This is a genomic window from Streptomyces rubellomurinus (assembly GCF_000961885.1).
Classification (GTDB): domain Bacteria; phylum Actinomycetota; class Actinomycetes; order Streptomycetales; family Streptomycetaceae; genus Kitasatospora; species Kitasatospora rubellomurina.
Genome location: NZ_JZKH01000019.1, coordinates 1 through 55,278, shown reverse-complemented (window position 1 = coordinate 55,278; position 55,278 = coordinate 1). Strand labels below are relative to the sequence as shown.

General features: G+C 72.8%; 59 protein-coding genes. 23 read left to right on the top strand and 36 right to left on the bottom strand.

Annotation, left to right across the window (positions count from 1 at the left end; genetic code table 11):
* The first annotated feature begins 619 nt into the window (after positions 1-619).
* The 4 genes from lanKC to VM95_RS12155 all read left to right on the top strand — a co-directional run bounded on the left by lanKC (position 620) and on the right by VM95_RS12155 (position 7,496).
* Positions 620-3,178 carry a class III lanthionine synthetase LanKC gene (gene lanKC, locus VM95_RS12165; RefSeq protein ID WP_045695340.1) on the top strand — a complete coding sequence of 853 codons (2,559 nt, stop codon included), beginning with the start codon at positions 620-622 and terminating at the stop codon, positions 3,176-3,178.
* A 148-nt stretch (positions 3,179-3,326) separates the two neighbouring features.
* Positions 3,327-3,452, top strand: a complete 126-nt coding sequence (locus VM95_RS41420) for a SapB/AmfS family lanthipeptide (RefSeq protein WP_107072933.1) — start codon at positions 3,327-3,329, stop codon at positions 3,450-3,452.
* 165 nt (positions 3,453-3,617) lie between these two features.
* Positions 3,618-5,339 carry an ATP-binding cassette domain-containing protein gene (locus tag VM95_RS12160; protein ID WP_045695338.1) on the top strand — a complete coding sequence of 574 codons (1,722 nt, stop codon included), beginning with the start codon at positions 3,618-3,620 and terminating at the stop codon, positions 5,337-5,339.
* A 381-nt stretch (positions 5,340-5,720) separates the two neighbouring features.
* The gene (locus tag VM95_RS12155) at positions 5,721-7,496 is read left to right on the top strand and encodes an ATP-binding cassette domain-containing protein (protein ID WP_045695336.1); all 1,776 of its coding nucleotides are present in this window, start codon (positions 5,721-5,723) and stop codon (positions 7,494-7,496) included.
* A 185-nt stretch (positions 7,497-7,681) separates the two neighbouring features.
* Here the strand turns inward: VM95_RS12155 and VM95_RS12150 are convergent, their stop codons facing one another.
* Positions 7,682-8,221, bottom strand: a complete 540-nt coding sequence (locus tag VM95_RS12150; RefSeq protein WP_045695334.1) for a P-loop NTPase family protein — start codon at positions 8,219-8,221, stop codon at positions 7,682-7,684.
* 170 nt (positions 8,222-8,391) lie between these two features.
* On the opposite strand from VM95_RS12150, the gene VM95_RS12145 reads away from it, so the two are divergent.
* Complete coding sequence (locus VM95_RS12145) at positions 8,392-9,666, top strand: alpha/beta hydrolase family protein (protein ID WP_045695331.1); 1,275 nt, start codon at positions 8,392-8,394, stop codon at positions 9,664-9,666.
* A gap of 153 nt (positions 9,667-9,819) precedes the next feature.
* On the opposite strand, the gene VM95_RS12140 is transcribed toward VM95_RS12145, so the two are convergent.
* Positions 9,820-10,509, bottom strand: a complete 690-nt coding sequence (locus VM95_RS12140) for an SDR family oxidoreductase (protein ID WP_045695329.1) — start codon at positions 10,507-10,509, stop codon at positions 9,820-9,822.
* A 232-nt stretch (positions 10,510-10,741) separates the two neighbouring features.
* Here VM95_RS12140 and VM95_RS12135 point away from each other — a divergent pair, with 232 nt between their 5' ends.
* The 3 genes from VM95_RS12135 to VM95_RS12125 all read left to right on the top strand — a co-directional run bounded on the left by VM95_RS12135 (position 10,742) and on the right by VM95_RS12125 (position 13,926).
* Complete coding sequence (locus VM95_RS12135; protein ID WP_045695325.1) at positions 10,742-11,935, top strand: MFS transporter; 1,194 nt, start codon at positions 10,742-10,744, stop codon at positions 11,933-11,935.
* A 49-nt stretch (positions 11,936-11,984) separates the two neighbouring features.
* On the top strand, positions 11,985-12,818 hold the full coding sequence (locus VM95_RS12130) for an aldo/keto reductase (RefSeq protein WP_045695322.1): 834 nt from the start codon (positions 11,985-11,987) through the stop codon (positions 12,816-12,818).
* Between the two features lie 97 nt (positions 12,819-12,915).
* On the top strand, positions 12,916-13,926 hold the full coding sequence (locus VM95_RS12125; RefSeq protein WP_045695319.1) for an aldo/keto reductase: 1,011 nt from the start codon (positions 12,916-12,918) through the stop codon (positions 13,924-13,926).
* 246 nt (positions 13,927-14,172) lie between these two features.
* On the opposite strand, the gene VM95_RS12120 is transcribed toward VM95_RS12125, so the two are convergent.
* From VM95_RS12120 to VM95_RS42445, 3 genes are all read right to left on the bottom strand, one after another.
* Positions 14,173-14,628, bottom strand: a complete 456-nt coding sequence (locus tag VM95_RS12120; RefSeq protein WP_045695316.1) for a hypothetical protein — start codon at positions 14,626-14,628, stop codon at positions 14,173-14,175.
* Between the two features lie 185 nt (positions 14,629-14,813).
* Positions 14,814-16,145 (bottom strand): glycosyltransferase, encoded by a 1,332-nt coding sequence (locus VM95_RS12115; RefSeq protein WP_045695313.1) that lies wholly within the window; start codon positions 16,143-16,145, stop codon positions 14,814-14,816.
* Positions 16,142-16,420, bottom strand: a complete 279-nt coding sequence (locus VM95_RS42445) for a hypothetical protein (RefSeq protein WP_045695310.1) — start codon at positions 16,418-16,420, stop codon at positions 16,142-16,144. Before VM95_RS42445 ends, VM95_RS12115 begins: the two co-directional genes overlap by 4 nt.
* Positions 16,421-16,605: 185 nt before the next feature.
* On the opposite strand from VM95_RS42445, the gene wecB reads away from it, so the two are divergent.
* The gene (gene wecB / locus VM95_RS12105; RefSeq protein WP_045695307.1) at positions 16,606-17,817 is read left to right on the top strand and encodes a non-hydrolyzing UDP-N-acetylglucosamine 2-epimerase; all 1,212 of its coding nucleotides are present in this window, start codon (positions 16,606-16,608) and stop codon (positions 17,815-17,817) included.
* Here the strand turns inward: wecB and VM95_RS12100 are convergent.
* The 7 genes from VM95_RS12100 to VM95_RS12070 all read right to left on the bottom strand — a co-directional run bounded on the left by VM95_RS12100 (position 17,798) and on the right by VM95_RS12070 (position 23,161).
* Positions 17,798-18,271: a hypothetical protein gene (locus VM95_RS12100; RefSeq protein ID WP_157882073.1), complete on the bottom strand. Its 474-nt coding sequence runs from the start codon at positions 18,269-18,271 to the stop codon at positions 17,798-17,800. The two genes, wecB and VM95_RS12100, sit on opposite strands and share 20 nt — an antisense overlap.
* Positions 18,272-18,323: 52 nt before the next feature.
* Positions 18,324-19,253 (bottom strand): hypothetical protein, encoded by a 930-nt coding sequence (locus tag VM95_RS38790; RefSeq protein WP_052707322.1) that lies wholly within the window; start codon positions 19,251-19,253, stop codon positions 18,324-18,326.
* Positions 19,254-19,262: 9 nt separating this feature from the next.
* Positions 19,263-20,228, bottom strand: coding sequence for a DUF642 domain-containing protein (locus tag VM95_RS38785; RefSeq protein ID WP_052707321.1), 966 nt, complete (start codon positions 20,226-20,228; stop codon positions 19,263-19,265).
* 76 nt (positions 20,229-20,304) lie between these two features.
* Entirely contained in the window at positions 20,305-20,853 is a 549-nt protein-coding gene (locus VM95_RS12085) for a hypothetical protein (RefSeq protein WP_045695301.1), read from the bottom strand.
* Positions 20,854-20,863: 10 nt separating this feature from the next.
* The gene (locus VM95_RS12080) at positions 20,864-21,238 is read right to left on the bottom strand and encodes a hypothetical protein (RefSeq protein WP_045695299.1); all 375 of its coding nucleotides are present in this window, start codon (positions 21,236-21,238) and stop codon (positions 20,864-20,866) included.
* A 206-nt stretch (positions 21,239-21,444) separates the two neighbouring features.
* Positions 21,445-22,260: a class I SAM-dependent methyltransferase gene (locus VM95_RS12075; RefSeq protein WP_045695298.1), complete on the bottom strand. Its 816-nt coding sequence runs from the start codon at positions 22,258-22,260 to the stop codon at positions 21,445-21,447.
* A gap of 73 nt (positions 22,261-22,333) precedes the next feature.
* Entirely contained in the window at positions 22,334-23,161 is an 828-nt protein-coding gene (locus VM95_RS12070; RefSeq protein WP_157882072.1) for a hypothetical protein, read from the bottom strand.
* 598 nt (positions 23,162-23,759) lie between these two features.
* Here VM95_RS12070 and VM95_RS12065 point away from each other — a divergent pair.
* The gene (locus tag VM95_RS12065; protein WP_208615439.1) at positions 23,760-24,185 is read left to right on the top strand and encodes a hypothetical protein; all 426 of its coding nucleotides are present in this window, start codon (positions 23,760-23,762) and stop codon (positions 24,183-24,185) included.
* Between the two features lie 49 nt (positions 24,186-24,234).
* On the opposite strand, the gene VM95_RS12060 is transcribed toward VM95_RS12065, so the two are convergent.
* Both VM95_RS12060 and VM95_RS42440 read right to left on the bottom strand, forming a co-directional pair.
* The gene (locus tag VM95_RS12060) at positions 24,235-25,815 is read right to left on the bottom strand and encodes an asparagine synthase-related protein (protein WP_045695293.1); all 1,581 of its coding nucleotides are present in this window, start codon (positions 25,813-25,815) and stop codon (positions 24,235-24,237) included.
* Between the two features lie 85 nt (positions 25,816-25,900).
* Positions 25,901-26,059 carry a hypothetical protein gene (locus VM95_RS42440; RefSeq protein ID WP_157882071.1) on the bottom strand — a complete coding sequence of 53 codons (159 nt, stop codon included), beginning with the start codon at positions 26,057-26,059 and terminating at the stop codon, positions 25,901-25,903.
* 226 nt (positions 26,060-26,285) lie between these two features.
* On the opposite strand from VM95_RS42440, the gene VM95_RS12055 reads away from it, so the two are divergent.
* Positions 26,286-27,617, top strand: a complete 1,332-nt coding sequence (locus VM95_RS12055) for an NsdA family TPR-like regulatory protein (RefSeq protein WP_045695424.1) — start codon at positions 26,286-26,288, stop codon at positions 27,615-27,617.
* 55 nt (positions 27,618-27,672) lie between these two features.
* On the opposite strand, the gene VM95_RS40210 is transcribed toward VM95_RS12055, so the two are convergent.
* The 5 genes from VM95_RS40210 to VM95_RS12040 form a co-directional block, all read right to left on the bottom strand.
* A complete protein-coding gene (locus tag VM95_RS40210; RefSeq protein WP_078859810.1) occupies positions 27,673-28,098 on the bottom strand; it encodes a DUF6262 family protein in 426 nt (141 codons plus the stop codon).
* Between the two features lie 97 nt (positions 28,099-28,195).
* Positions 28,196-29,572 carry a tyrosine-type recombinase/integrase gene (locus VM95_RS12050; protein WP_157882070.1) on the bottom strand — a complete coding sequence of 459 codons (1,377 nt, stop codon included), beginning with the start codon at positions 29,570-29,572 and terminating at the stop codon, positions 28,196-28,198.
* Between the two features lie 406 nt (positions 29,573-29,978).
* Positions 29,979-30,311, bottom strand: coding sequence for an NsdA family TPR-like regulatory protein (locus VM95_RS45460; RefSeq protein WP_482259237.1), 333 nt, complete (start codon positions 30,309-30,311; stop codon positions 29,979-29,981).
* Between the two features lie 64 nt (positions 30,312-30,375).
* Positions 30,376-30,762, bottom strand: a complete 387-nt coding sequence (locus VM95_RS45455; RefSeq protein ID WP_052707318.1) for a hypothetical protein — start codon at positions 30,760-30,762, stop codon at positions 30,376-30,378.
* A gap of 271 nt (positions 30,763-31,033) precedes the next feature.
* A complete protein-coding gene (locus VM95_RS12040) occupies positions 31,034-31,261 on the bottom strand; it encodes a hypothetical protein (protein WP_045695291.1) in 228 nt (75 codons plus the stop codon).
* A 77-nt stretch (positions 31,262-31,338) separates the two neighbouring features.
* Here VM95_RS12040 and VM95_RS12035 point away from each other — a divergent pair, with 77 nt between their 5' ends.
* Positions 31,339-31,980, top strand: a complete 642-nt coding sequence (locus tag VM95_RS12035) for a class I SAM-dependent methyltransferase (RefSeq protein WP_244178734.1) — start codon at positions 31,339-31,341, stop codon at positions 31,978-31,980.
* A 292-nt stretch (positions 31,981-32,272) separates the two neighbouring features.
* Here the strand turns inward: VM95_RS12035 and dacB are convergent, their stop codons facing one another.
* The 4 genes from dacB to VM95_RS12015 form a co-directional block, all read right to left on the bottom strand.
* Positions 32,273-33,916: a D-alanyl-D-alanine carboxypeptidase/D-alanyl-D-alanine endopeptidase gene (gene dacB, locus VM95_RS12030; RefSeq protein ID WP_045695288.1), complete on the bottom strand. Its 1,644-nt coding sequence runs from the start codon at positions 33,914-33,916 to the stop codon at positions 32,273-32,275.
* Positions 33,917-34,094: 178 nt separating this feature from the next.
* Positions 34,095-34,493 (bottom strand): DUF2267 domain-containing protein, encoded by a 399-nt coding sequence (locus tag VM95_RS12025; RefSeq protein WP_045695285.1) that lies wholly within the window; start codon positions 34,491-34,493, stop codon positions 34,095-34,097.
* Positions 34,494-34,552: 59 nt separating this feature from the next.
* Positions 34,553-34,957 carry a DUF2267 domain-containing protein gene (locus tag VM95_RS12020; RefSeq protein ID WP_045695283.1) on the bottom strand — a complete coding sequence of 135 codons (405 nt, stop codon included), beginning with the start codon at positions 34,955-34,957 and terminating at the stop codon, positions 34,553-34,555.
* 158 nt (positions 34,958-35,115) lie between these two features.
* Positions 35,116-35,550, bottom strand: a complete 435-nt coding sequence (locus tag VM95_RS12015; RefSeq protein ID WP_045695281.1) for an Hsp20/alpha crystallin family protein — start codon at positions 35,548-35,550, stop codon at positions 35,116-35,118.
* A gap of 109 nt (positions 35,551-35,659) precedes the next feature.
* Between VM95_RS12015 and VM95_RS12010 the strand changes: the two genes are divergently transcribed.
* Positions 35,660-36,364: a hypothetical protein gene (locus tag VM95_RS12010; RefSeq protein WP_045695278.1), complete on the top strand. Its 705-nt coding sequence runs from the start codon at positions 35,660-35,662 to the stop codon at positions 36,362-36,364.
* A gap of 116 nt (positions 36,365-36,480) precedes the next feature.
* Here VM95_RS12010 and VM95_RS42435 read toward each other — a convergent pair whose 3' ends face one another.
* The 3 genes from VM95_RS42435 to VM95_RS12000 are packed head-to-tail and all read right to left on the bottom strand — an operon-like array spanning position 36,481 to position 37,264.
* Complete coding sequence (locus tag VM95_RS42435; RefSeq protein WP_157882069.1) at positions 36,481-36,636, bottom strand: hypothetical protein; 156 nt, start codon at positions 36,634-36,636, stop codon at positions 36,481-36,483.
* Positions 36,624-36,899 carry a hypothetical protein gene (locus VM95_RS12005; protein WP_045695276.1) on the bottom strand — a complete coding sequence of 92 codons (276 nt, stop codon included), beginning with the start codon at positions 36,897-36,899 and terminating at the stop codon, positions 36,624-36,626. The genes VM95_RS42435 and VM95_RS12005 overlap by 13 nt, the downstream gene beginning before the upstream one ends.
* Positions 36,896-37,264, bottom strand: a complete 369-nt coding sequence (locus VM95_RS12000) for an ATP-binding protein (RefSeq protein WP_045695272.1) — start codon at positions 37,262-37,264, stop codon at positions 36,896-36,898. The genes VM95_RS12005 and VM95_RS12000 overlap by 4 nt, the downstream gene beginning before the upstream one ends.
* 274 nt (positions 37,265-37,538) lie before the next feature.
* On the opposite strand from VM95_RS12000, the gene VM95_RS44290 reads away from it, so the two are divergent.
* Both VM95_RS44290 and VM95_RS44285 read left to right on the top strand, forming a co-directional pair.
* Positions 37,539-38,387: a helix-turn-helix domain-containing protein gene (locus VM95_RS44290; protein WP_045695270.1), complete on the top strand. Its 849-nt coding sequence runs from the start codon at positions 37,539-37,541 to the stop codon at positions 38,385-38,387.
* Positions 38,384-38,584: a DUF397 domain-containing protein gene (locus VM95_RS44285; protein WP_045695267.1), complete on the top strand. Its 201-nt coding sequence runs from the start codon at positions 38,384-38,386 to the stop codon at positions 38,582-38,584. Before VM95_RS44290 ends, VM95_RS44285 begins: the two co-directional genes overlap by 4 nt.
* Here the strand turns inward: VM95_RS44285 and VM95_RS44280 are convergent.
* Positions 38,581-38,736, bottom strand: a complete 156-nt coding sequence (locus VM95_RS44280) for a winged helix-turn-helix transcriptional regulator (protein ID WP_279616825.1) — start codon at positions 38,734-38,736, stop codon at positions 38,581-38,583. The genes VM95_RS44285 and VM95_RS44280 overlap by 4 nt on opposite strands.
* A gap of 74 nt (positions 38,737-38,810) precedes the next feature.
* A complete protein-coding gene (locus tag VM95_RS11985; protein WP_045695264.1) occupies positions 38,811-39,398 on the bottom strand; it encodes a TetR/AcrR family transcriptional regulator in 588 nt (195 codons plus the stop codon).
* 121 nt (positions 39,399-39,519) lie between these two features.
* On the opposite strand from VM95_RS11985, the gene VM95_RS11980 reads away from it, so the two are divergent.
* Positions 39,520-39,804: a putative antibiotic biosynthesis monooxygenase gene (locus tag VM95_RS11980; RefSeq protein WP_045695261.1), complete on the top strand. Its 285-nt coding sequence runs from the start codon at positions 39,520-39,522 to the stop codon at positions 39,802-39,804.
* Between the two features lie 14 nt (positions 39,805-39,818).
* On the opposite strand, the gene VM95_RS11975 is transcribed toward VM95_RS11980, so the two are convergent.
* The 6 genes from VM95_RS11975 to VM95_RS11955 are packed head-to-tail and all read right to left on the bottom strand — an operon-like array spanning position 39,819 to position 44,100.
* Positions 39,819-40,670, bottom strand: a complete 852-nt coding sequence (locus tag VM95_RS11975) for a hypothetical protein (protein ID WP_045695256.1) — start codon at positions 40,668-40,670, stop codon at positions 39,819-39,821.
* The gene (locus VM95_RS11970) at positions 40,667-41,044 is read right to left on the bottom strand and encodes a hypothetical protein (protein ID WP_157882067.1); all 378 of its coding nucleotides are present in this window, start codon (positions 41,042-41,044) and stop codon (positions 40,667-40,669) included. Before VM95_RS11970 ends, VM95_RS11975 begins: the two co-directional genes overlap by 4 nt.
* 28 nt (positions 41,045-41,072) lie before the next feature.
* The gene (locus VM95_RS42425; RefSeq protein ID WP_157882066.1) at positions 41,073-41,243 is read right to left on the bottom strand and encodes a hypothetical protein; all 171 of its coding nucleotides are present in this window, start codon (positions 41,241-41,243) and stop codon (positions 41,073-41,075) included.
* 57 nt (positions 41,244-41,300) lie between these two features.
* The gene (locus tag VM95_RS40190) at positions 41,301-41,828 is read right to left on the bottom strand and encodes a class I SAM-dependent DNA methyltransferase (protein ID WP_052707317.1); all 528 of its coding nucleotides are present in this window, start codon (positions 41,826-41,828) and stop codon (positions 41,301-41,303) included.
* 32 nt (positions 41,829-41,860) lie between these two features.
* Positions 41,861-43,072, bottom strand: a complete 1,212-nt coding sequence (locus VM95_RS11960) for a YcaO-like family protein (RefSeq protein ID WP_078859808.1) — start codon at positions 43,070-43,072, stop codon at positions 41,861-41,863.
* A complete protein-coding gene (locus tag VM95_RS11955; protein WP_045695248.1) occupies positions 43,069-44,100 on the bottom strand; it encodes an aKG-HExxH-type peptide beta-hydroxylase in 1,032 nt (343 codons plus the stop codon). The genes VM95_RS11960 and VM95_RS11955 overlap by 4 nt, the downstream gene beginning before the upstream one ends.
* A 656-nt stretch (positions 44,101-44,756) precedes the next feature.
* Here VM95_RS11955 and VM95_RS11950 point away from each other — a divergent pair.
* Positions 44,757-46,562, top strand: coding sequence for a sialidase family protein (locus VM95_RS11950; RefSeq protein ID WP_045695245.1), 1,806 nt, complete (start codon positions 44,757-44,759; stop codon positions 46,560-46,562).
* Positions 46,563-46,610: 48 nt separating this feature from the next.
* Here VM95_RS11950 and VM95_RS11945 read toward each other — a convergent pair whose 3' ends face one another.
* A complete protein-coding gene (locus tag VM95_RS11945) occupies positions 46,611-47,195 on the bottom strand; it encodes a GNAT family N-acetyltransferase (protein ID WP_244178732.1) in 585 nt (194 codons plus the stop codon).
* Between the two features lie 111 nt (positions 47,196-47,306).
* Between VM95_RS11945 and VM95_RS11940 the strand changes: the two genes are divergently transcribed.
* From VM95_RS11940 to VM95_RS11915, 6 genes are all read left to right on the top strand, one after another.
* Positions 47,307-47,960, top strand: a complete 654-nt coding sequence (locus tag VM95_RS11940; RefSeq protein ID WP_045695242.1) for a helix-turn-helix transcriptional regulator — start codon at positions 47,307-47,309, stop codon at positions 47,958-47,960.
* Positions 47,957-49,090: an aminotransferase class I/II-fold pyridoxal phosphate-dependent enzyme gene (locus tag VM95_RS11935; protein ID WP_045695240.1), complete on the top strand. Its 1,134-nt coding sequence runs from the start codon at positions 47,957-47,959 to the stop codon at positions 49,088-49,090. The genes VM95_RS11940 and VM95_RS11935 overlap by 4 nt, the downstream gene beginning before the upstream one ends.
* A gap of 138 nt (positions 49,091-49,228) precedes the next feature.
* Positions 49,229-50,068 carry an oxidoreductase gene (locus VM95_RS11930; protein ID WP_045695237.1) on the top strand — a complete coding sequence of 280 codons (840 nt, stop codon included), beginning with the start codon at positions 49,229-49,231 and terminating at the stop codon, positions 50,066-50,068.
* Between the two features lie 6 nt (positions 50,069-50,074).
* Positions 50,075-51,265, top strand: a complete 1,191-nt coding sequence (locus tag VM95_RS11925) for a hypothetical protein (RefSeq protein WP_052707316.1) — start codon at positions 50,075-50,077, stop codon at positions 51,263-51,265.
* 11 nt (positions 51,266-51,276) lie between these two features.
* Positions 51,277-52,524, top strand: coding sequence for an ATP-grasp domain-containing protein (locus VM95_RS11920; RefSeq protein ID WP_045695234.1), 1,248 nt, complete (start codon positions 51,277-51,279; stop codon positions 52,522-52,524).
* Between the two features lie 40 nt (positions 52,525-52,564).
* The gene (locus tag VM95_RS11915; protein ID WP_045695231.1) at positions 52,565-52,978 is read left to right on the top strand and encodes a nuclear transport factor 2 family protein; all 414 of its coding nucleotides are present in this window, start codon (positions 52,565-52,567) and stop codon (positions 52,976-52,978) included.
* Here VM95_RS11915 and VM95_RS11910 read toward each other — a convergent pair whose 3' ends face one another.
* The gene (locus VM95_RS11910) at positions 52,979-55,165 is read right to left on the bottom strand and encodes a bifunctional polysaccharide deacetylase/glycosyltransferase family 2 protein (RefSeq protein ID WP_078859807.1); all 2,187 of its coding nucleotides are present in this window, start codon (positions 55,163-55,165) and stop codon (positions 52,979-52,981) included.
* Between the last annotated feature and the right edge of the window lie 113 nt (positions 55,166-55,278).

Sequence of the window (55,278 nt, the reverse complement as noted above, 5' to 3'; positions counted from 1 at the left end):
GGTGAGCGCCGGAAGAAATCCGGCCACGGGCGCGGTTCCCGCGGCCGACGGGCACCGCCGAACGGATTGCGCCGTCCGGGTGAACGATGCGGTGACGGAACGGGCCGCACCGCCCCGGGCGGCCGGCGGCGGGGCGGCCCGGTGGCACCGCCGCCCGACCTGCGTGCCGCCGCCACGGCCTGCTGCGCGACGACAGCGCGGCGGAGCGGTCCGGGCACCCGGAGCGATCATCACTGGTCGCAGGGGATGCCAATCGTCCCGACGAATCTGCCGATGGGATATTCAGCCAAACATCCCGTATCCACTGGCGTCCGCCCCGACGCCCACCGCAAACTCTCCACCGGGCCACCCACAAGCGGTCTCGGGCCTCCGGGCCCCGGCCTCCCACCCAGGCCCGTACGCCCCGCCGGCCCGCACGTTCCGGGCCTCCCCCCGTCCCGAGCGCTTCCGTTGCAGGCCGTCCCCTGCACCAGGCGCTCCCCGTACCAGCCCCCGTCCGGGCCCACCCGCGGCCCTCCTCTCCCAGGTCTCCCCGCCCCCGCGGCGCCGCGTGCCCGCGGTGCGGTGCGCGGTCCCCCGCTGCTGCTCGACGCTGCACGACGCTCCCTGGAGGAATCCGATGGACATGCGCTACGAGGCCTACTCGTACGCCGATCCGCTCTTCTACGACTCCCCGGTCCGCTGGGCCACCCTGGAGGAGTTCCCCGCCGCGGGTGAGCCGGCGCCGGCCGGCTGGGCGCGCAACACCCGCGAGGTGTGGGTCGGATACCAGCCCGTCGACCTCCAACTGCCCGAGCAGGGCTGGAAGGTGCACGTCTCGGCCCGCATGGACAACGCCCCGCGGATCCTGGACACCGTCCGGAACTACTGCTTCGAGCACCGCGTCGCGTTCAAGTTCCTGCGCAGCCCCTCCCTCGTCCAGACGCAGAACGCCAAGTACGCCTCGCGCGGTTCCAGCGGGAAGTTCATGACGCTCTACCCGGTCGGCGACCAGGAGCTGGAGCGATGTCTGGTCGACCTCGACTCCGCCCTCGGCGGCGAGCCCGGGCCGTACATCCTCAGCGACCTGCGCTGGCGCGAGGGGCCGCTGTACCTGCGGTACGGCGGGTTCGTCGAGCAGTTCTGCCGCACCGAGACCGGCGAACTGGTCCTCGCCTTCCGCGAACCCTCCGGCGCGCTGCGCCCGGACGTCCGGCGCGCCGTCTTCGAGGTGCCCGACTGGGCGCCGGTGCCCGCCGTCCTCACCCAGGCCCTCGCCGACTCCGCGCGGAACAGCATGGGCGACTTCCCGTACACGGTGGAACGCGCCCTGCACTTCTCCAACGGCGGCGGCATCTACCTCGGCCGGCCCACCGGCGGCGGCCCGCAGGTCGTGCTCAAGGAGGCCCGGCCGTACGCCGGCCTGGACCAGCGCGCCGACGACGCCGTCCAGCGCCTCGGCCGCGAGCACGAGATCCTGCGACGGCTGAGCGGCCTGGCCGCCGTACCGGAAGCACTCGGCTACCTCACCGCGTGGGAACACCACTTCCTGGTCCAGGAGTTCGTCGAGGGCGAGCCGCTGCACCGCTGGTTCGGGCTCAACTACCCGCTGGTGCACCCGCACACGGACGACGCCGCCGTCGCCGACTACCGGGCGAAGGCGCTGCGCATCCTCGACGGCGTGACCGAGGGCCTGCGGGCGATCCACGAGCGCGGCATCGTGTTCGGCGACCTCCACCCGCGCAACCTGATCGTCCGGCCGGACGGCGGCGTCACCTTCGTCGACTTCGAACTCGCCTCGCCCGTCGACGAGTTCATCCGCCCGGCGCTCGGCGCCGCGGGCTTCGCCGCCCCCGCCGGGCTGACCGGCTTCCAGGTCGACGAGCACGCGCTGGCCGCGCTGCGGCTCTGGCTCTTCCTGCCGCTCATGCCGCTGACCGTGCTCAGCCCCGGGAAGGCCGGCACGCTCGTCCGCGCCGCGCGCCAACGGTTCGCGCTCTCCCCGCAGGTGCTGCCCGACCCGCCGGCCCCCGCCGTGCCGACCCCGCCGACCGCCACCAGCACCACCGAGGAGACGGACCGCGCGTTCCAGGAGCTGCTGAGCGGCGAGCCCGCCGCCTGGCCCCGGCTGCGCGAGGAGCTCACCGCCGCCATCACGGCGAGCGCGACCCCGGAGCGCGCCGACCGGCTCTTCCCCGGCGACCCCGGCCAGTTCACCCACGACGGGCTCGGCCTGTCCTACGGCGCGGCCGGCGTCCTGTGGGCCCTGCACACCACCGGCGCCGCCATCGACCCCGACCACGTCGGCTGGCTGCTCGACGCGGTGAACCGGGAACCCTGCCGGCCCGGCCTGTTCCTCGGCGCGCACGGCGTCGCGTACGTCCTCGACCTGCTCGGGCGCCGTACCGAGGCGCTCGACCTGCTGGAACGCCTCGGCAAGGACGACCTCGACGGCCTCGGCCCCGACCTGGCCGGCGGCCTGGCCGGAGTCGGCCTGACCCTGCGGCACTTCGCCCGCGCCACCGGCGACCGCGCCCTGCGCGAGGCCGCCGTGGACGCCGCCGAACGCGCCGTCGCCCGGCTGCGCCTCGACCGGCCGGACGGCGCCGCGCCGCCCGCCGGAGCCCGGACCGGCCTGATGCACGGCCCCACCGGCACCGCCCTGCTGCTGCTCCACCTGCACGAGGACTCCGGCGACGCCGCCCTCCTCAACCTCGCCCGCCGGGCCCTCGACCTCGACCTGGCCCGCTGCGTGGTGGCCGAGGACGGCACCCTCCAGGTCGACGACGGCACCCGCGTGCTGCCCTACCTGGAGTCCGGCAGCGCCGGCATCGCCGCCGTCCTCGACAGCTACCTGCGCCGCCGCCCGGACGCCGCGCTGGCCGAGCGCCTGGAGCAGATCCGCGGCGCCGCCGAGCCCGAGTTCATCGTCCAGTCCGGCCTGTTCAACGGACGCGCCGGCCTGATCGCCCTGCTCCGGCAGGCCCAGGGCGACGGGACGGCCCACGCGGCGGTGATCCGGCGCCACGTCCGGCGGCTCGCCTGGCACGCCGTCCCCTACCGGGGCCACCCCGCCTTCCCCGGCGAGCAGTTGCTCCGGCTCTCGATGGACCTCGCCACCGGCACCGCCGGCGTGCTGTCCGCCCTCGGGACGGTGTTCGCGGACACGCCCGCGATGCCGTTCTGGCCCACCGCGTAACCACCTCCGCGTCACCACCTCCGCGTCACCACCTCGCGGCCTGCCGGGCGCGCCCCGCGCCACCGGCGGCCACCCCCGCGGCGACACCGCCGCCCACGAGTTCCGGCACCTGCCGGAAGCACCGCATCACCACCGATGGGAGTTCATCATGTCGATCCTCAGCCTGCAGGCCCTGGAGACCGTCGAGGAGACCGTCGAGTTCCGCTCGGTCCTCAGCTCGCTGAGCGCCGTCAACTGCACCAACAGCACGGTCAGCACCCTGCTCTGCCTCTGAGCAGCCGCTGACCGCGGGCCCGTCCCGCGGTCGGTGCCCGAAGCGGGCCGGCCCTCCTCACCGAGCCGGCCCGCCCAGGGCCCCTAGGCGACGCCGGGCCCCGGTCCTCGGACCGGGGCCCGGCGGCCGTTCCCGGCTCCTCCCGCGCCACCCTCGGAGGGTCCCGTGCCGACCGACGTCTCCTCATCCCGGCAAGGAAGTTCCCCCAAGGGCCTGCGCCGGGTGCTCCGCCTCGGCCGCCGCTGGTCGGCCGTCATGGCCGTCGCGGTCACGGCCAGTACGGGCGCGACCCTGGCCCTGCCCGCCGTACTCGCCCACGCCGTCGACGCGGCCCTGACCGGCGCCGGGACGGCCGGCGCCCTGCCGCTGGCCGCAACGCTCGCCGCCCTGGCCGGCGCCGAGGCGGTCGGCCAGTACGCCGGGCCCCGGATCTCCGCCGACACCGCCGCCCGGCTCCGCGCGGACGCCGTCCGCCGGGTGCTGGCCGCCCGCCCGCTCGCGGCGCACCGGCTCCCGGTCGGCGACGTCGCGGCGCGACTGACCGGCAGCGCCCCGCAGGCCGCCCTCGCCGCACCGGCGGTCATCTACACGGCCACCCAACTCGCCATGGCCGCAGCGGCATTGGTCGCCCTGGCCGTGCTCGCCCCGACCGCCGCGCTGGCCTTCCTCGGCACCGCCCCGCTCGGGTACGCGGCGATCCGCCGCCAGCTGCGCCGCACGGCCACCCTCGGCGAGGGCTATCAGCGGGCACAGGCCGACATCGCGACCCGGCTGCTCGACGCCGTCTCCGGGAGCCGCAGCATCGCCGCCGCCGGCGCCCTGGACCGCGAGATCGCCCGCGTCCTCCGGCCGGTTCCCGAACTGTCGAGGCACGGACGGGAGTTGTGGGACAGCCAGCGGCGGATCGCCTGGTGCTCCGCGCTGCTCGCCCCGGTGACCCAACTCGCCGTCCTGGCGGCCGCCGGAGCGGCGGTCGCGGCCGGCTCGCTGTCCGTGGGCGGGCTGCTCGCCGCACTCGGCTACACCGCCATCGGCCTCGGCGGCTTCGGCGCCGCCCAGAGCCTGCTCGACGTCTCCCGCGCCCGCGCCGGGGCCGACCGGCTCGCCGAACTGCTCGACGCACCCGTCCCCGCACCGGGCACCCGGCCGCTGCCGTCCGGCGACGGCGCCCTCCACCTGTGCGGCGTCACGGTCGACGGACCGGGCGGCCCCGGCGGACCAGGCGGCCCGGTGCTCGACCGGCTCGACCTGGCCGTCCCGGGCGGCGGCTGGCTCGCCGTGGTCGGCGCCGACGACGCCGCCACCTCGGCGCTCGCCGCCCTCGCCACCGGGCTCCTGGACCCGGACGAGGGCACGGTGACGCTCGACGGCGTCCCGCTCGCCGCCCTCCGCCCCGACGAGCTGCGCGCCGCCGTCTCCTGCGCCTTCGCCGACCCGGCCCTGCCGGGGCGGACCGTCGAGGACGCCATCGGCCCCGGCCTCCCCGCCGAGCGGGTCCGCCGGGCCGCCCGGGCGGCCCGGGCCGACGAGTTCGTCCGGCGGCTCCCGGACGGCTACCGCACCCCGCCCGCCGAGGCCCCGTTCTCCGGCGGCGAGCGCCAACGGCTCGGCATCGCCCGGGCGTTGGCGCACGACGGCCGACTGCTCGTGCTCGACGACGCGACGTCCTCGCTGGACGCCGCCACCGAGGCCGGGATCCTGCACGCCCTCCGGGAGCAGGAGGGCCACCGCACCCGGCTGGTGGTCACCCGGCGGGCCGCGGTGGCCGCCCACGCCGACCAGGTGGCCTGGCTCCAGGAGGGCCGGATCCGCGCACTGGCCACCCACGAGGAGCTGTCGGCGCTGCCCGGCTACCGCGCGGTCTTCGACGGCGAGGCGGCCGGGTGACGCGGCCCGGCCCCTCGGCCGGGTCCGGCGAACACGCTCCGGCTCCTCGTCCGGCGGCCGCTCCCACTCCCCCCAGGTGCCCGAACCCGGGCGCCGGGCAGTCCTCGACGGCGGCCCGCCCCGGCGCCCGGCCGTGCCCCGGCGCCCGCCCGCCGCCGCACCCGGCCCGGCCCGGCGGCCAACGGGCGTGCCGCCGCCCGCACCGACCTCGCGGCCTTCTCCGTCGGGCCCGGCCCGCGCGCCCGCCACCCCACCGCCTGCGGACCTCGGCCGAGCCCCTCGCCGAGCAGGCGCCCGTCCGTCCGGCCGACAGGCCAGCCGACCTGCTCCCCCGACGAACGCCGCCGCAGACGATCCGTGAACTCCGCGAAAGGCGACCCGATGACCCCGTCCCGCGCCGACCGACCGGGCCGGGCGGCCCTGCGGCTGCTCCGCTCGGCCCTCGGCCGGAGCCGGCCCGCCGTGCTCCGGCTGCTCGCCTGGTCCCTGCTCTCCGCCGCGCCCGCCCTGGTCGCGGGCAAGGCGCTCGCCCTGGCGGTCGACCGCGGCTTCCTCGCCCACCGGCCCGGACCGGCGGCGGGCTGGCTCGCCCTGTTCGCCGCCGTCTCGGCCCTGGGCGCCTGGGCGTCCCGCCAGACGTACCCGTGGCTGGCGGAGGTCGTCGAGCCGATGCGCGACCGGCTGCTGGGCGAGGTGGTGTCCGGCATGCTGCACCGGGCCGTCGCCACGCACGGCCGGGCGGACGGCTCCGGCGCGATCGCCGTCGCCCGGCTGACCCGCCAGGTCGAGGCCGTCCGGGACACCGTCGCCGGGCAGCTGCTCATCGTCTCCCACTTCGCCCTGACCGCCATCGCCGTGATCGTCGGCAGCGCCGCCCTCGCCCCGGCCGCCGCCGCGCTGATCGCCGGCCCCCTCCTCCTGTCGCTGGCCGCGTTCGCCGCCCTGGCACCGGCCACCGCCCGGCGCCAGCGCGAGGCGTTCGCGGCCGAGGAGGAGCTGGCCCGCTCGTGCGCCGACGCCCTGCGGGCGCTGCGCGACCTGGTCGCCTGCGGCGCCCGGGAGGCGGCCGAGCGCGAGGTGCTGGCCGCCGTCGCGGCGAACGCCGAGGCGGGCCGGGCGCTCGCCCGGCTGGCGGGCGGGCGCCGTCTGATCGTGTCCCTGGGCGCGCACCTCCCGCTGCTGCTGGTCGTCCTGGCCGCCCCGGCCCTCGTCCGGCACGGGCTGACGGCCGGCGCCGTGATCGGCGTGCTGGCCTATCTGACGGGCACGCTGGAACCGGCCCTGCGCCTCCTGGTGCAGGGCGCCGGCGCCTCCTGGCTCCGGCTGGCCGTCGCCGCCGAGCGGCTCGCCGCCGCGAGCCACCCGGTGGACGCGACCGCCGCCGCCCGTGCGGGCCACCAACTCCCGCCGGTGGACGGCTCCTTCGAGCTCTCCGGCGTCTCCTTCTCCTACGGTGCCAACGCCGACCCGGTCCTGGACGGCTTCGACCTCGCGGTGCGCGACGGCGAGCACCTGGCGGTCGTCGGCCCCTCCGGCATCGGCAAGTCGACCCTCGCCGACATCGTCGCCGGCGTCGTCGCCCCGGGCCACGGCAAGGTGCTGCTCGGCGGCGCGGCGCCCGCCGACCTGGCACCCGCCGACCTGGCCCGGGCGCGGGTGCTGCTCCCCCAGGACCCGTACGTCTTCACCGGCACCGTCGCCGAGAACCTGCGCTGGCTCGCCCCGCGGGCGACCGACTCCGCCGTCCTGGCGTCAGCCCGCGCGGTCGGCGCCGAGCCGCTGCTGCGGCGGCTCGGCGGCCTGGCCGGGCACCTCGCCCCCGGCGCCCTCTCCCCCGGCGAGCGCCAGCTGATCGCCCTCGCCCGCGCCCACCTCAGCGACGCCCGCCTGGTCGTCCTGGACGAGGCGACCCGCCACCTCGACGCCGCCGCCGAACTGCGGGTGGAACGCGCCTTCCGCTCCCGCCCCGGCACGGTCGTCACCATCACCCACCGCCCCGGCCCGGCCCGCCGCGCCGACCGGGTCCTCCTCCTGGACGGCTCCCGGCCCCGACTCGGCACCCACGCCGGCCTGCTGGCCGACACCCCGGCTTACCGCCACCTCACCGCCACCCCGGACCCCGACGCCGCCGGCGCCCGCCCCGCGGCCACACCGTGACGCCGTGCCGGGCCGATCGACCTACTCCGGCTCGCCCTTGCGGAACCGGATCGCCTTCGCGAGCTCCTGGAACCCCACGCCGCTCAGGACCCCGTCCCGGTAGTCGCGGGCCTCGGGGCGGAGCGTCTCGGGGAGCGGGCAGAGGTAGCTGGAGAACCAGACGTGGGTGCCCCGGTCGCCGAGCCTCAGCGACGTCCCACCACCCCGGTCGGGGCCGACGCGCCCCGCAGCCAGCCCCGGGCCTGCCCGGCGCTCGTCAGCCGGACCACCGTCAGGTGCGGGTGCCGGGCCAGGCGTTCGACCGTGGACCTGCGCTTCCTGGCGTGGTTGGCCCAGGCCCAGCGCACCGGGTGCTGGGGGTCGGCCAGGTCCCGCCAGGTCTCGCGGTTGCCGTTCCACAGCTCCCGGCGGGTCAGGACGCGCAGCAGCGAGCGGACGACGACCCGTCTCATCACGGTCGTGCGGGGCAGGTCGAGCCAGACCAGCGTGTCGGCGCGCTCCCACAGCAGGTCGCCCAGCACGCCGTGGTACTGCTCCTCGCAGACCCAGACCGGGCCGGCCGTGAAACGGTCCACGTCGGCTTCGAACTCGGGGCGCTTCACCCAGCCCGGGCCGTGGTGGAGCGCGTCCAGCTCGGCGCGCGGCAGGCCGAGCCGGGCCGCGAGGGCGGCGGCCGCCGTGGTCTTGCCCGCGCCCGAGCTGCCAGTGATGATCACACGTTTCATGCGCGCCATCATCCCCCGGCCGGGGCCGCGGCACCTCGCTGACCGGGGACGCCGCCATACCGGGGTACTACAGGGGACTTGGCGCCCCGGTACGACGGTTTCCGCCCCTCCTCGCCCGTACCGTCACCCGTGTTCACGGCGACCACGCGATCGAACGAGGAGGAACGGCGATGAGCAGGCGAGGACGGGCCGTAGCGGCGGTACTGCTGGCGGCGACGGTGAGCTCGGGCGCGGTCGGCGCGCCGGGCGCGGTGGCGGCGCCGGGGCGGGGCACCGAGCGGCAGGCCAGGGCCTGGCTGCCGCAGCCGACCGGGCCGTACCCGGTCGGCACGACGTCCCTGCGGCTCACGGACGACCACCGGGACGACCCCTGGCAGGCCGGGCAGCACCGCAAGCTGATGATCAGCTTCTGGTACCCGACCACCCGGCCCGCGGGCGGCGACGAGCGCGCGCCGTACATGGTCCCCGCCGCCGCCGACCACTTCGGCAGCACCGGCAGCGCCGGCCAGACCGCCCACGGCTTCGAGCCCGGCCGCACCGACTGGGCCGGCATCCGCACCCACGCCCGCGCCGACGCGCCCGTCCTCCCCGGCGGCAAGCGGCCCGTCGTGCTGTACTCGGCGGGCTTCGGCGATCCGCGCACCTGGGGCACCGGCCTGGTGGAGGACCTCGCCTCCCGCGGCTACGTGGTCGTCACCGTCGACCACACCTACGACGCCTCCGAGGTCGCCTTCCCCCACGGGGACCTCGCCACCTCCGTCCTCCCCGCGCTGTTCGCCCAGCCCGGCGTCGACGCCGGCGCCCTGCTGCGCAAGATCCTGCAGACCCGGGTCGACGACACCCGCTTCGTCCTGGACCGGCTCGGCGAGCTGTGCCACGACCAGCAGGTGCCGTCCGGCCTCGCCGCCTCCCTCGACCTCGACCGGATCGGCATGGTCGGCCACTCCGGTGGCGGCTCCACCGCCCTCCAGACCATGCACGACGATCCGCGCCTCAAGGCCGGCATCGACCTCGACGGCCAGCTGCACTTCCCCGGCCCGGACGGGCACACCGGCGTGTTCCCGACCAGCGTCGCCCAGGACGGCCTGACCAAGCCCTTCCTGCTCATGGGCACCCAGGACGGCGACTCCGGCAGCTACCACCGGCAGCCCGGCTGGGACGCCCTGTGGCAGCACAGCACCGGCTGGCACGCCGACGTGACCCTCACCGGCTCCCGCCACGGCTCCTACACCGACGCGCAGTCCCTGCTTCCCCAGCTCGCCCGCCAGGGCGCGATCAGCGGGGAGCAGCTGGCCGACGACGTCGGCGACGTCCGCCCGGACCGCGCCGTGTCGGCCACCCGCTCGTACGTCGTGTCGTTCCTCGACCGCTGGCTCCGCGGCCACGACGACCACCTGCTGGACGGCCCGTCGCCGCGCTTCCCCGAGATGCTCTACGAGCGGTAGGCCCGCTCCCGATCCTCACGCGTGGTCGCGGAGGAAGGCGGGGGCTCACGGGTGGGGTGGTTCGGCAGGGGCGCCGGCCGGTCGTCGCGGGCCCGCCTCCTGAGCCGGTACCGGCGAGGGTCAGGAGGCGGGCCCATCTGATCAGGACACGCCTCAGCAGCCCGGCCGGATCGTCAGCTCGCTCAGCGTCCCGTCCGGCGGGAAGTCCAGCACCCCGGCCAGGGCGGTGGCGACGGAGTCGACCGTCAGGCAGATCTCCGGCTCGTACGGCAGGCCGAGTGCGCCGTGCAGCCGGACCTGCATGGGGGTGTCGACCTCGCCGGGGAAGACCGTCGTGACGCGGACGCCGTTGCGGAACTCCTCCGCCCGCAGCGACTCGGCCAGCGCCCGCAGCGCGAACTTCGAGGCCGCGTAGCCCCCGAGGCGCGGCGGCGCGTGCAGGCCGGCGCCCGAGTTGACGAACACCACCCGCCCCGGGGCCGCCCGCAGGGCGGGCAGCAGCAGGCGCGTCAGCTCGGCCGGTGCCAGGAAGTTGACGGCCAGCATCGCCTGCCAGGCCCCGACGTCGAACTCGGCCACCGTGCCCGGCTCCAGGACGCCGGCGACGTGCAGCAGCGAGTCCAGCCGCTCCGGCAGGCCCTGCTTCTCCAGCTCGGCGGCCAGCGCCGCCGGTTCCGCGAGGTCGGCCGCCAGCGTGCGGCACCCCGGGAACCGTGAGCGCAGCACCTCCGCCCGCTCCTCGTCCCTGGCCAGCAGCCACAGGTCCTCCCCGCGCTCCGCGAGCAGCCCGGCCACGGCCGCACCGATGCCGGAGCCCGCCCCGGTGATGAAGTGAACGCCCATGGCCGCCCATCTACCCTCAACCACCGTGCCGGAACGGCGCGTTGACGCCGACCTGGCGCACGCCCCGGGGCTCGCAGCCGGCACCTCGCGCGCCCGCGGCCCCCGCCGCATGCTCGCCGCCATCGCCCACCATCGGCGGCAGGCAAATGCCCGCATTTGCACTTAGCCAGCGCGTGCAACTATTGTCGGAGCCCGTAAGGCACAGTAGCAATCACCTGGAGGGCGGCACACCATGCCTCTCGCGCTCCTCGCCCTGGCCATCGGGGCCTTCGGGATCGGTACGACCGAGTTCGTGGTCATGGGCCTGCTGCCCGAGATCGCCGGCGACTACGGGGTGTCCATCCCCTCCGCCGGGCTCCTGGTCACCGGTTACGCGATCGGCGTCGTCGTCGGCGCCCCGCTGATGACGGTGCTCGGCACCCGGATCGGCCGCAGGACGATGCTCATGCTCCTCATGGGCCTGTTCGCGGCGGGCAACCTGATCTCCGCCGCGGCACCGACCATGGGCGTGATGCTCGCCGGCCGCATCGTGGCCTCCCTCGCCCACGGCGCGTTCTTCGGCATCGGCTCGGTCGTCGCCGCCGACCTCGTCGCCCCCGACAAGAAGGCCGGCGCCATCGCCACCATGTTCACCGGCCTGACCGTCGCCAACATCGTCGGCGTCCCGCTGGGCACCTTCATCGGCCAGGCCGTCGGCTGGCGGACCACCTTCGCCGGAGTCGCCGCACTGGGCGTGGTCGGCCTCCTCGGCATCGCCAAGCTCGTCCCCGCCCTGCCCCGCCCCGAAGGCGCCCACCTGCGCCGCGAGGTGACCGCCTTCCGCAACCCGCAGGTGCTGCTCGCCATGGCGATGACCGTCCTCGGCTTCGGCGGGGTCTTCGCCGCCATCACCTACATCGCCCCGATGATGACCCACGTCGCCGGCTACTCCGACGGCGCCGTCACCTGGCTGCTCGTCCTGTTCGGCGTCGGCATGTTCCTCGGCAACCTGCTCGGCGGCAGGTTCGCCGACCGCAGGCTGATGCCGATGCTCTACGCCTCCCTCGGCGGACTCGCCGTCGTCCTGGCCCTGTTCACCCTCACCGCACACGACAAGGTCCTCGCCGCGGTCTCCATCCTGCTCGTGGGGGCACTCGGCTTCGCCACCGTCCCACCGCTGCAGAAGCGCGTCCTCGACCAGGCGCACGGCGCCCCCACCCTGGCCTCGGCCGTCAACATCGGCGCCTTCAACCTCGGCAACGCCCTCGCCGCCTGGCTCGGCGGCCAGGTCATCGCCGCCGGCCTCGGCTACACCGCCCCCAACTGGGTCGGCGCCCTGCTCGCCGGTGCCGCGCTCCTGCTGGCGGTCTGGTCCGCCGCCCTGGAGCGCCGCACCCCCGTACGGGACAGCGCCCCCGCCGCCGCTCCCGTCCCCGTCCATCACTGACCGCCCCCCTCCCCCTTTCCCACCGTTCCCTTCCAGGAGAAGCGCCACCATGAACGACACCCCCGGCATCCCCGCCGTGAAGCTCAACAACGGCGTCGAGATCCCCCAGCTCGGCTTCGGCGTCTTCCAGGTCCCCGACGACGAGACCGCCGCCGCCGTCACCTCCGCCCTCCAGGCCGGCTACCGCAGCATCGACACCGCCGCGATCTACGGCAACGAGACCGGTGTCGGCCGCGCCCTCGCCGCCTCCGGCCTGCCGCGCGAGGAACTGTTCGTCACCACCAAGCTGTGGAACTCCGACCAGGGCTACGACGCCACGCTGCGCGCCTTCGACGCCAGCCTCGCCAAGCTCGGTCTGGAACAGATCGACCTCTACCTGATCCACTGGCCCACCCCGGCGCGCGACCTCTACCTGGACTCCTGGCGCGCCCTCGAACGCCTCGCCGCCGAGGGCCGCATCCGCGCCGCCGGCGTCTCCAACTTCCAGCCCGCCCACCTGCGGCGCCTGCTGGACACCAGCGAGCTGGTGCCGGCCGTCAACCAGGTCGAGCTGCACCCCGGCCTCCAGCAGGCCGAACTGCGCGCCTTCCACGCCGAGCACGGCATCGCCACCGAGGCGTGGAGCCCGCTCGCCCAGGGCGCCGTCCTGGACGATGCGGCGATCACCGCGATCGCGGGGCGCACCGGCAAGTCCGCCGCCCAGGTGGTGCTGCGCTGGCACCTCCAGCTCGGCACCATCGTCATCCCGAAGTCCGTCACCCCGGCGCGCATCCGCCAGAACCTGGACGTCTTCGACTTCCAGCTGACCGACGAGGACATGGCCGCCATCGCCGCCACCGACCGCGGCCTGCGCACCGGCCCGCACCCGGACCGGTTCAACTGACCGACCCCGCCCCCGGAAGCCCGCTACGGGCCGGCCCCTCACGGCCGGCCCGGCGACCCTCGCACCCCCGCACTCCCCGTTCGGAAAAGGCACCACCATGTCCCTCAAGGAACTCCTCCCCGGCAAGCTCGGCTACGGCACCGCCCCGCTCGGCAACATGTACCGTGCGATCCCCGACACCGAGGCGGCCGCCACCGTCGAGGCCGCCTGGCAGCAGGGCGTCCGCTACTACGACACCGCCCCCTTCTACGGCGCCGGCCTCGCCGAGGAGCGCCTCGGCGAGGTCCTCTCCGCCAAGCCCCGCGACGCGTACGTGCTCTCCACCAAGGTCGGCCGCGTCATCCTCGACGAACCGGAGGAGGGCGCCCGCGAACTCGGCGAGAAGGGCGGCCTGTTCGAGCACGGCAACCCCAACAGGATGCTCCACGTCTGGACCGCCGAGGCCACCGAGCGCTCCATCGAGGACAGCCTCGCGCGCCTGCGCACCGACCGCCTGGACGTCGTCTGGGTCCACGACATCGCCCAGGACTTCCACGGCGACCAGTGGCTGGCCAAGTTCGAGGAGGCCCGCACCGGTGCCTTCCGCGTCCTGTCCCGCCTGCGCGACGAGGGCGTCATCAAGGCCTGGGGCCTGGGCGTCAACAGGACCGAGCCGATCGAGCTCACCCTGTCCCTCGACGAGCCCCGCCCGGACGGCTTCCTCCTCGCCGGCCGCTACACCCTCCTCGACCACGAGCACGCCCTCCAGCGGCTGCTGCCGATGGCGCAGGAGCAGGGCGTCGGCATGGTCGTCGGCGGCCCCTACAGCTCCGGCGTCCTCGCCGGCGGCACCCACTTCGAGTACCAGGAGGCCCCGGCGCACATCATCGAGCGCGTCACCCGGCTCAAGGACCTGGCCGCGAAGCACGGCGTCAGCATCAAGGCCGCCGCCCTGCAGTTCTCCCTCGCCCACCCGGTCACCGCCGCGGTCGTCGCCGGCGCCACCAAGCCCGGCCGCATCGCCGAGGACCGGGCGGCGCTCAACGAGACCGTCCCCGCCGCCTTCTGGCAGGAGCTGCGCGCCGCCGGCCTCGTCAGCCCGGCCGCCCCCCTGCCGCACGGCGCCTGAACCACCCCCACCCCGTCAGGACATCCGATCATGGCCTCCACTTCCGTCAGCCGCATCGTCCCCGCCTCCCCCGACCAGGTGTGGAACCTCATCGGCGGCTTCGACGCCCTCCACACCATCCTCGCCACCTGATCAAGAGTTCTGCCGGCAGCCCGGACTCCTCGGTCCGTTCCTGCCGCGACCCCCGGTGGGGGCGGGCGGCTGCGCGGCGACCGCGCAGCCGCCCCCGTCACATCCTGCGGCCGGTCAGGCCGGATCGATGATGCCGGCGTAGTTGGTCCCGCCGTAGAGGCCGAGGGTCACCGAGCCGTCCAGGTAGGTGCCGTGCTGCGCGTGCGGGTCGGCGCGCATCGACAGCGTGTAGACGAGCAGGGAGCCCTTGCCGTTGGTGTTGAGCTCGATCGGGTGCCACAGCACCAGCACCTTGCCGTCCGCGACGATCTCGGCGGACATGTTGCCCTGCTCACCGCGCGGGTTGTAGTAGGCGTACGTGACGAACGGTACGGCGTCGTCGAAGACGAAGCCGGTCGGCGCGGTGAAGGTCTGCGCGGTGAAGGGCAAGCTGACCGGATGGTCGCCGGGGGCGGTGATGGAGAGGTCGAAGTTCGTCTGCTCGCCCGGCTTGGCCTCCAGCTTGCGGGACTGGAAGATCTTCAGCTGCTGCAGGGCGGCCATGGCGGGGGCGCTGATGGTCGTGGTCATGATGGGGTGCTCCTGTCGAGGTGGGCGAGGGCCGGGGCGGGAGGGTCGGGCGGCTCGGGGCCAACCGGGCATCCGCTGAACGGCGTTGGCGGCAGGGCCGCCTCGATCCATCCTGGGTCGAGGTCTCCGGGGCCGCACCCCGGGCGGCGCTCGGACACCGCCGTTCCGCCGAATCCCGTCCGTTCTCAGCCCGGCTCCCGACTCGTCTTGGCCCAGCCCGTCTGCCCCCGGAGCATCCGGATCAGCGCCTTCCAGGCGCACAGGAAGGACAGGTAGTTCATCACCACGAAGGAGTGCCCGAGCAGCACCGCCCGCAGCCGTCCGACCCGCCGGTCCCGGCGCAGGTAGACCACGGAGGTGACCAGCGCGGGCGCGAAGGTGACGGCGTACCAGGAGAGCAGCGTCAGCGCCCACCCCGCCCTCACCCAGGGCAGCGCGGGGAACGGGTGGTAACGCGCCAGCGCGCACTTGGCGTTCAGCAGGAACCAGACCAGGCAGTACTGGAACAGCAGCGACCACGGCAGGTCCAACACCCACGGCACGAGCAGGTAGCAGGTCAGCTCCAGCGCGGAGAGGTGCGCGAGCTCGGGCGCCCGCCAGATCTCGCCGCAGCGGGCGATGGCGGTCATGTGGCCCTGGTACCAGCGCGTGCGCTGCCGGATCAGGCGGCCCAGCTGCGTGATGGCCTGCTGGTCGACGGAAGCGTGCGCGGTGCTGCGCAGGCGCCAGCCGCGCACGCTGAGGCTGATCGCGAGGTCCAGGTCCTCGGTGAGCGAGGCGGACCACGGGCGTTCGCCGATGCTGTCGAGCGCGGAGAGCCGGGTGAACTGGCCGTTGCCGCCGAGGCTCACCGTCGCGGTGGCGTCCCGGCCGAGCTGGGTGACGGCGGCCATCGACCAGAACAGGTAGTCCTGGAACCAGGTGAGGAAGTTGGCGTGCCGGTTGCGGATCCGCACGCCGAGCTGGACGGCGCCGGTGGCCGGGTCGTCGAACAGCGGCATCACGTGCGCGAGTGCCCGGTCGGAGAGCCGGCCGTCCGCGTCCATCACGCAGACGACCACGTCGTCGGGGTCCTCGCCGCGCCCCGCCACCAGGCTGCGGGCGTAGCCGATCGCGTGGTTGAGCGCCTCGCCCTTGCCCTGCCGCGCGTCGGGCGGCTCGCGGCGCAGGACGGTCACGGTGTCACCCGATTCGATTCCCGCCTCGGCCGCGATCCGCCCGGTGTCGTCGTCGGAGCCGTCGTCGACGACCAGGACGGTGGTGTCCGGCCCGGTCAGCGCGCGTACGGTGGGCCCGATCACCGAAGCCTCGTTGAGGCAGGGCACCAGCACGTACAGGGGCCGCCGCTCCCGCCGGCCGAGTTGGGGGCTGCCGTAGCGGGCATCGCCCTGGACGGGCAATCCGGTGCGCTGGCGCCGTAGTTCGCGCAGGCCGGAGCCCATGGCGACGGCGAAGTAGCAGGCGGAGGCGGCGATCACGGTGTAGCCGATCGCGTCCACGCACTTGAGCAGCCTCACGGCAGCGGGGCTTCGGCTCCGGCGGCCAGCTCGTAGGCGGCGGGCGTCACCGGGGGCGTCGCCTCGGGTGCGTAGCGGGGCGGGAGGAAGTCGGTCGGCGCGAGCCCGTGGCCGGGGCGGCGGTGGCGCAGGGCGCGGAGGATCAGGAAGGTCACGGCGGCGCTCGCGACACCGCCGGCGGCGATGACGGCGGGGCGGATGCGGCCGTCCGACCGCCTGTGGAGGAGGCGGTGGACGGCGGGGCCGTAGAAGATCACCGTGCCGGCGGCGTACACGTCGTCACCTGGTCCTTTCGCGGATGGCTGGCTCGGGTTCATTGTTGCGCGCTTCCGATCGATTGATGGCGTACGAACGTCCATTCCGGTGCACCCCCTGCTCCCTCCGAGCGTTTTCGACGCCGCGGCCGTCGCCGCGTGGGATGCATGGGCCACTGGCCCCCATTCGCCCAGGGATTGATCACATGACCTCGCCGACCTCGCCGACCTCGCACCGCCGGGACCGGATCGTCTGCATCGTCGGCACCCGCGCGGAGGCGGTGAAGATGGCGCCCGTCGTGCTGGAGCTGCGCAAGCAGCCGTGGGCGGACCCGGTCCTCGTCGCCACCGGACAGCACGGCCCGGTCGTCGACGAGGTGCTGGCCTGCTTCGGCCTCCGCGCGGACATCCCGTTGGCACCACCCCGGCGCGACGACTCACTGACCACGCTGACGGCCCAGTTGCTGCGCCAGGTCGACGGCTGCCTGCGGGGAGCACGGTGGCGGGCCGTGGTGGTGCAGGGCGACACGACGTCCGCGCTCGCGGGCTCGATGGCGGGATTCCTGTCCTCCCTCCCGGTCGTGCACGTGGAGGCCGGCCTGCGCTCGGGCGACCTCGGCAACCCGTTCCCCGAGGAGGCGCACCGGCGGATGATCGCCCAGGTGTCGGCGCTGCACCTGGCGCCGACTCCGGTCGCGGAGAGCAACCTCCGGCGGGACGGACTGTCCGGCGAGGCGACGGTGGTGACCGGCAACACGGTGATCGACGCGGTGGTACTGGCCGGGCGCAGCCCGGCGGCGGCCCGTGACCCGCTGGTGCGGCGGGTGGAGGCGATCGGCGCGCCGGTGGTCGTGGTGACGGCGCACCGGCGGGAGAACTGGGGCGAGCCGATCGCCCGGATCAGTCGGGCGGTCGCCGAACTCAGCCTCCGCCACCGGGAGTTGACCTTCCTGGTCGCCGCGCACATGAACCCGGTGGTGCGCAGCGCCATCGAGGCCGAGCTGCGCGGCCTGCCCAACGTGCTGCTGCCCGGCCCGGTCGCGTACGCGCCGTTCAGTCGGCTGCTGAGCCGGGCGCGGCTGGTGATCACCGACTCGGGCGGGATCCAGGAGGAGGCGGCGGCCTTCGGCCTCCCGGTCCTCGTCACCCGGGAGAACACCGAGCGGGTGGAGGGCCTGGAGCAGCGGGTGGCCCGGCTGGTGGGGACGAAGGAAGCCGACATCGTGGCGGCAGCGGAGGAGGAACTCGCCCTCGGCTACGGAGAGTTCGCGCACTCCGGCCCGCCGTCCGCCCGCCCGAACCCGTACGGCGACGGCCGAGCGGGCGAGCGCTCGGCCGCCGCCTGCGGCTGGCTGCTGGGCCACCGGGACCGGCCCGCCGAGTGGCGGCCGGAACCCGTCAGCGGACGGTCGCGGTGAGCGGGGCCGTCTGTGTGGCGACCCTGGCCAACCCGCTGGCATGGGTGCCGGGGACCGCGTCGGGTTTCGCCCGGAGGGCGAAGGTGTAGATGACTTGTCCCGACTTCTGCGGCGAGGTGTTCAGGTCGAGGGGGTCGTGAACGGTGATGGTCCCGCCGCCGTCACTCAGCGTGGTGTTCAGGTTCCCCACCGGGTGCGGCGCGGCCCCGAAGTAATAGCCGTACGAGGCCCCGCCGGTGAAGACGAAGCCGGTCGGCGCCGTGAAGACCTGCAGGAGGTCCCAGGACGGGACGACCACATCGTTGGAGATACCGACGTTGATCTTCGTCGTCTGGCCGGGCGCCGCTTCGGCCTTCACGTCGGTCCGCTGCTCCACCGTGATCGCACTGACCGGGGTGACGATCCACGGTTGCCCGTCGGCGCTGGCATGATTCATCATTGCGCGGTCTCCCATCTGGTTGGCCTGTTCTGGTTGGCCTGTGGCCTCTGACTCGCGTCGAGGACCGTCAGCGGACGGTGGCGATGAGCGGGATGCTCTGCGAGCCGACCTTGGCCGACCCGTCGGCGTAGGTCCCGGGCACCGCCCCCTGCTTCGCCTGGAGGGCGAAGGTGTAGGTGACCGCGTGGCGCGTCTGCGGCGAGGTGTTGATGGCGATCGGATCGCTGACGGTGATGGTCCGGCCGCCGTCGCCGAGCACGGTCGTCAGGTTCCCCACCGGGTGGGGCGGCTCCCCGAAGTAGTAGCCGTACGAGGCCGCGCCGGTGAAGAGGAAGCCGGTCGGCGCCGTGAAGACCTGCGGGACGGCCTTGTCCACGGGGGCGTCCGAGCGGGCGGCGATCTCGACGTTGACCGTCGTCGACCCGCCGGGCGCGGCCTGGACGGGGTCGGGCTGGCGCAGCTGGAAGTCGGTGCTCGGAGGCGGCGGAGGCGGCGGGTCGTCGATCTCGTCGGCGATGACACCGGTGATGGTGGCGCCGCACCAGCCGTTGGTCTGCGAGGAGAAGGTGAGCGTGTACGCGCTGCCCGTGGCGAGGAAGGTCAGCGGCTCGGCCTGGCTCCAGGTCGGGAGCGGGGTGTAGCCGCCCTTCGCGACGACGGCACCGCCGGAGTCCGTCACGAAGGCTTCGTAGCTCTGGGTCGGCGCGTGCAGGCACCAGCCGACGTGGGGGTTCTGGCACGCCTGCCAGGTGATCCTCACGCGCTTGCCGGTCGTGGGCGAGAAGTCCTGCGAGATGCCGTTCCTGTCGTCGCCGTTCAGGTCCACTGCCTGGTAGTGGGAACGGGACACCTGGGTGCCGTACACGTCCACGCCCACCAGGGGGGTGGTCATCGTCCAGCCTTCGAGGCGGTCCGCGTTGCCGCCGTTGATGCGGTAGTAGTCGACGTCGCCGGCGAAGGGGCGGGCGAAGGTGCCGTTCCTGATCAGCTGTGCCATGGGTTTCCTCTAGCGGATGGTGGCGGTGAGGGGGATGCTCCGCGAGCCGACCGTGGCCGACCCGTCGGTGTGGGTGCCGGGCAGCGCGTCCCGCGTCGCCTGCACACCGAAGGTGTAGGTGACGGCGTGCTGCGTCTGCGGCGAGGTGTTGATGGCGATCCGGTCGGTGACGGTGATCGTCCTGCCGTCAGGGCTGAGCGTGGCGTTCAGGTTCCCGGTCGGGTGGGGCGGGGTGCCGAAGTAGTAGCCGTACGAGGCCCCGCCGGTGAAGTCGAAGCCGGTCGGCGCCGTGAACACCTGCCGGACGCCGTCCTTCTCCACCGGGGCGTCCGTCTGCGCCGCGATCTCGACGTTGAGCTTGGCCGTCTGCCCGGGAGCCGCCTCGGCCGAGTCCGGCTGGCGCACCCTGAGGTCGGTGACCGGCGGAGGGGGCGTGGGGCTGCCGTCCGTGGCGTTCAGCCCGGTGATGAGCGGGCCCTGCATGCCCTGGATCAGCGTGCTGAACTCGATGGTGGTGACTTCGGCGGCGGCCGTGAAGTCGAGCCTGCGCGCCTTCCAGTGCGGCCCGCGCACGTCGTCCCCCGGGTAGAACGTCACCGGCCCGACGCTGTCGCCCATGGCGGGCTGGACGGCCACGCTGTAGCTCTGCTCGTTCGTGGCCGAGCGCGAGGCGATCGTGATGTCGGGGGACTCGAACCAGGTCAGCGTGACCTTGCTGCCCGGAGTGGTGCGGATCTCCTGGCAGATCTCACCGATGCCTTCGGGGTTGCTGCCTTCCTTGAGCCGCACCGCCTGGGCCACCCGGCCGTCACCGTGCGGCCGTTGGTTCTCCTTGAGAGGAAGGATCTGCACCTTCCCCCGCGCCACCCGCCACCCCGGAATCGTGCGCCGGTCCGGGCCGGAGACGGTGATGAACTCGCTCGGCGGCTCGACCGCCGGCTGGGCGAAGGCCGGGTTCGTGATGTCCGCTGCCATGGGGGGCTCCACCTCCGGGTACGAGCGCGGGCAGGAGAGGGACCTGCGGCGGCCGGAGGCCGCCGCAGGTTTGCGGTCAGGACCTTCCGGTGCCCTGGCCGACCACGTTGTAGATCAGCGCACCGCAGGAGTCCGGGGTCCGGCCGGTGAAGCGGAGGGTGTACGGGGACCCGCTGTTGACGGTGAACTTCAGCGTCTTGTCGGACGGGATCGGGCTGAAGCCCACGCCGTCCGGTTCGTAGCTGTGCGAGACGACGGTCTGCCCGTTGGGGTCCAGCACCTGGGCGCCGTAGGCCTGGTTGGTCTGCGGGCAGCTCGCGTCGGAGTTGCGGCTGTGCGTCCAGGTGATCTCGACCTTCGCGCCCACGGGTGCCTCGAAGTCCTGTTCCAGAACGGCGGCACCGATGTCAGCGGCCTGGTGGCCGGCCTGGGCGAGGCCCGGGCTGTAGATCACCACGGAGCCGCTGGTGACGTCCCAGGCTCCCATGGCGTCCGGCTCCGGGGCTTTGACCTCCACGGAGGGGTCGGGGGCCGCAGCGGGCTTGCGGAACGTGCCGTCCTTGATGAAGTTCGGGATCGGCGCGGCCGAGGCGGTGGGGGTGGCGGTGGCGGTCTGCTTTCGCATGTCAGCCGCCTCAGAGGCCGGGGATCAGGTTGACGTTTCCGATCGAGTCCGGGGCCGGCTCGTACTTCTCGCCCCCCAGGTACTTCGCGGTGTAGCCCTCCTGCCACGCCTGGATCGACTCCTGCAGCCTGGTGATGTGACCGCCGCTCTCGCAGCTCGCGATGCCCTGGCCGTTGGTCACGCCGCTGCCCAGGTAGTCGTCACTGCCGTTGAGGTAGAATTCCACGGTCTCACCCACGACCGGCTTACTGGTCATCGCTTCTCGCAGGTGGGCCCTCGCCTTGTCCCGGAAGCCTGCGATGTGGCCGGAGATGTTCTCGGCTTCCAGCGCGGTCTTGATCTTGGTGGTGGTCTGGGCGTCCGAGTGCCTGATGACGGGCGACATGGTGCAACTCCCTGCAATCAGTGGCCGATTGGGACAATCAGCCCTGAATCCACCGTGACACACTCCCCCATCGTTCGCATCCGCACAGTCCTGCTGCAGGCACCCTCCGTAACCACCGCGGGGGGGCTCTGCACGAGAAGTCGGCGGGGCCGACTTCTCGTGCGCACCGCTCAGCCAAAGGCCCGCTGCCGGAACCGGGAGGCGCCCTACCGGCGGATCGCCGAGATCAGGCCGCCGGGCCGTTCCTCGCGCTGCGGCGGGGTGCTGATCGGACGGCCGTAGGCCGCGGCGCACTCGCGCAGGGTGCGGGTGTCGGCCTGCCAGCCGTGCCCGGCCAGCCAGCCCACCGGGTCGTCGGGCATCTCCGAGACCCACAGGGACGCCGCCGAGCCCGGCGTGGCGTCCGCGCCGAAGCGCTCGATCACGCCGCGCGAGCCGAGGGTCAGCCCCATCCGGCTGCCCGCCGCCGACCGCGCGCCGATCCGGGCCAGCAGCAACTCCACGGCGTCCTCGGGCAGGTAGATCAGCAGCCCTTCGGCGATCCACACGGTCGGCGCGGCCGGGTCGTGCCCCGCGGCGGCCAGCGCGGCCGGCCAGTCCTCCCGCAGGTCCACCGCGACGGTGGTCCGCTCGCAGCGCGGGACGGCCCGCTCCTCGCGCAGCACCGACTCCTTGAAGTCCAGTGGCACGGCGGTGTCGACCTCGAACAGCCGAGTGCCCTCGGGCCAGTCCATCCGGAAGGCCCGGCTGTCCATGCCGGCGCCGAGCAGCACCACCTGCCGGACCCCGGCCGCGGAGGCCTCCTGCAACAGGTCGTCGAGGAACTTCGTCCTGATGACGATGGAGAACGACACGGCCAGCCGGCGGCGGCGCGCGGCCTCGTCGTCGGGCAGCGGTGCCGAGTCGGGCCACAGGCCGCCGGCGGCGGCGAAGGCCCGTGCCAGCGGGTCGCGGAACAGCGCGTTCTCCCGCTCGCTCTCCAGGGCCCGCACCCTGGCCACCCCCACCGCCGTGGCCCACACTCCCGACGGCCGCACCCGCTCCTGCTCATCAGTCACCGGGCCAGCCTAGACGACCCGTTCGTGGCTCGAACGCTCAGGAGCGGCCGAACCAGCGGCGCCTGGGCCGGGGTTGGGTCACGGGGGCGGGGGCGCCGTTCGCCGCGACCACCGCCGGGTCGTCGAACTCGCGGGAGATCACGTGGACCCGGCCCGACGCGGCGTCGTGGCGCACGGTGTCCAGGCCCCGGCGGTCCAGGTCGGCGATGCTGTCGGCGTGGGTGGCGGGGTGCAGGGCGAGCATCCCGACCTCCGGGTGCTCGGGGCCGAGCGTCATCTCCTCGCGGAGCAGGGTCCGCATCAGGCGGTGGGCGGAGGCCGAGGGCAGGTCCTCGTCCACGGCGAGGTGCACGATCAGCTGCTCCTCGCCGCTCTCCCGCCACCGGGCGTGCGCCACCCACGCCGAGCGGACGGCGGGGAACTCGCGGATCCGCCGGGCCAGTGCGTCGCGCAGGGCGACCGCGACCGGGTCGGCGGACCAGTCGAGCTGCATCTCCGCGCCGGGCCCGCGGCTCGCCCAGTGCCGCAGCACCTGCGCGGGAACGGTCGCCTGCCCGTTCCCGGAGCGGATCCCGAGCACGGCGACGCCGGTCTTCTCCAGGATCTCCCGCAGCCGCGCCGCGTCGCAGTGCACCATCCCTGCGGCGGCCGGCAGCAGACGCGCGCCGAGCGCCGCGTCGGTGAACCCGAGCAGCGTGGGCCGCCGTTCGTCGTCGGGGAGGAACAGCACCGACCCGGCCTCGGTGACGGGAACGAACACCCCGCCGTCGAACAGCGCCTCCAGCACCGCCTCCGGCCCGGGCTCGTGCCCGTCCGCACCGCGGTCGAGGAGGTCGGCGAGACGTGCGTTCACAGGTTCGATCATGCGCGGCAGCGTAGCGCCCGCCCGGCCACCGCCCGCCGGCCCCGGTCGGCCGCGTCGATCACGGCGACATGGACGTCTTCAACAGCTCGACGCTGGCGAAGGTGATGGCCACGCGGGACGGGCGCCATGCCCATGGGATGCGGGAGCCACGCACCTGATGTGACGGTGCGCTCGCTGTTCCCTCCGCCCGTACATCGGCCTTCGGCCGATCCGGCTGTGCCGCGCCCGCTTCGCCACGTCCGGCCGGGCGTCGGTATGAGTGCCCTTCCGTCCGGCGTGCTGGGCTTCCAGCCGCGCGGGAGCCCGGCGGGGGCTCCTCCGGCTATCAACGGTTGTCAAGCTGATCTTCCACTTACGCCGAGCTCATACTGTTGTTTCGATCTAATGAACATAGAACTGTTGTTGCAACTGGCGCAGTCGCGGCACTTCCAGCGGATGATCTTGCCTTGCCAGTAGGGTCGTTGATGGGTGTGCCGGAGGGAGGCGACTGGTGTATCAGATGCGCGAGGCGACAGCCGCAGACGCTGGGGCGATTGCCGACATGGTGAGGGCGCGGTCTGCGTGGCTGTCAGTGAGGGGCCTGGGCGAGTGCGCGGACATGGCTGAGGAGTACGGCTCGCAGGCCGGCAACCCGGCCTTTCCGGTGTGGGTGCTGGAGCATGAGTCCGATGGCGTTGTGGGATGCACAACGCACTTCGGGAACGAGGCACTTCCGCCGTGGGGCTTCACTGAGGAGGAGCGTGCTGAGTCCACGCTGTTCCTGGCAACCACCTTCACCAGGCCGAACCCGCACCGGCTTGGTCGGCTGATCGCGTGGTGGTCGCTCGACCACGCCGCCCAGCAGGGCCTGCGGCGGGTGCGTCGGGGCACCGGGCAGGAACAACTCTCCCGGTACTACCAGGAGGCCCAGGGCTGGGACCTGGTGCGGGTCGCCGAGCGGCATGGCGCAAAGGTCTTCATGCTGCAACGGGAGGCCGAGCGTGTCCCGGGCATCGCGGACATGATGGCCGGCCGTGACCTCTGACAGACGCGTCTGCGGCCCCGGCGAAGTTTCGCCGGGGCCGCAGACGTTCTCAGCGCTGGACGAGTGCGGAGTCGGCCAGGAGCGCGAAGACGACCTCATGGTCACCGTCCACCGGAGTACCGGCCTCCAGGCGGTCCGCGACGGTTGCCAGACCGTCCGGGGCGATGAGTCTGGCCTCGATGAGAGGTGACCCTGCGTCGAGGATCGTCCGGATACGGGGAACCCCGTGCTGGCGCATCGCCACGGTGATGATCTGACGGAAGTTCTCAGCGATCGGCGGCCGGGCGACCTGCGGCGGCATGCCGGTCCTGCCGATCACCTCGCGCAGGAGCCGCTTCTTCTCCCGCCATTCCAGTGGTGTCCACTCGCAGAACCTGACGAGGAGTGGGTCGGTGAGCGGGTGGACGGGCCAGATTCCGCGTCGCATGAACGCGGGCCCGCACACGGTCTTGGCCATGAGGGAGGTCTCCGGAACGACCGCGGCCGGCGTGATGGCGGTGTCGATGTCCGGCAGAACAGCCTTCGCGGCCGGTCCGAGCCATGGCGGGGTATCGGCGCGCTCGAAGCCTCCCCACCCTCCGTGGTCCTCGGCTTCCGTGGTGGCCATCAGCTCATCGCCGCCGATCCCGGTGAACACCGCCCGGACGCCGTGGTCGGTGAACCGACCGGACAGAGTGTCGAGCGCGTCGGCGTAGATGTCCTGGTAGGGGGAGATCCAGGTGCGGCGACTGTAGCGGGACGTTGGCCCGTATGGCAGGTGATCGGTGGCCCTGACGGTCACGGACGACCATCCGGAGGCGATGTACTCCAGGATGAGCGAGCGGCGCTCGGACTGCTGCACGCCCCGTTCGGCATCCAGGATGACCGTCCCCGCCGTCACGCCGGCCCCCTGCGGGGCCGTCCGCAGGGCCAGGGCAACGACGGTGGAGTCCATGCCGCCGGAGAGCTGCACAGCGGTCCTGGAGCCCTTCCACGGAATCCGCGACAGTGACCGGCTGAGGAGGTCCAGAAACAGCGGCACCGGATCGGCACCGTCCTGGAGGGACCTGGCCCGGGAGTGCTCGGCGGCCTCTGGGAACTGGATGATCAGCGGGCCGTCCTGACCGAAGTGCGCGGTGGAACGCTCGGTGAGGAGCCTGATGTCCTGCCAGAACGTGGCGGCGGTGTACCGGGCTCGCAGGGCGAGGTGCCGGGTGACGGCCAGGTGGTCCAGCCGGTTGTGGTCTTGGTGGTCGCGGAGGTTCATCAGATCCCACGAGCCGTGCAGCACGCCGTCCTGGGCGGCCAGGTACTGGGGTGCGGTGCACTCGGGCCCGGTCTTGATCCGGATGGCCTGGCCAGGGCTGATCTCGACGGTGACCCAGTCACCGCGGCTGGCCCGGATCTCGCGGATCCTGCGGCCGTACGAGGCAGGCGACACCTGTTCGATCTCGGGCCGTCCCGGGGTGGTGCCGGCCAGTCTGACAGCGGAGATGAAGGCGGTGTGAATGCCGTCGGTGAGTGCGGTCTGCTCGGTCAGGTCGTGGCGGTACGGGGCGATCCAGGAGGATCCGCAGCGCCAGCGGTTGGCCGCCCACGCCCACTCCCGGTCGGTGGTGATGTCGTCATGGGTGATGCGGAGATGGAACATCGCGGCTGTCCTTCGTGCGTCGGGTGGAAGGTGGACGCGGACCGGCCGCAGCAGCGGGGGCTGCTGCGGCCGGCACGAGGGTTCGTCAGACGGCCGTGGTGTCGTACGTCTGCACGGAGTCGGAGCTGCCGGCGATCTTCTTGTAGCTGTAGCGGTCGGTGGTGTCCATGACCTCGTACGCGGGCTCGTCGCCGAAGATCCGGCCAGCGGCCTCGATGAGCATGGTCTCGTCGGTGATGTTCACGTAACGACTCCCTTCACCTTCACTGGACGGCTTCCCCGAGCCCACGGCGTCATGGCCAGCACGGGGAAGCCCGGCACCTGCGGGATCGCAGGTGTCGGCGACGGTTGGGGTGTGCCTGGATGGCTTACCGCCGCACGAACAGACAACCGCCGTACGGCCACTGCACGTAACTGCCCGGTCATGATCGGGAGTTGAAAGCATTGAATTCAGGGGCAGGATGCTCGGCATGCCACGGACACGCCATCAGAACGAATCGCTGGGACGTCTCCTGTACGAGACAGGCTGGGATCACGGGCAGTTCACCCGGGCCATCAACGCCGCCGGGACACGAGCAGGGCTGTCCCTGCACTACGAGAACTCCTCCGTGAGCCACTGGTTGAACGACGGCACAGTTCCCCGCCGGAGGACGCAAGAGCTGATCCTTGATGTCCTATCGACAAGGCTCCGGCGGCCCGTCACCGTGGCCGAGGCCGGGTTCGGGGAACCGCAGCTTGACGGCGAGGCTACGGATCTCGTTACTGGACTGATGGACCTGGCGCGTGCGGACATGGACCCTTCCCGACGATCGGTACTTGGTGCCGGCCTCTACTCGGCCGCCATGGTCTCCGTGCCGGGATGGCAGGATGCGGTCGGCAGAATCGACATGATCAAGACCAACCCGCACACGCGCATTGGACAGCGCGAAGTCCAGTCTGTCATCGCAATGACGGAGATGGTCAGCAGCATCGACGACCAGCAGGGCGGCCGGTTCGCGCGGCCCATGGCAGCGAACTTCCTGGTCAACGCAATTGGCCCGTACCTCAAGGCAGATGCCACGGACGAAGTCCGGAAAGCCATGCTGTCCGCCGCCGCTGACCACTGCTACCTGACCGGCTACATGGCCATGGACGAACGCCTCGATGGGCTGGCCAACCGCTACTACGTCAAGGCTCTGGAACTCGCACGTCTGGCCGGCGACGAGCTGACCTTCTGCACCACCCTTCGAGGGATGAGCGTCATGCATGGGGACCTTGGCGACGGCTCCACAGCTATCCGGCTCGCCCAGAGCGCATCCGCCGCCTCTCCCCAGGCAGGCCCCCGGATGCGCGCATTCCTAGCCGGCCAGGAAGCCCACGCCGCGGCCATCACAGGCGACCGCTCCCTCGCTCTCCTCCGAATCAAGCAGGCCGAGGCAGCGATGGAGAAGGCTGAGTCGCAGGCCAAAGCCCTAGGGTCCTACGATCCATCGTCCCTGCATTACCACGTCTCTCAGGTCCGCTACGAGCTGGGAGATATGTCCGGCGCTATCGAGTCCATGCAGCAGTCCCACCAGATCCGGGAGCCAGTGTTCCGGCGAACCCGGGTCCGATACGGGGCCATGCTCGCCGAACGCAAGTTCAAGGCAGGCCGTCTTGACGAAGCCTGTATGGACTGGCACCGCGTCCTGGACGAATACCAGCTTGTCCAGTCAGGGCGCGTCGATGACCGGATCCACGAGATGCAGACCCTCATCATGCCTCACATTCGCAACCCGCTGGCCCGTGAACTTCACGACCGGGCCCGTTCCATGACAGCGTGAATCCTCCAGGTTGCGGCAGCCGGTTATGTGCCGGCCGCCGCGAGTTCCCAGTCCTCTACCGCGTCACCGGACCTTCGATTCCCAAGCGGGCAAGCTCTCGACGGAGAGACAGGTTCTCTCCATGAGCCGCTTCGAGTGCTTCTCTTAGGGCTGCGGTCTCCTCACGGTGAACCTTCTTGATGCGTGCGATCTCGGCAGTCAGCGCGAGGACGATGTTGCTGTCAGTGCTGGCAGTCTCCGGGACAGCCTTCGGTGGACGCTGCCTGGACCTGTGGTACTCGATCTGTGACCGTAGGCCCGGGTTCTTGTAGAGGAAAGCGTGGGAGACGCCGGCCTCGCGCTGGACAGCCTGGAAGGTGACGGCTTCGCCGCGCTTGATCGGACGACGGATGGCTGATTCGGCGGATCGGACCTTCTCCTCCGACTTCAAGCGTGCGGCCTCTGCGAGTCGGCCAATGCGTTGCTGGCGGGCGTCAGTCACTGCTGTGCCTTCCGGTGCCGGGTCAGGTCGATCGCCACAGGGGTTGGCCCTCCAGTTGGGCTTCCAGCTCCTTGGCAGGGGTTCCCCTGACTGTGCTTCATCGCTTCAAGAAGACGTACGAGCATCCTGCTCGGCAGTCCGTTTGGGCGAGCCACACGTTGTCCTCTGGCATTTGCCGGCCGTGGCGTTCCTGGAACTTCTCCGTGGTCCGGGCGATCAGTGCCTTCGTCTCCTCCAGATGCCGTGTGAGCGTATCGAGATGGCTGTCGTCTGTGACAAAGACGGAGCACGTGAGGCAGGCGTTACCCTTTTCGCAAGTCTGGAGCGGGGGCAAAAGGCAGTATCCATTGGGAAGGAAGCGGTCAGCCCGGTCGAAGAGGTGCATGGCATCGTGGTCCATGGAGGAGAGGACCACCTGCTGGCCGGTAGCAGTGAACTTCCTTGCGGCCAGGAACGCTTGCTCTTCGTGCTCCTCGCGCTTGGCTACATAGTGCATGGTCATCACGGCTGACCGGTGACCCGCATACCGTTGCAGGACGTGGACTGGAACCCCCTGTTCGGCAAGGTCAGTGATGCGGGAATGCCGGAACCGGTGGGTGTGGGACAGGACGAGCGGGTTCCCCGTGCTATCCGTGATCGCGGCTTCCTCGCTGAACTCTCGTAGGACGTTCTGGTAAGTGGCCATAGGGTAGTGCTTGTTCGCTTGACGATTAGCCATCGTCGCCTGAAACAGGTACCTGGGGGACCGATTGGGGAACCGCTCCTTCAGCCAGTTCCGCTGTTCTTCGATGAGGCCAATCACTGGCTCATCGACAAAGATGGTCTCCTCTGCTCCTTCGATCTTGCTCTGGGCATAGTGGAACCTGGCGATGCGTTCTCCGGCTGAGACCTTCATCGCCCCAGGCGGAGCTGTCGAAAGACAGTCGTAATCCAGCATGCAGATCTCGTTGGCCCGACGCCCGGTCATGATCTGCAACGTGAGCATTCGCATGGCCTGTTCATCTCCATAGCCCGGCATCAGCTTTGTGATGCTGTTCAGCGTGATGGCGACGGTTTCGCCAACTGGAGCACCTAGGGCAGGGAGGTGAGCGGTGATCTGTGCGAGAGCGTGGGAGTCCACGTACTTCGAGTCGTCCAGCATCCGGTTCTTGGGGATGCGGGCGACCTTTCGAAGCCACACGGCAGGGTGGGCATCGTCAATTCCGTCCCAGGGGGATGGGCCAATCGCCTGGTGAGCTTCGTCGCGGTTGGCTGCCATGTAGGCTAGGAGTTCTGCCGCGACGCGAATATCGTCGTTGACCGACCGGGCACTCACCCGCGCTGATGGCTTTCCATTCTGCATGCGGTTGTTGGGATTGGAAGCGTACTGACGGAATGACTCGGCGTAATGCGGAGCCTGGGAGAGGCTGGTAACGACCTCGGTGGGGTTGTCCAAGGTCTCCAGCCACCGTCCGAAGCGTGTCAGGTTGACCAAGCGGTCATGCTGGACTGTGCTCCAGGTGAGCATCCCCGATTCAAGTTGAGCTCCCAGTGACCATTGGGCGGCCTTCCGGAGCCATGGGATTGCGATGAGGGTGAAGTCGCCGATCCTTGACCTGTCGGGCTCGCGCTCCCTGAGCGGGATGCGCGGGTCACAGCGCGGTGCCCACATGTCCATTTCCCACCAGGGGTGATCATCGACTCTGGCCATAAGGGCAAGGCCCGCAGGTCCAAACACCGTTGGATTCCTGGCATTCCGAGGCTTTAAGATTCTTGCTGGGTACCAGGCTGCGCGGACTCGACGAGATGTGGCAGGTCGAGGACATCATGTGCAACCTCGGGAAGCTGCTAGACGGCAAGACGATCGATTAGCCACCCGCCGGATCGGCGCGATACAGGCGTCAGGCGGCTTTGGCCATCGGTCGGGCCCGGTCGTACTGCTCGCAGGCGTACTGGTTGCCCTGGTAGGGCTTGACCAGGGCGAGCATCGAGCGGAACCGGTCGTCGGCCCGGCCTGACTGGACGGCCGGGTAGTCATCCAGGGCCCGGTGCCAGTACGCGCAGGCCTCTTCGAGGCCCCCTGCCTGGAGCTTCCACTCGGCGAGCATGCCGGTCATCCGGACCCGGTTGCGCATGTAGACCGAGTACCGCAGCCGGTCGGAGGACTCCATCGCGGCGATGGCGCCGGCCTTGTCGCCGAGCTCCCGGCGGACGTTCGCCTGGTGATACGCCAGCGAGGACGGGTCGTATGAGCCGACGCCTTGGCCTTCGACTCGGCCTGCTCCACCGCCGTCTCAGCTATCCGCAGGTGGTAGAGCGCGCCCGCCCGGTCGCCGGTCTGGGCCGCCGCGTGGGCCTGCTGCCCGGCGGGGAAGGCCCGCATCCTCGGTCCGGCCTCCGGGAGGCCGCGGAGGCGGCGTTGTGGTCGGCGGCGGCCGACAGCATCGCCTTGCGGACCTTCTCGGGAGCGTCGGCCTGCAAGTACGGCGCGATGCTGTTCACCAGGAACGAGGCGGCCATGGGCCGGGCCATCCGGCCGCCGAACTGGTCGTCCAGCTCGCTGATCTTCTCGGTCATCGCCGCGACCGACTGGACCTCGGCCATGCCGATCCGCAGGTGCGGGTTGGTCCGCAGCGTCTTGAACCGGCCGACCAGGTCGGGCCGGCCGGGAATGCTGAGCGCCACCGAGGACGACCGCCTGTCCCTGCGGGCGATGGTCTTTCACCCCGGACGGCGCGACCGTCCTCACTGCCAGCCGCACCAGCGACCGTCTCACCCCGCCGGCGCCCGGCGAGACCGTCGCCGAAGAGCTGATCCGCGACGACGCCCGCGAGCTGATCGACACCATCGCGCACTGATCCGCCTGCGGAACTGTCGTTCGGGGGTCATCACGACGACCCCGGCCCGGAACGCGCGAAGGCCGCCCCCGATGTCGGGGGCGGCCTTCGCCGGCGGGTCAGCGGTAGACGGTGACGGACTTCTTCCCGCGCATCACGGACCACGTCCAGATCAGCGAGATCCCGGCCGTGCAGAACGCCAGCACGGTGTGCTTGATCAGCTCGCCGCCGGACATCCGCTGCCGAGTCACGGCCTGCTGGGTCATCTGCACCTGCACCGGCTGGGCCTGCTGCTGGGCGGCCAGCTGCTGGCGGAGACGGATGATCTCTTCGTCACGGGGGTCCATCGGGGTCCTTCGGTCACAACAGGGCTGGACAGGTAAAGGCTAGGCAAAGGTCCGGGGCAATCTCGAACGCTGCGGCGGTGAACAAGCTCACTGCCCGCCCAGCAGGCGCCACCGAGCCGCTACTGGTAGGCGACTGTCGGCGTCGTGCCGCAGTAGCGCGTCCCCGGCTGTTCCCGGGGCAGGTGAGCCGCGTCCTGGCGGGACTGATCCTGCCCCTCGGCGACGACGTGTTCGACGCGGCGATGACCACCTTCAGCGTGCACCAGTGGAGCGACTTCAAGGCAGGGCTGCGCGAGATGCGCCGGGTGGCGCGCGGCACGGTCGTCGTGCTGACCTGCGACCCTGATCTCGTTCGGGACTTCTGGCTGTACGAGTACGCGCCGGAGGTACTGGACACGGAGGCGCGCCGTTATCCGGTGATCGCGGATCTGGCCGAGGCTCTCGGCGGACACACGACGGTGACTCGGGTGCCGATATCCGTCGACTGCACCGACGGCTTCAACGAGGCGTACTACGCGCGCCCCGAGATGCTCCTCGACCCCGGTGCTCGACAGGCCTGCTCGGCATGGAGCTTCGTCGACGAGCGGTCGCGCGAACGATTCGCCGCGGATCTGCGGAGCGACCTGGACAGTGGAGCATGGGAAGCCCGGTTCGGCGCTCTGCGGCAACAGCCTTTTTACGAGGGCTCGCTGGTTGTGGTTCGGTCCGTTCCGGCCTGAGATCTGCGTCGCAGCTCCAGCGCGCGCCGTGACGTGAGAAGGGCCGCACGGGTCGCACGGATTTACCCAAGCCCGTCGCTCAGCTCGTCGGCGAGATCGCCGACCGGCTGGACAACATCCTCGACGCTGCCCGCCGGGCGTCACGGATCCGCGGCGGAGTCCGGATCTGGTAGGCAACGCGCACGGAATCCGAGCCGGGGCCGGTCGCTCACCGCGACCAGCCCCGGAAGTTGCACCGGCCGTTCGACTCCCTCCGCCCGCCGGACCGGGCGGGAGGGCCGACCGGGAGACGTTACGGACGTACGACCGGGGCCGAGGGCCGGATCGCGGGCAGGGCGGCCTTGCGGTGCGAGCGCTCGGCGCAGGCCTCCTGCTGGAGGATGACGGCGATCTCGTCGACGTCGTCGTTGACGTCGAAGAACCCCTGGATGCCCGGGGCCGCCGCGCCGTTGACGCCGACGAAGAAGGTGAAGAGGTGGCCGTCGTCCGCCTCCAGGTAGCCCGCGTACGTCTGCGCGTTGATGGCGAGCTGCTGGTTGAGCTGGTCGAAGCCGATGATGGTGCCGGGCTTGGCGAAGACCTTGCCCTTGGCCGGGCAGTCGGTGGTGCAGAAGAGCGCGCCCGTGCCGGACACGCCGAGGATCGGCAGCGAGGTGCGGAACGCGTCGGCGTCGGGGGTGCGCAGCCAGTAGGCGAGCAGTTGGTTGAGCCCGGCGGGCGTGACGCGGTCGACGGGGACGTCCCCGCGGCCGTCCGCCATCTGGAACTGGGTCGGGTCGACGTTCGCCGTCCCGATGAGGAAGTCGTGGATGACCGGGAAGCCGTCGAAGCAGTTGGAGCTGCCGCGGCCGACCGCGATGTTGCACAGGGCCAGGTTGGCGCCGAGGTTGTGGCTGACGTTCAGGATCAGTTTGGCGTACTCGCGGTACGGCGGTGAGACGAAGGCGGCCACCTGCGGGTCGCCGGCGTACGAGGCGGGCAGCGTGCCCACCGGGTTGGGCCCGGTGGGCGGGGCGGTGACGGTGACCCCGGCGCGGCCGAGGGCCTCGATCAGGGCGGTGCGTCCGAAGGCGTTGGGGTCCTGGACCGGGGAGATCTTCAGGGCGGGCTTGGAGTCGGCGGCGATCGTGCCGGAGAGCGTGATGTTCGTGCCGTCCGGGGACGCGGAGACCTGGATGTCGGTGGTGCCGCCGGCGTCGACCGTCCGGACCTCGGAGGTGACCTGGTACGGCGCGACCTGCGGGCGCCAGCTCAGCTGCGCGGGCTGCCCGGGGGTGGTCGGCGTGCTCAGCAGGTCGATGACGTTGTCGTTGATGATGAGGGGCGTCGGCTGGGGGCTGATCGGCGGGGGTGCGAAGAGCCGCGGGTCGATGACGACATCGCCGTCGACCGTGGTGATGCCCGAGTCGCGGACCTGGCGGGCGATCTCGTCCAGGCCGGCGAGCGGGTCCTCCGGTGTGAGGGTGGCGCCCGGGACGTCGTCGGCGTAGGTGTGGTCGATGGGGGTGAAGTCGACCGACCCGTCCGGCTTGGTCCGGCCGCCCATGGTGAGGTCGCCCTGGGCGACGAGCGCCAGGTTCCCGGTGAGGGTCGATCCGTTGCGGACGCCGATCGCGTTCACCGGCGTGGTGAAGCGGTGGTCCGGGCCGAGGGCGTGCCAGGCGCCGGAGATGGTGATCAGCTTGACGGTCGAGCCCGGCATGAAGAACTGGTCGGGATACATGGAGTGGACGACCCGCCCGTCCTCCGGGTCGATCTCCAGCAAGCCCCACTGCGCATGCTTGTACGCGGGCTTGTTCATGATCGCCGTGATGTCGGGACTGAGGTCGCCGCGAGGGTCCTCCGCGGGTGCGGCGGCAGCTGTGCCCGCCACCACCGCGAGCGTGACGCCGAGGATGCCCCAGGCCCGGAGCCGACCACGGATCGTTGATCTCATTTCGCCCAGCCGTTTCTGGAGTCGGAAGCCCCGTGTGCAGGGCGCTGACGGCGCATCACGGTAGGTGCACGGACTCCGGGCATCCGGTTCCTGCGCGGTGCGCGGGGGGCGTCGGGCGTGAGAATCATCCGGTCGGTCGAACAGGGTGCTGCCGCGCCGGCGGGTCGGCCCCGCCGCCTCAGGCGACGGCGGCCAGGTCCGCGCGGCCGAACAGCAGGGCGTAGCCGCGGGGCAGGTGGGCGAGGAGGCGGTCGGTGAGGTCGTCGCCGGTGAGGGCGGTGAGGGCGGCCAGGACGGAGGAGGCGTCCCAGCGGGCGGCGGTGAGGCTGGTGCCCAGGGTGTGGGCGAGGCTCTCGACGAAGGCGGGGGCGGTGACGGGGCGGGGCAGGGGGATCTGGGCGGCGAGGACGGCGCGGGCCCGTTCGGGCAGGGCGGCCGCGAGGTCGCAGCGTTCGTCGCCGGTGAGCTGGGTGCCGAGGAGGGCGAGCACGGCGTCGAGGACCCGTTCGGCTTCGTCGTCGGTGGTGTAGCGGCCGAGGTGGCGGACCTGCTGGAGGAGCTGGCGGTAGCGGGTCATGACCGTGGAGCCTTCCAGGAGCTGGCCGCCGGCGGGCCGGCGGCGGCGTGCGGGGGTGGTCAGGGTCGTTTGCCTGCGCTCGGACGGCCGAACAACAGCTCGTAGCCGGGCGGCAGTTGGAGCAGGACGCGCCCGGTGAGGTCGTCGCCGGCGGCGTCGGCCACCGTGGACAGCACGGCGCCGATGTCCCACGGGGCGGTTGCTTCGGTGGCGCCCTCGATCCAGGCCGCGGTCGCGCGCACGAAGCGCTCCGGGCTGAGCGGCTCGGCGGCCTGCAAGGGGTTGAGCAGGACCAGGGCCATGGTCTCCGGCAGGCAGGCGGCCAGGTCCGCGCGCACGTCGCCGACCAGGTGGGCGCCGAGCAGGGCCAGGACGACCCGGGCGGCCCGCTCGGCCTCCTGCGGGGTGTCGTACTCACCGCGCTCCCGGACCTCGTCCAGGAACGCCTCCCATCGAAGAGTCACCGCGGTTCTCCCTCCGTCCCAGGGGCCGGCACAGCGCGGCACGACCGGCGCCCGGTCGGGCGTCAGGGGTCGGGCGTCAGGGGTCAGGGGTGTTCCGGCCGCCCCTTCGACCGAGGGGGGAGAGGCCAGGGGCGGCCGGAACGGCATCGGGGAGCGGGTCAGGCCCGGATCTGCTTGCGGTCGCCGCTGTGGCTGATCGCGACCTTGCGGGGCTTGGCCTTCTCCGCCACCGGGATCTTCAGGGTCAGCACGCCGGCGTCGTAGTCGGCGGTGATCCCGGCGGGGTCGAGGGTGTCGGAGAGCATGACCTGGCGGGAGAACACGCCGAGCGGGCGCTCGGACAGCTCCCACTTCACGTCCTCGCCCTCGTGGCGCGGGCGGCGCTCGGCCTTGACGGTCACCATGTTCCGCTCGACGTCGATGTCGATCGCCTCCGGGTCGACGCCCGGCAGGTCGAAGCAGATCACGTACTCGTCGCCCGCCCGGTAGGCATCCAGCGGCATCGGCGCCGGACGCGACCAGGTCCCCGTGTTGCCCAGGAACTGCTGGGTCAGACGGTCCAGCTCGCGGAACGGGTCAGTGCGCAGCAGCATCGCGAAACACCTCCATGGATCGAATGGGTGCCAGTGCGCTTCACCTGAGTCCTTTGTAGCGCGTCATCCATCCGATGACAAGTCGGCATGTCGCCGATAGAGTGACTTCATGAGTGAGAAGCCCCGCAGACCCGCCTCCGGCCCCTCCGGCCCCCGCCAGCCGGTCGAGCCCGCCTCGTTCCTGGCGGCCGCGGCGGCGCTGGCCGCCATCGACGACGCCGTCCGCACCGCCCAGGACCCCGCGTCCCCGCCCCCGACCGCCCCTGCCGAGCACCAGGGCGGCCAGGGCCCCGAGCAGGCCCTGGCCGCCTTGATGCTGCTGCGCGAGCTGCGCACCCAGCTCGCCGGCTGGGAAGCCGGCCTGGTGGAGAGCGCCCGGGAGGCCGGCGCCACCTGGGCCGACCTCGCCCGGCCGATGGGTGTGGCGAGCCGCCAGGCCGCCGAGAACCGCTACCTGCGCCTCAAGCCCGCCGGCGCCCGGACACCGGCCGGCACCGGAGCGGAACGCGTCAAGGCCGTCCGCGACCGGCGGGCCGCCGACCGGACGGTCACCGCCTGGGCTCGCGACAACGCCGCCGAACTGCGGGTCCTCGCCGCCCGGCTCACCACGGCCGCGCTCGCCCCCGGCGCCCGCCCCGCCCAGGCCGCCCTGACCGCCGCCCTCGGCACCACCGACCCCGCCGACCTCATCGAGCCCCTCGCCGCGATCCGCCCCCACCTCGGCACCGGCCAGGACGACCTCGCCACCCGCCTCGACGCCCTCACCCACCACACCACCCGGCTCCGCGACGACAGCGACCGCCGCCGCGCCTGACGCCGTCGCCGCCGCCGAAAGGCGCTGAGCAGGAAGTCGGCGGAGTCGACTTCTCGTGCGGCAATGCCGCGGCCGCCCGGTGGGTACGGCCGGGCGGCTCGGGCGGGGGTCAGGCGTCAGGGCACCGGTTGGTGGTCGTGGTCCCGGGCGGTGGGGGCGGTGGTGTCGTCCGGGCGGTAGGGCATGCGCAGGACGGCGAGCGCGCCGAGGGCGACGACGGCGATGGCGAGGAGGAAGAGGGCGAGGAAGGCGGGGCCGATCAGGAGGCGCACGGGCCCTCGCTCTCGGTCGTCCTGAGGTCGCGGAGGAGGGCGAGCAGGTTGACGACGGTGCTCGCGGGCGCGTTGCCGAAGCGGACGAGGACGCGGCCGTCCACGACACCGTTGGTCTCGGCGGAGGGCCAGAGCAGGCCGAACTCGCGGCCGCGCTCGCGGAGTTCGTCGATGAGGTAGACGACCTCCAGTTCGGTGTAGCTGCGCATGAGCGGGTCGCCCGGCTCGATCGGGCGGCGGCCGCGGTCGTCGTCGGCCCTCACGCGGCCGCGTCCAGCTCGAACCAGACGGATTTGCCGGCCTCGCGGGCGTCCGTGCCGAACCGGTGGGTGAGCGAGCGCACGAGGTGCAGGCCCCGGCCGGAGAGGGCGTAGGGGTCGGAGTCGTCGCGCTGGACGGGGAAGAGCGGGTTCGCGTCGCTGACGGAGACCCGGAGCACCCGGTCGAGCAGCGCGATCACGACGATCGGCGCCGGACTGCGGCCGTGGCGCCAGGCATTGACAAAGAGTTCGAGGAGCGCGACCTCGGCGTCGGCGACCAGGTCGCGCTTCCACCCGGCGCGCGAGGTGGCTTCGCGCAGCTCCTCGCGCGCGGCGGACCAGTCAGGAGGGAGAGAGGGGGAGAACACGAAGAGCCTCCGTGAGGGCGAAATGGATCACTCATCGCCGCATGTCGACCAGGACGTCTCAGAGCACGGCGAGATCACGGATCACTTCCTACTCGGTGCAAGCGACCCGCTACGCTCAGCATGCGGCTCGTGCGGCACGCAGCGCAACTCACTCTCGATTAATCGCAAATTTGCGAATCGAACCTGAATTCGGTGCCTTCGAGGGCCAGTTGTCGGTGGCGCTGCCACCCATCGCACGGGCAAACTGGTCAACTGGTAACTCAGGAGGGGCAAGATGGCAGTCTCGACCGTTCGCCGGCGCAGGCTCGGCGGCGTGCTGCGGAAGCTGCGCGAGGAGCGGAAGCTCACCGCCGAGGTGGTGGCAGACGCCACGGGGATGAGCCAGGCGAAGCTCACCCGGATCGAGACCGCCCACACCGCCGCCAAGGTCGAGGACGTCAACAAGCTCCTCGACTACTACGGTTGCGACGACGAGGAGTACCGGGCCGGGCTGATCTCCATCACGAAGGAGGGGAGCAAGCGCGGTTGGTGGCTGAGCTATCGCGACGTCATCAACTCCACCGCGACCGACCTGATTCTCCTGGAAGCCGACGCCACCACCTATCGGACGTACGAGTCAGCCTTCATTCCGGGCCTCTTCCAGACCCCCGACTACGCCCGCATCGTGATCGATCGGCTGCGCATCAGTTCCGGCGGATCGGTCGAGGACCTGGTCCAGGTCCGCATGGCACGCCAATCCATCCTCACGCGCCCGAATCCCTTGCAGGTATGGGCCGTCATCCACGAGGCGGCGCTCTGCACGAACGCCAACCGCCCGGAGATCATGGTCCCGCAGTTGGACAGGCTCCTGACGCTCAGCCGCCTGCCCAACATCAACATCCAGGTCATGCCGACCGGCGCGGCGATCCACGCGGGGATGTCCGGAGCCTTCACCCTGATGGGATTCCCCCAGCGGCAGGACCTCGACGTGGTCCTGGTCGAAGGGCTGCTGAGCGGCATGTGGGTCGAGGATCCGGCCGATGTGGAGATCTACCGGGCGAAGTTCCAGGAGATCACCGCCGAGGCCATGTCCGTCGACTCTTCGCTCGCATTCATCACCGCACAGAGGGACAAGATCAAGTGACCCGCCCGACCTTCAAGAAGTCCACGTACAGCGGCGGCGACGTCAACTGCGTCGAGATAGCCACCCCGAGTGGACCGTCCTCCTACATCCGCGACTCGAAGGACCCCTCCGGCCCGACGCTCGCCTTCGACCGCGCGGCGCACGAGGCCTTCATCCGCGCCGTCGCCGCAGGTGAGTTCGACTTCGGGCTCGTCTAAGCCCTGTCGAGCGGCGCCTCGCCCTTCCCGGGCGAGGCGCCGCCTGCGTCGACTTCGTCGAGATGGGCCTCACCCCACACCAGCAGGGGTTGCAACGCCTCACGCAACGACCGCCCGAGGTCGGTGAGTTCGTACTCCACATGCGGCGGCACAACCGGGTGGGAAGTCGGCCTGGCCGACTTCCCACTCCACGGGCTCCGCGGGTTCGCATGCCCCCTCAGGGGCCTCAGGGCTTCGTCATCCGGCGGACCAGGGTGACCAGGGCCGCCCGGTCCGCGGCCGGGTCCGCCGCGCCGCCGAGCAGCAGGCGGACCATCTGCGGGAGGGTGAACCAGGCGTTCACCAGGCCGATCACCGCGAACATCGTCCGCCCGGGATCCACGTCGTCGGCCAGCAGCCCGGCCCGCTGAGCGGCCGCCACGACGGCGGCCTTCTCGCCGAGGTGCGCGGCCCGGTACAGCCCGGCCGCCAACTCCTCGTCCTCCGTGCCGCGTTGCAGCCCCTCCCAGGCCAGCAGGCGGGAGAAGTGCGGGCTCGCCGTGTGGTGGTCGTAGACGTGGCCGGCGTAGTCGCCGAGGTCCTGCCCCTCGTCCAGCACCATCGGCACCGCCTCCGCCAGCTTGCCCAGCTCGGACCTCAGCACGGCGGAGAACAGCTGCTCCTTGTCGCCGAAGTACTGGTAGATCCGCTCCTTGTTCACGCCCGCCCGGGTGGCCACCCGGGCGATCCGGGCGCCGTCCGGGCCGAACTCGGCGAACTCCTCGACGGCGGCGTCGAGGAGGAGCTGCTGTGTGCGTGCGGTGTCCCAAGCCATGTCCCAAGACTAACCCAAATCTCCAACCGCACGGTTGGACATCTGCGGCCCCTTCTGCCAAACTCCAACCAACGAGTTGGAGATTCGCTCTCCAGCCGCTCGCCAAGGGGAGGAACACGTCATGAGCACCGACACCATCACCGCCGCACCCGCCACCGCAGCCCCCGCCGTCCTGATCGCCCCCACCACCCCGGCCATGCCGTCCGCGCACCGCCGGGCGCTGCTGACCTGGCTCGCCGTCTACCCGACCATCACCGCCGCCTTCCTGCTGCTCGGCCCCTACCTCGGCAGCCTGCCGATCGCGCTGCGGACCCTGGTGATGACCGCCCTGGTCGTCCCGGTCGTCAGCTACGCGCTGATGCCCCTGCTGCTCAAGGCCGAGCGCAAGCTCGCCCGCCGCAAGTAGCCCGACCCGCCGGCTCACCACCCGGGCCCGCTCAGCAGCGGATGCGACGCGGCCAGCAGGAGCAGCCCCAGCGACGCCGCCGAGAAGGGGACGATGCGGCGCGGGCTGATCGCGGTGAACGCCAGGTGGGCGGGGACGGCGAGCAGCACGGTGACCGCGCCCGGGAACAGGCCCAGGGCGCCCAGACCCAGGGTGAGTTCGACCCCGGCCGTGGCGACGGCCGCGGCCCGGCAGGCGGCGCGGAACACCGGGGCGTCGAGGGCGACGGCGAGGCGGGGCAGGCTCGGCACCGGGAGGAACTCGCGGCTCCCGGCCGCGGCCTGCCAGGCGTTGTACGCGATGTTGTCCATCAGGACCCGGCCGCTCATGAACTGGGGCGAGCGCACCTTGCGCAGGCCCGCGACCAGGTACATCTGCGCGGCGAAGAACGAGGCGAGGAAGCCGATCCGCGCGGCGGACGGTTCACCCCCGACCCGCACCCCGGCCAGCACCCCGACCTCGCGCACGGCCACCAGCGCGAGCAGCACCAGCAGGCACACGCCGGTGAACCGGGGCGCCCGGTCCAGCAGGATCCACGCGCCGGCCGTGCCGCAGGCGAGCAGCGCCGCACCGGCCGCCGCCCGCGACCCGGGCAGCACGGCGACGGGCAGCAGCACGGCGGCCGCCGCCAGCCCGACCAGGGCCCGGCGGCACTGGCCGGCCCAGGCGTCCGGCCCGGACCAGCCCCGGCCGACGCGGTAGGCGCCGGCCCCCGGGTAGCCGCGCCGGACGGCACGGTGGTCGAGCAGCACCAGCCCGGCCCGCCAGGCGAGGGCGAGCACGAGGCAGCAGACGGCGGCCGTGAAGGCACGTGAAGCAACGGTCACTCCAACTCCCGTAGTGCGGCGACCAGTCGGGCATGTCCGGCGCCGGGCGGGATGGGTGCGGCCAGCAGGCGGCCCTCGTAGCGGATCCGCCAGTCGCCCGTCGAGCCGATGATCAGGCCCTCGAAGCGGACCTGCGGCGCCGTGGTGCCGAGCAGCCGGTGCAGCTCCGTGAGCGTGAGCAGGTGGCCCTCCGGCGCCAGCCCGAGCTCGTGGTGGCACACCGGCCGCCGCCGCCCGTCCCCCTCCCCCGACGTCCACAGGAAGCCCTTGGACGACCCCGAGTACATGCCCCACGAGAACGGGCGGTGCGGTGACGTCCGCACACCCCAGCGGACGAACAGGCCGAGCAGGACCAGGGCACCGCCTGTCACCACGGCGTGCAGGATCACGGCCCGCCCCCGCTCAGGCCCGGTCCGCGCGCTCGTACACCGAGACGTGGTACGCGCACCCGTCCCGGAACGGCTCGCCCGCCCAGCCGCCGTACCGGCGCCGCAGCCGCAGACCGGCCAGGCGCGCCATCAGGTCCAGCTCGCCCCAGCCCGCGTAGCGGAACCGGACGTGGACGTGGCTCAACCGGCCGTCGCTGGTGACCAGGTAGTGCGACTCGTAGCGCTGCGCCGCCCGGTCGATCTACCGGTGCCGCACGACCAGCGAGCCGTCCGCGGTCGGCAGCACCCGGCCGCCGGCCGACTGCGGCGCGCACACCGTCTCCGGCAGCAGGGCGTCGAACACGAACACCCCGCCCGGCGCCAGCCGACGGGCCGCCGCCTGGAAGCAGCGCAGCTGCGCCTCCTGGGAGGGGATCTCGAAGAACGTGCCGCCCGCGAGGTAGATCAGCGTGTACGGGCCGTCGACCGGCACCTCGGTGAAGTCGCCGACGGTCAGCCGGATCCGGTCGCCGCCGGGGCGGCGGCGCAGTTCGGCGGCCATCTCCCGGGAGCCCTCGACGCCGTGCACCTCCAGGCCGCGCGCGGCCAGCGGCAGTGCCACCCGGCCGGTGCCGGGGCCGAGCTCCAGGACGGGGCCCGGGCCGGCGAGCCCGGCCAGGAGGGCGACGGTGTCCTCGGTGGGGGCCGAGTGGCCGAACCAGGCGTCGTAGCGTTCGGCGAACCGTGTGGCGTACGAGGCCGAGGGCTGCGTGGCGGCGTCGACGGACATGGCGGCAACTCCTTTGCTGGGGGCGGGGCGTGTCAGCCGAGCGGGTGGGGCAGTCGGGTCCGGGCGCGGGCCGGGAGGCGCTGGGCGCGTTCGTCGGCCGGCAGCCGGCGGGCGCCGGGGGCGACCAGGCGCACGACGGCCTCGGCACCGCCCGGGCCCCGGGATCCGGTGGCCGCGGTGGTGTCGACCAGGACCACGTCCTCCCCGGTGAGGTCGGCGAGCGCGCGGGCCGGCTCGGGCGGTCGGCCCCCACCGCGCGAGGGGGCCGCCGCCGTGCTCCCGGCGCGCAGGTGGGCCAGGCCGTCCTGGCGGTGGAACGCGTACAGCGCGTGCTCCAGCGGCCCGTACGGCGGGGCGCCGCCGCCGGTGGCCCGCATATGCCGCCACGCGTCGCGGGCGGCCGGGGTGCCGAGGCTCCAGCGCACCATCAGCGCCTCCTGGCAGGCCGCCTGCGCCGCCGTGTCGTCGGCCGGACCAGCCGTGGCCCGGGCCCCGAAGGTCTGCCCGGTCCCGTCCGGCGCGTGCACGCACGCGAGCACGCACGACGTCCCGGCGGGGCCGGGCAGGACCAGGAAGGTGGCCACCGCCCCGAGTGCCGTCAGCGCGGCCAGCAGCGGCGGCGCCAGGACGGGCCGGGCGGGCCGGGTCCGCTCGCCGTCCGCGTACCAGGCCTGCCACAGCAGGTGGCGCTCCAGCACCTCCAGGGCGGCGTGCCGCTCGGCCTCGGGGCGGCTGCGGTGGGCGGCCAGCCCGGTGGAACCCGGGCGCAGCGGGGCCGCACAGCCGGACGGCGGGCGGTGCGCCAGGTAGACGGCGCACGCCGGGACCAGGACCTCGCCGCCGCCGGTGAGGGACTGGCCGGGCACCCACAACAGCTCGGCGGCCCGCAACTCGCGAGCGGTATCCGACAGTTCGGGCCAGGCCGCCGGGTCGAGGACGGGCGCGCCGGCGCGGCGCAACGCGTCGTGGGAGCCCACGAGGCCGCCGACCCGCCCGCCGGCCTCGGCCTGACGGCCGGCCAGCACGTTGCCCACGCGCTCCGCGAGTTCGCCGCGGGCGCGCACCGCCACCCCGGCGCGGTCCGTCCCGGCCGCGGCGCCGATCAGGACGGACGTGCCGCCGGCCGCGTCGTTCGCGGAGAACGCCGGGGACCGGGCGGCGGTGCGGCCGAAGTACAGGCCGGGGGCGGCGGGGTACGGCTCGAAGGTCTGCACCGGCCAGGGGCTATCGGATTCGCGGGTCATCGTCCGGCCCGCTCCAGCGCCTGGCGGGCCTGGGCGGCGACCGCGCGGCCGTGGTCGGTGAGCATCCCGCGCCGGCCGTCCAGGGTGGCGCAGCCGTCGAGGCCCTGGGCGAGGAGCAGGTCGCGCCGGGCTACGGCGGCGGCTCGGGCGCCGCCCCGCATCGCGTCCGGCGCGGCCAGCAGCCGTTCGTAGAGCAGGACGCTCCTGGCGAGCACCACGACCTGCTGGAAGAGGCCGGTCAGCGGGCGCGGGTCTGTGCGCAGCGGCGTGCGGAGCAGTGCGGACGGCGCACCGGCCGCACCGGGCGCGTCGGGCGCGCCGGGCGCGCCGGCGAGGAAGGGTGCGGTCACCGCGGCGGCGTCGCAGCGGTTGTGGGTGCCCTCGTGGACCAGCGCCTCGACCAGGGGAAGCGGCGCGGGCAGCGCCGGGCCGCGGTCGTCCGGGAGGACCCGGGCGCCGTTCACGAAAACCACCCCGTGGACCGTGAAGTCGGTGAAGCCGTCGATGCCCCAGCCGTCCAGCAGTGCCACCTGCCGTACCACGGCGCCGAGTTCGGCGAGCATCTCCGGCCAGACCCGGTCCAGGAGGCGGACGGCGTCGTCGAACACGAGCCCGTGGCGGGTGCCCCAGGGGGTGACGGCGAGTGCGGCGAGCTCGGCCGCGCGGTCGGGCCGTGGCGGGATGCTCACGCGGGCCCGGTCCAGGCTCGCCGTCAGGTGCTCCTCCGCCGGGGGAAGGTCAACTGGCCAGGGCCCACCCTCCGAACGCCGGGCGGCCCGGGCCGCGCTGGCCGTGGCGCGGGCACCGATATCGCGCAACTCGCCGTCCAGGCAGCCCAGTTGCCTGGTGTCGCCACGGCGCGCGAGGCGCTGCGCCCGGTGAGCGGCGGCGTGGTAGCCGGGGTAGGCGATCGCGTCGCCCGGCGGAAGGGGCGTGCTCGGCAGCGCCCGGGCCAGGCCGGCGCGCACCAGCGCGAGCACGGCACGCTCGTCCTCGCGGGCGGTCCGCGCGTCGGGGGCGACCTGCATGGGCGTGACCCTCTCCTCATGGGTGCGGGGCCGGACGGCCGCCCGGCCCCGCACCGGGGGCGCCCGGCGGCGCCGCAGTCCGGTCAGGTGCGCCTGATTCAGTCGGGAACGTCGACCATCAGGGCGAACTCGGGGAGGTCTTCCTCCTCCACGGGCTCCAGGGCCTCGATCTCGACCTCGGTGGTGTCTCGGATGTCTTCCACGAATCCTCCTCGCTGATCACGGCGGGGACGACCCCACACGGGTGGCGTGGAGACGTTCGCCCGGGTACGTCCCACTGTGTGCGAAGGGTCCGGGGCCCGCCACTCGGCGGACGCGGTGGCCTGCGGTGGCCTGCGGTGGCCTGCGGTGGCCTGCGGCGGACGGACCGCAGTCGGCCGCGTTCCCGCACGTCGTTCCCGCGCCTCACCCGACCGGCCCACAGCGCCCCCCTGGTCCGTACCGCCCGGTCGTCCGGTCGGCCCCCGCGCCAGGTGGGGCGCCCCGGCCCGGCGGCGAGCAGCCCGACAACGGGCAGCCGCAGGGAAAGCACTCCCCTCACGCGCGCCAATGGAGCGTCAACTTCCTTGCTCCTCCCTTGTTGTCGTGACCGTGCCCTCACTACGGTCGTCGAGCCTCGCCCGGGGCCGTCGCTCCCCCTCCCAGGAGGATCCGCCTTGCGCCGTCGAAGAATCGCCCTGCTGGTCGGCCCGGCCCTGCTCGGCCTCTCCCTCCTCTCCCCCGCCTCCTCGGCCGCCGCCGGCCCCGCGCTGCCGCAGGGCGTCCAGAGCGACGACAGCTACGCCGCGAGCCAGGCCGCCAACGCCGTCAGCAACGTGCAGGCCACCTCGGCCGCCGTCAGCTGCTACCGCCCCGAGGTGCCGTACGGCGCCAACAGCGGCCCCGCCGAGGGCTACAGCGGCATGACGCCCTGCCCGGCCTCCGGCGCCACCACCGGCGAGGACACCGGCGCGGCCGGCCCGTACGCCAGCCAGGCGGGCAGCAACCCGGGCTACCCGGCGGCCACGCCGATGCTGGTCAAGGGGCACTCCGAGTCGGACCTGCGGATCGACCCGACCAACCCGAACCACCTGATCGGCGCCTCCAAGTGGGTTGCCGGCGCCGAGGGTTACAACCACCTGCTGGGCTTCTTCGAGTCCTTCGACGGCGGGCGCAGCTGGCCGGTGCAGGGCCACATCCCCGGCTACGAGGGCTGGACGGACAACACCGACCCGGTCGGCGCGTTCGACACCTGGGGCAACTACTACTCACTGCTGCTGCCCTACCAGTTCTTCTACAACGCGGACGGCTCGCACGACTTCGGCGTCGGCACCGCGCGCGAGCCCGACCCGGCCGTCCCCTCGCAGGTCATCTCGGTCGCGGTCCGCCCGCACGGCGCCACCACCGCCACCCAGTGGGTCAGTACCCACGCCGGGCACCCGGACTCCGTCGCGAGCTACGACAGCATCGGCAACGGCCCGGACAAGCAGTGGATCACCATCGACACCAACCCCGGCAGCCCGCACCTGAACCGCGTCTACGCGATGTGGGTGGACTTCCACGACAAGACCGCGGTGCCGTACTTCGCGTACGCCGACGCCCGCCCGGACGGCACCCACACCGACTGGTCCGCCCCGCAGGTGCTCCCCGAGCCGGCCGGCACGCCGCAGGGCGCCACCTACCTGCTGCCGCACGTCGCCCCGGACGGCACGGTGTACACCACCCTCACCAACTCCGATCCGGCGCACCGGTTCTGCTGCGACCAGATCTTCCTGGACGCCTCGCCAGACGGCGGCCGGACCTGGTCCACCGTCTCGACCCTGCCGGGCACCATCACCCCGCCGCCCGGTTCCTACGCCAACACCACCTTCCGCGACGGCATCGAGGACACCTTCACCCTCGGCGGCCGGCCGGTGAACGGCCACTACCCGCTGTACGTCGCGTACGAGGACTACGCCACCGGCGTCGTCAACGTCCTGCTGACCGCCTCGTACGACGGCGGCGCCAGCTGGAGCGCGCCCGTCCGGGTCAACGACAACGCCGCGCCGGTGGACGAGTTCCAGCCCAACCTGGCCACCGGCCCGGACGGCACCGTCAGCGTCGCCTTCTACGACCGGCGCCTGGCCTGCCCCGCCGCCGGCACCGCCGAGGCGCGGGCCGCCGGGCTCGCCCTGGACACCGCCAACCCCAAGCACCCCGGCGCGCCCTACGGCGCCGCCGACTACTGCGTGAACACCAGCGCCCAGTTCTACGACCCGACGCTCACCCCGCTCGGCCACAACATCCGGCTCAGCGCGCACTCCTTCGACCCGCAGCTCGACTCGCCGGTCGAGGGCTCCGACACCTTCATCGGCGACTACTTCGGCAACACGATCGGCGGCGGCACTGCGTACACCACCTCGGTGACCACCTACGACGACGGCACCAACCCGGGCCACCTGCAACAGCAGCAGGTGACGGCGCTCGCGGTGCCCCGCCACTGAGCACCCCGGCACCCCGGCACCCAGAGCGACGGGGCCGGGGGCCGCCCCTCACCAGAGCTTGTCGATCTCCCCCGGATACAGCCCGATCCGGGTGTCGTGGAACGCCGCCCGGGCGTCCCGGCACCTGTGCGAGAAGAAGCAGGCCATGGTGACCTTGTCGAAGCCGGGCCGGTCGCTGGGGAAGGGGGCGTCCGGCGTCCCCCCGATCAGCACGACGCCGGGAAGCGCCTGCCAGCCCGCGCTCTCGTAGAACGCCCGGAGCGGGCGGTCGCAGGTGAACAGCCCGAGATCCAGCTCCCGGGCGGCCATCGCCTCCCTGGCCGCCGCCACCAGGCGCCGCCCGAACCCGTGGCCGCGCGCCTCCCGCCGCGTCACCACCGTGCTCAGCCCGCCGGCGGCGTAGCGCCCGCCCGCGTGGGCGATCTCCTTGGACAGGATGTCCAGCGCGGCCAGCACCGTCCCCCCGTCCACGAGCAGCATCGACTCCGGGTTCAGCGAGGGGTCGTGGACCGGCGCGTCGGCGGCGACCACCGGGTCGTCCTCGGACGGCCACGCCTGGTCCTGGAGCTCCCGCACCTGCACGCGCAGGTCGAACGGGGTGGCCTCTTCGGGGAACGACAGGATCTCCACCACACGCCGATTCTGGTCGCCCACCGCGCGCACGCAAGCGGTTTTCACCGCCGAGGGCGCGGCACGGGGCCGCATCCTGGACGCTTCGTCCAGGTCGGACGTATAGTCCAGACCGTGGAAACCGTCGAAGAGAGCACCGACCCCCGGGTCCGGCTGTGGGAGCCCGTGGGCCGGGCCGTCGCGCTGCTGCTCGGCCCGTACGCCGAGGTGGTGCTGCACGACCCGGACACCGACCGGATCCTGGCGATCTGGAACCCGATGGGCTCCCGCGGCCCCGGGGACCCTTCGCTGCTGGGCGAGCTGGACGCGCTCGACCCGTCCGCGCGGGACGTGTTCGGCCCGTACGAGAAGGTGCTCGCGGACGGCCGGCGACTGTCCTCGGTCAGCGCCGTCCTGCGCGGGCCGGACGGGAAGGCCGCCGCGGTGCTGTGCGTCAACCTCGACCGCACGCCGCTGGAGCAGGCCGCGGCCGTGCTGTCCGCGTTCGGCGCGCCGACGACGCCCCGGCCGGAGCCGCTGTTCGAGCAGGACTGGAACGAGCGCGTCCAGCACGTCGTCGGCGCGCACGTGCGCGAGTGCGGCCGCCCCGTCGAGCGGCTGACCCGCGCCGACCGGCTGGCCGTCCTCGCCCGCCTGGACGAGGCCGGGGTGTTCGCCGTGCGCCGCGCCGCCCCGGCCGTCGCCGCCGCCCTGCGCGTCTCCCGGTCCACCCTGTACGGCCTGCTGGCCGAACTCCGCACCCCCGGCACCAAGGACGACACCCCATGACCCGCCTGCCCGACTTCCGCCTGGAGACCCACTTCTCCCGCTGGGAGTTCACCGCGCGCCACCACCTCACCGCCTCCGACGTGCAGACCATGACCCTCGGCGACCTGCTCGCCCTGGCCGACGACCAGGACCGCGCCGCGTTCGAGAACCTGTCGCTCGGCTACACCGAGACCTACGGCGACCCGGCCCTGCGCGAGACCGTCGCCGGGACGTACGAGCGGGCGGACGCGGCCGACGTGATCTGCTTCGCCGGCGCCGAGGAGGCCCTCTACCTGGCGATGACCGTCCTGCTGGACGCGGGCGACCACGCCGTGGTGGTGACCCCGAACTACCAGGCGGCCGAGACCGTGCCGCTCGCCCTGTGCGAGGTCACCGGCGTCGCCCTCGACCCCGACCGGGACTGGGCCCTGGACCTCGACGCCGTGCGGGCGGCGATCCGCCCGAACACCCGGGTCGTCTCGGTGAACTTCCCCAACAACCCCACCGGCAAGGTCATCGGCGCCGCCGACTTCACCGAGCTGGCCCGGCTGTGCGACGAGCGCGGCATCCGCCTGTTCAGCGACGAGGTCTACCGCGGCCTGGAACGCGACCCGGCCCGCACCCTGCCGCAGGCCGCCGACCTGTCCGAGCGCGCCCTGTCGCTGAACGTCACCTCCAAGTCGCTCGGCCTGCCCGGCCTGCGGATCGGCTGGATCACCTGCCGCGACCGCGAGTTGCTGTCCCGCCTGGAGCGGGCCAAGCACTACACCACCATCTGCAACTCCGCCCCCAGCGAGGTCCTGGCCCGCATCGCCCTCAAGGCCCGCGCCGGTATCCTGGACCGCAACCGGGCCCTGATCGCCCGCAACCTCCCCCTCTTCGACGCCTTCTTCGCCGAGCACCCCGACCTCTTCGCCTGGCAGGCCCCGGACGGCGGCTGCGTCGCCTACCCCCGCTACCTCGGCCCCGAGGGCGTGGAGGAGTTCTGCACCCGCCTCGTCGAGGAAGCCGGCGTCCTGCTGCTGCCGGCCTCCGTCTACCGCTCCGAACTGACCCCCACCCCCACCGACCGCTTCCGCATCGGCATCGGCCGCGCCGACCCCGAAGCGGGCCTGGCCGCCCTCACCCACTGGCTGCACACCAAGCGATGACCCCGCCCGGGCGGCCGCCCGTCACCCCGCCGGCCCACCACCGCCTCCGACTCAGCGTCAGATGACTGATGTGCGGGGGATGTACCCCCGCGACAGTGAGGACCGATGGGTCTCACGACGGAGCACAAGGGGCTTGACATGACTCGCACGTGGTTGATCACCGGCGCTTCCCGGGGCTTCGGGCGGCGCCTGGCCGAAGCGGTCCTGGAGCGCGGGGAGCAGGTCCTGGCGACGGCCCGGCGACCGGAACAACTGGCGGACCTGGTCTCCAGTTTCGGGCCGCGGGTCCGCACCGCGGGCCTGGACGTGACCGACGCGGCCGCGGCCCGCGCCGCGGTGGACGGCGCGGTCACGGCCTTCGGGCGGCTGGACGTGGTGGTGAACAACGCCGGATACGCCAACAGCGGCCCGATCGAGGAGATGACGGACCAGGACTTCCGCGCACAGTTCGAGGCGAACTTCTTCGGCGTGGTCAACGTCACCCGGGCCGCGCTGCCGGTGCTGCGCGCGCAGCGGTCGGGCGTGTTCGTGCAGTTCTCGTCCCTGGGCGGGCGGGTCGGCGGCACCCCGGGCATGGGTGCCTACCAGAGCGCGAAGTTCGCCGTCGAGGGCTTCTCCGAGGTCCTGGCCGGCGAGGTCGCACCGTTCGGGGTGAAGGTGGTCATCGTCGAGCCCGGGGCCTTCCGGACGGACTGGCAGGGCTCGTCCATGGAGCTGCACCCGGTGGGGCCCGACTACGAGGAGACCGTCGGCGCCATGAACCGGTACCGGCAGGAGAACAACGGCACCCAGCCCGGGGACCCGGCCCGCGCCGCCCGGGTGATCATCGACGTCGTCGGCCACGACGACCCGCCACGCCGGCTGCTGCTCGGCGCCCAGGCCGTGACCGCCGCCCTGGCCGCCGGTGCGGCGCGCGCGGAGGAGGCGCGGGCGTGGGCCGGGGCGAGCGCCGCCGCCGACTTCCCGGCGGAGCAGTGAGCGGACGTGAACAGCAGCCAGCTCTTCGACGACCTCGCACACCCCCGGCCGCACACCTCCCCCGCCCCCGACCGCTCGGGCTCACCGCTGCGCGACTACGTCCTGCACGGCCTCCCCACCGCGCTCGGCGAGATCTCGGCGGGTAGCCTGACGTACCGTCAACTCGCCGATTCCCAGGAACAGCTGCTCCGGGACGTCGCCGCGCAGCGTCTCGCCGCGGACGACGAGCGGACGGCCCGCCTGCTGCAGCTCGACCTGCTCTTCCTGCTCAGCGGCTACGCGCCCGCGGGCCCGCAGGCCGCGCCACGCGCCCTGACCGAGCTGATCTCCGACCGGTGCGGCAGGTTCCCCGCCCTGGATCCCCATCTGAGCTATGAGCTCCTGATCGACGTCAACTGCGAGGAGTACCTGCGCAGCGGGGACGTCCGGGTGTTCTCCGCGGGCCGGGACGCCGCCCTCGAACGGGACTTCTACCTCGGCCACCACCTCTCCGAGCCGTGGGCGAAATCGGCCGCCTACGGCCTGCGTTCGCTGGTCCTGCCGGAGGCCGCCACCCGGTCGGCCGCCACCCGGCCGGCCGCGGTCCTGGACGACGTCGCCGAGTGCCTCGCGGAGTTCACCCGGTACATGGCCAGGTACCGCAGGCTGTCCCAGCAGGCGTTCCACCGGTTCCGCCCGTACCACATGGGCCATCCCGGCGGCCCGCGCGGCGCGAGCGGTGCGTTCATGCCCAGCGTCCAGCTCCTCGAACTGGCCCTGCTGCCGCCCTCGGAGGGGTACGGCATCTTCCTGGACCAGTCGATGTCCTACTTCCCCGCGTGGTCCCGGCCCGTCATCGCGCGGTGGCGCGGCGACTCCGTCCGCGGGGCGAACGTGTTCCAGCGGCTGCGGGACGGCCGGCTGGTGCTCGACGGCGCCGGCCGCGACCGGCTGGTCAGGGTGATCGACAGGTTCGTGGACTTCCGGATGGCGCACCTGGGCGTCACCCGGCACGCGCTCCCCGAGGCGTTCCGGGAGCGGACCGGGCTGACCCGCCGTGACATCCGCGCGCAGGACGGCGAACGCGACATCCTGGACGGCCGGGACCCGGGCACCTCGGGGTTCAGCGTCCGGCACGTGCTCACCAACGCGGTGTACCGGCTCCTCGCGCTCCGCGCCGATCTCGTCCACCCCGGCTCCGCTCCGGCCAACTCGTAGGCAGGCAACCGATGTCAGCTCTCCGTGTCGCGGTCGTCGACGCGTTCGGCACGTCCTTCGGGTTCACCGGTGCGTTCGGCGCGGTGGGCGGCGAGGTGATCCAGGTCCGGAGCACGCCCGTGCCCCCGGTCGGGGTCGATCCGGTGGACGACCGGGCCTTCAGCGAGGTGCTGGTCCACGACGGCGAGTTGGACGCCCTGACCGCCCGGCTCGCCGCGCTGGGGCCGGTCGCGGTCCTGGCCGGCCGGGAGACCGGGGTGGAGCTCGCCGACGCCCTCTCCGAACGGCTGGGGCTGGCCTCCAACGGCACGGCCCTGAGCGGCGCGCGGCGCGACAAGTACGTGCAGATCGAGACGATCAAGGCCCGGGGCGTCCCGGGCATGCGGCAGCTGCGGACCGGCGACGAAGCCGAACTGCACGCCTGGCACCAGGACGTGGGCGGAACGGTGGTCGTCAAACCGCTGCGCGGCTACTGGGGTGCCGGCGTCTCCTTCTGCGACCGGCCGCAGGACTCGGTCGCCGCGCTGCGCGGGCTGCGCGGCCGCCGTACGGTGCTGGGCGAGCCGATCACCGAGGTCGTCGCCCAGGAGTACCTGGTGGGCGCCGAGTACATCGTGAACACGGTCAGTTGCGCGGGTGTGCACCAGCTGACCGACGCCTGGCGCACCGAGCGGATCGAGGCCAACGGGGTGCGGGACCTGGTGACCGCGCAGGTGCTGCTGCGCTGCGACGAACCGCCGGTCGGCGAGCTCTTCGACTACGGCCGCCGGGTGCTGGACGCCCTCGGCATCCGGTACGGCGCGGCGCACCTGGAGATCAAGCTGACTCCGGACGGGCCGCGGCTGGTCGAGGTGGGCGCCCGCGTCTCGGGGCTTCCGCACTACACGAGCGAGGTCCTGGGCGAGGGCCAGCTGGAGTGGACCGTCGACGCCTACCTCCGGCCCGAGCGCTTCCACGCCCGGGCGGGCCGGCCCTACCGGCGGCGGCACGCCTTCGCCTGGGCGGCGCTGGTCGCGCCGGCCTCGGGACGGCTGCGGGCCTACCGCGCGCTGGACCGGCTCGAACGGCTGGCGAGCTTCCGCTCCCTGACCGTGCTGGTGAGGCCCGGCGAGGCGATCACCGCGACGACCTACGACCGCGAGTACCCGGCCACCCTGACGCTCGGCCACCCGGTGGACGCCGTCCTGCAGCGCGACCTCAACACGGTGCGCTACCTGGACGGCCCGGGGATGTACGACATCGGCCCGGCGCCGATGTGATGGGATGGGCCTTTCCGTGTCCGCGCCCAGGGAGGTCGTCGTGTCCCCCACCCCGCAGGAGATCTTCCAGCGGTACGTCCATGCCGGTCCGTTGAGCCGCGATCCCGATGCGCTCGCCGAGACCTTCACCGAGGACGGCGTGTTCGAGGCGCCGCTGCAGCCGGACGGCGCGACGCTTCCCCGGCGGATCGTCGGCCGGGAGGCGATCCGGACCGCGATGGCCGCGTACTACGCGCGGTCGCCGAAGGGCGGCCGGGCGCCGAACTTCGCGAAGTCCGCCGCCGTGCTGCACACCACCGCCGACCCCGAGGTGTTCATCGCCGAGATCGACACGGTCTTCGACGGCGCCGACGGCGAGGACGACGAGATCGTCTCGCTGGTCCAGATCTTCCGCACCCGTGACGGGAGGATCGCCCACCTGCGCGACTACTTCTCCCCCGCGGCGCTCGACTGATCAGCCGCCCGCCGGGACCTTGAGGCTGCCGTAGCGCTGCATCCGCTGCCAGCGCAGCCGGGACCCGGCGAGGGCGGTGAACACCGACTGGATCACCACCAGGTACATCAGCTGCCGGTGGACGAACTGCTGCAGCGGCAGGCTCCAGAGCGGGCCGAGCTTCTCCTTGTCCAGGCGGAACGCGTAGGCGCCCATGAGGAGTTGGACCAGCAGGAAGGCCGACCACAGGCCGACGATCCGCACCGGGTCGAGGAACACCAGGCCGTACAGGGCGAAGACGTCGACCACCGGCGCGAGCAGCGGCAGCAGCACCTGGAACATCAGCAGGTAGAGCAGCCCGCGGCGGCCCAACTTGCCGGCCTGGCCGCCCTGGACCAGCGCGCCGCGGTGCTTCCACATCGCCTGCAGGGTGCCGTAGCACCAGCGGTAGCGCTGCCGCCACAGGGCGCCGAGCGAGGCGGGGGCCTCCGTCCAGGCCTTGGCGCGCTCCTCGTAGACGACCCGCCAGCCGGCCCGGCAGAAGGCCATCGTGAGGTCGGTGTCCTCGGCGAGCGTCTCCTCGCCGACGCCGCCGACCGCCAGCAGCGCGGAGCGGCGGAACGCGCCGACCGCGCCCGGCACGGTGGGCATGCACTGGGCGAGGTCGAACAGCCGGCGGTCCAGGTTGAAGCCGACCACGTACTCGATGTGCTGCCAACGCCCCAGCAGGCCGCCGCGGTTGATCACCTTGGCGTTGCCGGAGACGGCCCCGACCGAGGGGTCGGCGAACGGCTGGACGAGGTGGCGGACGGCGTCCGGCTCGAACACCGTGTCGCCGTCGACCATCACCAGCAGCTCCGCCCGCGCCGCCGCGATGCCGGTGTTGAGCGCGGCCGGTTTGCCCGCGTTCTCCTGCCGGATCACCCGGGTGTACGGGAGGCCGAGCGATTCGACCAGGTCGGCGGTGCCGTCCGTCGACCCGTCGTCGACCACGATGATCTCCACCGGGTGGTCGGAGGCCAGCAGCGAGCGCAGCGCGGCCTCGATCCCCGCGGACTCGTTGTACGCGGGCACGATCACGCTCACCGGCTCCGTCACCGGCGGCCCCCAGGCGCGGCGGCGCAGCCGCTTGTGCCGGTTCGCGGCGACCAGCACCGCGACGGCCCGCAGCACGCTGATCGCGCCCGCCGCCCAGAGCAGCCAGCCGAGCGCGGTGAGCACCCAGTCGCCGCCCCGGAGGATCCAGATCAGCGCGAGCCCCTGGTAACGGTCGGCGGCCCCGGCCGGGTGGACCGGGTCGGCCAGGCCGACCGCCTCGCTGACGGTCGCGAAGTGCAGGCCGCGCGCCTTGAGTTGGGGCAGCAGCACGCGCAGGGCGGCGACGGTCTGCGAGCGGTCGCCGCCGGCGTCGTGCATCAGCATGACCGGGCCGGGGCCGTGCGGGGCGGCGTCGAGGTTCTTCACGATCTGCGCGACGCCCGGCCGCTGCCAGTCCTCGCCGTCCTGGGTGGTGAGCACCGTCAGGTAGCCGTCGTGCCCGGCCTGGCGCACGGCGTCCCACTCGCGGTCGTCCAGGGCGTTCGCGCTGGACGAGTACGGCGGACGCAGCAGGGAGCTGGTCACCCCGGCCGATCCGGCCAGTGCCAGCTGGGTCTCGCGCAGTTCGAGGGAGCGGCGCCAGCCGGGCGCCGGGCCGAGGTCGGTGTGGGTGAAGGTGTGCACGCCGATCTGGTGGCCCTCGGCGACGATCCGCCGGACCAGGTCGGGATGTTCGGCGGCCTGGGTGCCGACGACGAAGAAGGTCGCGTGCACGCCCTCGTGGCGCAGCACGTCGAGGACCTGCGGGGTCCACTGCGGGTCGGGACCGTCGTCGAAGGTGAGCGCGATCGTGCCGGGCTTCGGGCCGGCGCTGCGCGGCTGCGCTCCGGCCGCGTCGATCACCGGGCCGCCGTCGCGGACCGCCGCCGGCACGCCGTCCGCGGCCGAGGGCGTGGCGGCCTGGTCGGGGCGGTCGTCGAAGCTGTGCTGGGTGTAGCCCTGGAGCAGGAGGGCGCCGGAGAGGGTGAGCAGCAGGGCGGTCAGCAGGAGCCAGTGGGTGCGGACCGGGCCCTGCCGGACCACCCCGCGCCGGCCTCGGCGGGCGGGGGCGGGGGCGCTGCGGGCGGGGGCGCTGCGGGCGGGGGCTCGTCGGCGGCGGGCGGCGCTCATGGTGCTGCTTTCCGGGGGGTGCGGGCGGTGCTGGGGAGGGCGGTCGGGCTCAGGGCTTGACGGGCTTGCCCGGCGGGGCGGTCGCTCGCCCGTGCGTCGGCGCGGGCCCGGGC

Coding starts and splice junctions, on each gene's coding strand:
- VM95_RS12125 (WP_045695319.1), top strand. CDS start 12,916: ATGTCCCTCAAGGAACTCCTCCCCGGCAAGCTCGGCTACGGCACCGCC.
- VM95_RS12145 (WP_045695331.1), top strand. CDS start 8,392: ATGAGCAGGCGAGGACGGGCCGTAGCGGCGGTACTGCTGGCGGCGACG.
- VM95_RS12080 (WP_045695299.1), bottom strand. CDS start 21,238: ATGTCGCCCGTCATCAGGCACTCGGACGCCCAGACCACCACCAAGATC.
- VM95_RS12085 (WP_045695301.1), bottom strand. CDS start 20,853: ATGCGAAAGCAGACCGCCACCGCCACCCCCACCGCCTCGGCCGCGCCG.
- wecB (WP_045695307.1), top strand. CDS start 16,606: ATGACCTCGCCGACCTCGCCGACCTCGCACCGCCGGGACCGGATCGTC.
- VM95_RS11960 (WP_078859808.1), bottom strand. CDS start 43,072: ATGACCCGCGAATCCGATAGCCCCTGGCCGGTGCAGACCTTCGAGCCG.
- VM95_RS12155 (WP_045695336.1), top strand. CDS start 5,721: ATGACCCCGTCCCGCGCCGACCGACCGGGCCGGGCGGCCCTGCGGCTG.
- VM95_RS41420 (WP_107072933.1), top strand. CDS start 3,327: ATGTCGATCCTCAGCCTGCAGGCCCTGGAGACCGTCGAGGAGACCGTC.
- VM95_RS11955 (WP_045695248.1), bottom strand. CDS start 44,100: ATGCAGGTCGCCCCCGACGCGCGGACCGCCCGCGAGGACGAGCGTGCC.
- lanKC (WP_045695340.1), top strand. CDS start 620: ATGGACATGCGCTACGAGGCCTACTCGTACGCCGATCCGCTCTTCTAC.
- VM95_RS12140 (WP_045695329.1), bottom strand. CDS start 10,509: ATGGGCGTTCACTTCATCACCGGGGCGGGCTCCGGCATCGGTGCGGCC.
- VM95_RS12025 (WP_045695285.1), bottom strand. CDS start 34,493: ATGACCCGCTACCGCCAGCTCCTCCAGCAGGTCCGCCACCTCGGCCGC.
- VM95_RS12135 (WP_045695325.1), top strand. CDS start 10,742: ATGCCTCTCGCGCTCCTCGCCCTGGCCATCGGGGCCTTCGGGATCGGT.
- VM95_RS11930 (WP_045695237.1), top strand. CDS start 49,229: ATGACTCGCACGTGGTTGATCACCGGCGCTTCCCGGGGCTTCGGGCGG.
- VM95_RS12040 (WP_045695291.1), bottom strand. CDS start 31,261: ATGGACCCCCGTGACGAAGAGATCATCCGTCTCCGCCAGCAGCTGGCC.
- VM95_RS11935 (WP_045695240.1), top strand. CDS start 47,957: ATGACCCGCCTGCCCGACTTCCGCCTGGAGACCCACTTCTCCCGCTGG.
- VM95_RS44290 (WP_045695270.1), top strand. CDS start 37,539: ATGGCAGTCTCGACCGTTCGCCGGCGCAGGCTCGGCGGCGTGCTGCGG.
- VM95_RS11985 (WP_045695264.1), bottom strand. CDS start 39,398: ATGGCTTGGGACACCGCACGCACACAGCAGCTCCTCCTCGACGCCGCC.
- VM95_RS11920 (WP_045695234.1), top strand. CDS start 51,277: ATGTCAGCTCTCCGTGTCGCGGTCGTCGACGCGTTCGGCACGTCCTTC.
- VM95_RS12150 (WP_045695334.1), bottom strand. CDS start 8,221: ATGAAACGTGTGATCATCACTGGCAGCTCGGGCGCGGGCAAGACCACG.
- VM95_RS12130 (WP_045695322.1), top strand. CDS start 11,985: ATGAACGACACCCCCGGCATCCCCGCCGTGAAGCTCAACAACGGCGTC.
- VM95_RS12120 (WP_045695316.1), bottom strand. CDS start 14,628: ATGACCACGACCATCAGCGCCCCCGCCATGGCCGCCCTGCAGCAGCTG.
- VM95_RS12070 (WP_157882072.1), bottom strand. CDS start 23,161: ATGATCGAACCTGTGAACGCACGTCTCGCCGACCTCCTCGACCGCGGT.
- VM95_RS40190 (WP_052707317.1), bottom strand. CDS start 41,828: ATGTCCGTCGACGCCGCCACGCAGCCCTCGGCCTCGTACGCCACACGG.
- VM95_RS11980 (WP_045695261.1), top strand. CDS start 39,520: ATGAGCACCGACACCATCACCGCCGCACCCGCCACCGCAGCCCCCGCC.
- VM95_RS12065 (WP_208615439.1), top strand. CDS start 23,760: ATGGCTGAGGAGTACGGCTCGCAGGCCGGCAACCCGGCCTTTCCGGTG.
- VM95_RS12010 (WP_045695278.1), top strand. CDS start 35,660: ATGAGTGAGAAGCCCCGCAGACCCGCCTCCGGCCCCTCCGGCCCCCGC.
- VM95_RS12060 (WP_045695293.1), bottom strand. CDS start 25,815: ATGTTCCATCTCCGCATCACCCATGACGACATCACCACCGACCGGGAG.
- VM95_RS11910 (WP_078859807.1), bottom strand. CDS start 55,165: ATGAGCGCCGCCCGCCGCCGACGAGCCCCCGCCCGCAGCGCCCCCGCC.
- VM95_RS12015 (WP_045695281.1), bottom strand. CDS start 35,550: ATGCTGCTGCGCACTGACCCGTTCCGCGAGCTGGACCGTCTGACCCAG.
- VM95_RS12100 (WP_157882073.1), bottom strand. CDS start 18,271: ATGGGAGACCGCGCAATGATGAATCATGCCAGCGCCGACGGGCAACCG.
- VM95_RS12055 (WP_045695424.1), top strand. CDS start 26,286: ATGCCACGGACACGCCATCAGAACGAATCGCTGGGACGTCTCCTGTAC.
- VM95_RS38790 (WP_052707322.1), bottom strand. CDS start 19,253: ATGGCACAGCTGATCAGGAACGGCACCTTCGCCCGCCCCTTCGCCGGC.
- dacB (WP_045695288.1), bottom strand. CDS start 33,916: ATGAGATCAACGATCCGTGGTCGGCTCCGGGCCTGGGGCATCCTCGGC.
- VM95_RS38785 (WP_052707321.1), bottom strand. CDS start 20,228: ATGGCAGCGGACATCACGAACCCGGCCTTCGCCCAGCCGGCGGTCGAG.